54 protein-coding genes and 1 pseudogene are annotated in these 56,063 nt (G+C 61.5%); 25 read left to right on the top strand and 30 right to left on the bottom strand.

Annotation, left to right across the window (positions count from 1 at the left end; all coding sequences use genetic code 11):
• Positions 1-111: 111 nt before the first annotated feature.
• The 6 genes from RRH01S_RS30830 to RRH01S_RS35155 all read left to right on the top strand — a co-directional run bounded on the left by RRH01S_RS30830 (position 112) and on the right by RRH01S_RS35155 (position 6,016).
• Positions 112-1,245: an aminomethyl transferase family protein gene (locus tag RRH01S_RS30830; RefSeq protein WP_007697319.1), complete on the top strand. Its 1,134-nt coding sequence runs from the start codon at positions 112-114 to the stop codon at positions 1,243-1,245.
• A 12-nt stretch (positions 1,246-1,257) separates the two neighbouring features.
• Positions 1,258-1,863, top strand: coding sequence for a dimethylamine monooxygenase subunit DmmA family protein (locus RRH01S_RS30825; RefSeq protein ID WP_007697320.1), 606 nt, complete (start codon positions 1,258-1,260; stop codon positions 1,861-1,863).
• Positions 1,860-2,825 carry a PDR/VanB family oxidoreductase gene (locus tag RRH01S_RS30820; RefSeq protein ID WP_042476976.1) on the top strand — a complete coding sequence of 322 codons (966 nt, stop codon included), beginning with the start codon at positions 1,860-1,862 and terminating at the stop codon, positions 2,823-2,825. The genes RRH01S_RS30825 and RRH01S_RS30820 overlap by 4 nt, the downstream gene beginning before the upstream one ends.
• Positions 2,826-2,854: 29 nt before the next feature.
• Positions 2,855-3,895 carry a heme-dependent oxidative N-demethylase family protein gene (locus RRH01S_RS30815; protein ID WP_007697322.1) on the top strand — a complete coding sequence of 347 codons (1,041 nt, stop codon included), beginning with the start codon at positions 2,855-2,857 and terminating at the stop codon, positions 3,893-3,895.
• A 66-nt stretch (positions 3,896-3,961) separates the two neighbouring features.
• Positions 3,962-5,299 carry a trimethylamine monooxygenase gene (locus tag RRH01S_RS30810; protein ID WP_012649946.1) on the top strand — a complete coding sequence of 446 codons (1,338 nt, stop codon included), beginning with the start codon at positions 3,962-3,964 and terminating at the stop codon, positions 5,297-5,299.
• 117 nt (positions 5,300-5,416) lie between these two features.
• A complete protein-coding gene (locus RRH01S_RS35155) occupies positions 5,417-6,016 on the top strand; it encodes a methyl-accepting chemotaxis protein (RefSeq protein ID WP_042476997.1) in 600 nt (199 codons plus the stop codon).
• 8 nt (positions 6,017-6,024) lie between these two features.
• Here the strand turns inward: RRH01S_RS35155 and RRH01S_RS30800 are convergent, their stop codons facing one another.
• Positions 6,025-8,394, bottom strand: coding sequence for a trimethylamine N-oxide demethylase (locus RRH01S_RS30800; RefSeq protein WP_042476971.1), 2,370 nt, complete (start codon positions 8,392-8,394; stop codon positions 6,025-6,027).
• Positions 8,395-8,639: 245 nt separating this feature from the next.
• On the opposite strand from RRH01S_RS30800, the gene RRH01S_RS30795 reads away from it, so the two are divergent.
• The 3 genes from RRH01S_RS30795 (at position 8,640) to RRH01S_RS30785 (ending at position 11,110) form a co-directional block, all read left to right on the top strand.
• Positions 8,640-10,424 (top strand): trimethylamine N-oxide permease, encoded by a 1,785-nt coding sequence (locus tag RRH01S_RS30795; protein WP_042476966.1) that lies wholly within the window; start codon positions 8,640-8,642, stop codon positions 10,422-10,424.
• A 142-nt stretch (positions 10,425-10,566) separates the two neighbouring features.
• Positions 10,567-10,827 carry a type II toxin-antitoxin system ParD family antitoxin gene (locus tag RRH01S_RS30790; RefSeq protein WP_007697343.1) on the top strand — a complete coding sequence of 87 codons (261 nt, stop codon included), beginning with the start codon at positions 10,567-10,569 and terminating at the stop codon, positions 10,825-10,827.
• Positions 10,820-11,110 (top strand): type II toxin-antitoxin system RelE/ParE family toxin, encoded by a 291-nt coding sequence (locus RRH01S_RS30785; RefSeq protein ID WP_039974438.1) that lies wholly within the window; start codon positions 10,820-10,822, stop codon positions 11,108-11,110. Before RRH01S_RS30790 ends, RRH01S_RS30785 begins: the two co-directional genes overlap by 8 nt.
• Positions 11,111-11,173: 63 nt before the next feature.
• Here the strand turns inward: RRH01S_RS30785 and RRH01S_RS30780 are convergent, their stop codons facing one another.
• The 11 genes from RRH01S_RS30780 to RRH01S_RS30730 form a co-directional block, all read right to left on the bottom strand.
• A complete protein-coding gene (locus tag RRH01S_RS30780; protein WP_042476963.1) occupies positions 11,174-12,112 on the bottom strand; it encodes an ABC transporter ATP-binding protein in 939 nt (312 codons plus the stop codon).
• Positions 12,113-12,130: 18 nt separating this feature from the next.
• Entirely contained in the window at positions 12,131-12,766 is a 636-nt protein-coding gene (locus RRH01S_RS30775; protein ID WP_042476960.1) for an ABC transporter permease, read from the bottom strand.
• A gap of 5 nt (positions 12,767-12,771) precedes the next feature.
• Entirely contained in the window at positions 12,772-13,395 is a 624-nt protein-coding gene (locus RRH01S_RS30770) for an ABC transporter permease (RefSeq protein WP_034517040.1), read from the bottom strand.
• Positions 13,396-13,438: 43 nt separating this feature from the next.
• Positions 13,439-14,251 (bottom strand): phosphate/phosphite/phosphonate ABC transporter substrate-binding protein, encoded by an 813-nt coding sequence (locus tag RRH01S_RS30765; protein WP_042476953.1) that lies wholly within the window; start codon positions 14,249-14,251, stop codon positions 13,439-13,441.
• A 6-nt stretch (positions 14,252-14,257) separates the two neighbouring features.
• Positions 14,258-15,262: an ornithine cyclodeaminase family protein gene (locus RRH01S_RS30760; RefSeq protein WP_042476950.1), complete on the bottom strand. Its 1,005-nt coding sequence runs from the start codon at positions 15,260-15,262 to the stop codon at positions 14,258-14,260.
• A 111-nt stretch (positions 15,263-15,373) separates the two neighbouring features.
• Positions 15,374-16,261: a glycine betaine ABC transporter substrate-binding protein gene (locus RRH01S_RS30755; protein WP_042476947.1), complete on the bottom strand. Its 888-nt coding sequence runs from the start codon at positions 16,259-16,261 to the stop codon at positions 15,374-15,376.
• Positions 16,262-16,344: 83 nt separating this feature from the next.
• Positions 16,345-17,844, bottom strand: a complete 1,500-nt coding sequence (locus RRH01S_RS30750; RefSeq protein WP_042476945.1) for an HAL/PAL/TAL family ammonia-lyase — start codon at positions 17,842-17,844, stop codon at positions 16,345-16,347.
• The gene (gene hutC, locus RRH01S_RS30745; RefSeq protein WP_007697368.1) at positions 17,841-18,611 is read right to left on the bottom strand and encodes a histidine utilization transcriptional repressor HutC; all 771 of its coding nucleotides are present in this window, start codon (positions 18,609-18,611) and stop codon (positions 17,841-17,843) included. Before hutC ends, RRH01S_RS30750 begins: the two co-directional genes overlap by 4 nt.
• Positions 18,608-19,459 (bottom strand): MaoC family dehydratase, encoded by an 852-nt coding sequence (locus tag RRH01S_RS30740; RefSeq protein ID WP_042476942.1) that lies wholly within the window; start codon positions 19,457-19,459, stop codon positions 18,608-18,610. Before RRH01S_RS30740 ends, hutC begins: the two co-directional genes overlap by 4 nt.
• Before the next feature lie 2 nt (positions 19,460-19,461).
• A complete protein-coding gene (locus RRH01S_RS30735; protein ID WP_042476941.1) occupies positions 19,462-20,262 on the bottom strand; it encodes an SDR family NAD(P)-dependent oxidoreductase in 801 nt (266 codons plus the stop codon).
• A complete protein-coding gene (locus RRH01S_RS30730) occupies positions 20,252-21,808 on the bottom strand; it encodes an acyl CoA:acetate/3-ketoacid CoA transferase (RefSeq protein ID WP_042476938.1) in 1,557 nt (518 codons plus the stop codon). The genes RRH01S_RS30735 and RRH01S_RS30730 overlap by 11 nt, the downstream gene beginning before the upstream one ends.
• 394 nt (positions 21,809-22,202) lie before the next feature.
• Here RRH01S_RS30730 and RRH01S_RS30725 point away from each other — a divergent pair, with 394 nt between their 5' ends.
• The 8 genes from RRH01S_RS30725 to RRH01S_RS30690 all read left to right on the top strand — a co-directional run bounded on the left by RRH01S_RS30725 (position 22,203) and on the right by RRH01S_RS30690 (position 30,197).
• Positions 22,203-23,330 (top strand): ABC transporter ATP-binding protein, encoded by a 1,128-nt coding sequence (locus RRH01S_RS30725; protein ID WP_042476936.1) that lies wholly within the window; start codon positions 22,203-22,205, stop codon positions 23,328-23,330.
• Positions 23,320-23,964 (top strand): ABC transporter permease, encoded by a 645-nt coding sequence (locus RRH01S_RS30720; protein ID WP_007697385.1) that lies wholly within the window; start codon positions 23,320-23,322, stop codon positions 23,962-23,964. Before RRH01S_RS30725 ends, RRH01S_RS30720 begins: the two co-directional genes overlap by 11 nt.
• A 4-nt stretch (positions 23,965-23,968) precedes the next feature.
• The gene (locus RRH01S_RS30715) at positions 23,969-24,682 is read left to right on the top strand and encodes an ABC transporter permease (protein WP_042476933.1); all 714 of its coding nucleotides are present in this window, start codon (positions 23,969-23,971) and stop codon (positions 24,680-24,682) included.
• Between the two features lie 23 nt (positions 24,683-24,705).
• Positions 24,706-25,620 (top strand): ABC transporter substrate-binding protein, encoded by a 915-nt coding sequence (locus RRH01S_RS30710; RefSeq protein WP_007697403.1) that lies wholly within the window; start codon positions 24,706-24,708, stop codon positions 25,618-25,620.
• Positions 25,621-25,734: 114 nt separating this feature from the next.
• Positions 25,735-27,285, top strand: coding sequence for an HAL/PAL/TAL family ammonia-lyase (locus RRH01S_RS30705; protein ID WP_042476931.1), 1,551 nt, complete (start codon positions 25,735-25,737; stop codon positions 27,283-27,285).
• A gap of 16 nt (positions 27,286-27,301) precedes the next feature.
• Positions 27,302-28,507, top strand: coding sequence for a CaiB/BaiF CoA transferase family protein (locus RRH01S_RS30700; RefSeq protein WP_042476929.1), 1,206 nt, complete (start codon positions 27,302-27,304; stop codon positions 28,505-28,507).
• Between the two features lie 2 nt (positions 28,508-28,509).
• Complete coding sequence (locus RRH01S_RS30695; RefSeq protein ID WP_042476927.1) at positions 28,510-29,424, top strand: 3-hydroxyacyl-CoA dehydrogenase family protein; 915 nt, start codon at positions 28,510-28,512, stop codon at positions 29,422-29,424.
• Positions 29,421-30,197: an enoyl-CoA hydratase-related protein gene (locus tag RRH01S_RS30690; protein WP_042476925.1), complete on the top strand. Its 777-nt coding sequence runs from the start codon at positions 29,421-29,423 to the stop codon at positions 30,195-30,197. Before RRH01S_RS30695 ends, RRH01S_RS30690 begins: the two co-directional genes overlap by 4 nt.
• 22 nt (positions 30,198-30,219) lie before the next feature.
• On the opposite strand, the gene RRH01S_RS30685 is transcribed toward RRH01S_RS30690, so the two are convergent.
• A complete protein-coding gene (locus RRH01S_RS30685; protein ID WP_234711789.1) occupies positions 30,220-31,044 on the bottom strand; it encodes a HipA domain-containing protein in 825 nt (274 codons plus the stop codon).
• On the opposite strand from RRH01S_RS30685, the gene RRH01S_RS35005 reads away from it, so the two are divergent.
• A complete protein-coding gene (locus RRH01S_RS35005) occupies positions 30,997-31,320 on the top strand; it encodes a hypothetical protein (protein WP_234711790.1) in 324 nt (107 codons plus the stop codon). The genes RRH01S_RS30685 and RRH01S_RS35005 overlap by 48 nt on opposite strands.
• Here RRH01S_RS35005 and RRH01S_RS35000 read toward each other — a convergent pair.
• From RRH01S_RS35000 to RRH01S_RS30645, 9 genes and pseudogenes are all read right to left on the bottom strand, one after another.
• Positions 31,222-31,452: pseudogene (locus tag RRH01S_RS35000) on the bottom strand (HipA N-terminal domain-containing protein); the annotation flags it as partial. The gene RRH01S_RS35005 and the pseudogene RRH01S_RS35000 sit on opposite strands and share 99 nt — an antisense overlap.
• A complete protein-coding gene (locus RRH01S_RS30680; protein ID WP_007697411.1) occupies positions 31,449-31,724 on the bottom strand; it encodes a helix-turn-helix transcriptional regulator in 276 nt (91 codons plus the stop codon). The pseudogene RRH01S_RS35000 and the gene RRH01S_RS30680, both read right to left, overlap by 4 nt.
• A gap of 164 nt (positions 31,725-31,888) precedes the next feature.
• Complete coding sequence (locus RRH01S_RS30675; protein WP_042476921.1) at positions 31,889-33,412, bottom strand: UxaA family hydrolase; 1,524 nt, start codon at positions 33,410-33,412, stop codon at positions 31,889-31,891.
• A 4-nt stretch (positions 33,413-33,416) separates the two neighbouring features.
• Positions 33,417-34,427: a zinc-binding alcohol dehydrogenase family protein gene (locus RRH01S_RS30670; protein ID WP_042476920.1), complete on the bottom strand. Its 1,011-nt coding sequence runs from the start codon at positions 34,425-34,427 to the stop codon at positions 33,417-33,419.
• 90 nt (positions 34,428-34,517) lie between these two features.
• Positions 34,518-35,321 (bottom strand): transporter substrate-binding domain-containing protein, encoded by an 804-nt coding sequence (locus RRH01S_RS30665; RefSeq protein ID WP_234711788.1) that lies wholly within the window; start codon positions 35,319-35,321, stop codon positions 34,518-34,520.
• A gap of 48 nt (positions 35,322-35,369) precedes the next feature.
• Positions 35,370-36,098: an amino acid ABC transporter ATP-binding protein gene (locus tag RRH01S_RS30660; protein WP_042476919.1), complete on the bottom strand. Its 729-nt coding sequence runs from the start codon at positions 36,096-36,098 to the stop codon at positions 35,370-35,372.
• On the bottom strand, positions 36,082-36,735 hold the full coding sequence (locus RRH01S_RS30655; protein ID WP_007697420.1) for an amino acid ABC transporter permease: 654 nt from the start codon (positions 36,733-36,735) through the stop codon (positions 36,082-36,084). Before RRH01S_RS30655 ends, RRH01S_RS30660 begins: the two co-directional genes overlap by 17 nt.
• 11 nt (positions 36,736-36,746) lie before the next feature.
• Positions 36,747-37,430 carry an amino acid ABC transporter permease gene (locus tag RRH01S_RS30650; protein WP_007697423.1) on the bottom strand — a complete coding sequence of 228 codons (684 nt, stop codon included), beginning with the start codon at positions 37,428-37,430 and terminating at the stop codon, positions 36,747-36,749.
• Positions 37,427-38,563 carry a mannitol dehydrogenase family protein gene (locus tag RRH01S_RS30645; protein WP_042476918.1) on the bottom strand — a complete coding sequence of 379 codons (1,137 nt, stop codon included), beginning with the start codon at positions 38,561-38,563 and terminating at the stop codon, positions 37,427-37,429. Before RRH01S_RS30645 ends, RRH01S_RS30650 begins: the two co-directional genes overlap by 4 nt.
• A gap of 190 nt (positions 38,564-38,753) precedes the next feature.
• Here RRH01S_RS30645 and RRH01S_RS30640 point away from each other — a divergent pair, with 190 nt between their 5' ends.
• Complete coding sequence (locus RRH01S_RS30640) at positions 38,754-39,662, top strand: GntR family transcriptional regulator (protein ID WP_042476917.1); 909 nt, start codon at positions 38,754-38,756, stop codon at positions 39,660-39,662.
• Here RRH01S_RS30640 and RRH01S_RS30635 read toward each other — a convergent pair.
• The 5 genes from RRH01S_RS30635 to RRH01S_RS30615 form a co-directional block, all read right to left on the bottom strand.
• Complete coding sequence (locus tag RRH01S_RS30635) at positions 39,659-40,579, bottom strand: SMP-30/gluconolactonase/LRE family protein (RefSeq protein WP_042476916.1); 921 nt, start codon at positions 40,577-40,579, stop codon at positions 39,659-39,661. The genes RRH01S_RS30640 and RRH01S_RS30635 overlap by 4 nt on opposite strands.
• Before the next feature lie 43 nt (positions 40,580-40,622).
• Entirely contained in the window at positions 40,623-41,573 is a 951-nt protein-coding gene (locus tag RRH01S_RS30630) for an ABC transporter permease (protein ID WP_042476915.1), read from the bottom strand.
• The gene (locus tag RRH01S_RS30625; RefSeq protein WP_037222934.1) at positions 41,570-42,514 is read right to left on the bottom strand and encodes an ABC transporter permease; all 945 of its coding nucleotides are present in this window, start codon (positions 42,512-42,514) and stop codon (positions 41,570-41,572) included. The genes RRH01S_RS30630 and RRH01S_RS30625 overlap by 4 nt, the downstream gene beginning before the upstream one ends.
• A complete protein-coding gene (locus tag RRH01S_RS30620; RefSeq protein WP_042476994.1) occupies positions 42,511-43,974 on the bottom strand; it encodes a sugar ABC transporter ATP-binding protein in 1,464 nt (487 codons plus the stop codon). Before RRH01S_RS30620 ends, RRH01S_RS30625 begins: the two co-directional genes overlap by 4 nt.
• 106 nt (positions 43,975-44,080) lie before the next feature.
• Positions 44,081-45,097, bottom strand: coding sequence for an ABC transporter substrate-binding protein (locus tag RRH01S_RS30615; protein WP_042476914.1), 1,017 nt, complete (start codon positions 45,095-45,097; stop codon positions 44,081-44,083).
• Between the two features lie 294 nt (positions 45,098-45,391).
• On the opposite strand from RRH01S_RS30615, the gene RRH01S_RS30610 reads away from it, so the two are divergent.
• The gene (locus RRH01S_RS30610) at positions 45,392-46,627 is read left to right on the top strand and encodes a GAF domain-containing sensor histidine kinase (protein WP_042476991.1); all 1,236 of its coding nucleotides are present in this window, start codon (positions 45,392-45,394) and stop codon (positions 46,625-46,627) included.
• Positions 46,624-47,391 (top strand): response regulator transcription factor, encoded by a 768-nt coding sequence (locus tag RRH01S_RS30605; protein WP_007697453.1) that lies wholly within the window; start codon positions 46,624-46,626, stop codon positions 47,389-47,391. Before RRH01S_RS30610 ends, RRH01S_RS30605 begins: the two co-directional genes overlap by 4 nt.
• Before the next feature lie 72 nt (positions 47,392-47,463).
• Here the strand turns inward: RRH01S_RS30605 and RRH01S_RS30600 are convergent, their stop codons facing one another.
• A complete protein-coding gene (locus RRH01S_RS30600; RefSeq protein WP_007697455.1) occupies positions 47,464-47,712 on the bottom strand; it encodes an SMc00767 family acetate metabolism repressor in 249 nt (82 codons plus the stop codon).
• Between the two features lie 25 nt (positions 47,713-47,737).
• Positions 47,738-49,039: an isocitrate lyase gene (gene aceA / locus RRH01S_RS30595; RefSeq protein WP_161990909.1), complete on the bottom strand. Its 1,302-nt coding sequence runs from the start codon at positions 49,037-49,039 to the stop codon at positions 47,738-47,740.
• A 172-nt stretch (positions 49,040-49,211) separates the two neighbouring features.
• Here aceA and RRH01S_RS30590 point away from each other — a divergent pair, with 172 nt between their 5' ends.
• The 4 genes from RRH01S_RS30590 to RRH01S_RS30575 all read left to right on the top strand — a co-directional run bounded on the left by RRH01S_RS30590 (position 49,212) and on the right by RRH01S_RS30575 (position 54,419).
• Positions 49,212-50,627 (top strand): helix-turn-helix domain-containing protein, encoded by a 1,416-nt coding sequence (locus tag RRH01S_RS30590; RefSeq protein ID WP_042476913.1) that lies wholly within the window; start codon positions 49,212-49,214, stop codon positions 50,625-50,627.
• A 198-nt stretch (positions 50,628-50,825) separates the two neighbouring features.
• Entirely contained in the window at positions 50,826-51,503 is a 678-nt protein-coding gene (locus tag RRH01S_RS30585) for a methyltransferase family protein (protein ID WP_052365374.1), read from the top strand.
• Between the two features lie 325 nt (positions 51,504-51,828).
• Positions 51,829-53,313: an OmpA family protein gene (locus RRH01S_RS30580; protein ID WP_042476911.1), complete on the top strand. Its 1,485-nt coding sequence runs from the start codon at positions 51,829-51,831 to the stop codon at positions 53,311-53,313.
• An 11-nt stretch (positions 53,314-53,324) separates the two neighbouring features.
• Entirely contained in the window at positions 53,325-54,419 is a 1,095-nt protein-coding gene (locus RRH01S_RS30575) for a helix-hairpin-helix domain-containing protein (protein ID WP_042476910.1), read from the top strand.
• A 123-nt stretch (positions 54,420-54,542) separates the two neighbouring features.
• Here the strand turns inward: RRH01S_RS30575 and RRH01S_RS30570 are convergent, their stop codons facing one another.
• The gene (locus RRH01S_RS30570; RefSeq protein ID WP_042476907.1) at positions 54,543-56,057 is read right to left on the bottom strand and encodes an ABC transporter substrate-binding protein; all 1,515 of its coding nucleotides are present in this window, start codon (positions 56,055-56,057) and stop codon (positions 54,543-54,545) included.
• Positions 56,058-56,063: the final 6 nt, after the last annotated feature.

Genomic DNA, 56,063 nt, shown 5'->3' with positions numbered 1-56,063 from the left:
GCGAATGTTGCCGGATAGGCCGACAAAAAACTTGAGGAGCGGCTTGCCACGGCGCGAAAGACGAATATAGTCAGGAAATAAATATTCCATAGAAGAAAATGAGGGAACGAAATGGCACTATCATGGCGTTTCTCCGCCTTGGCGGACCGGCATCGCGCTTTGGGATCGAAACTCGAGGACTGGAGCGGCATGGGAACCGCCTGGACCTATGAGAAGGACATGTCGGAAGAGCATGTCGCGATCCGCACCAAGGCCGGCATCATGGATGTTTCCGGCCTGAAGAAGGTGCATCTGGTCGGCCCGCATGCGATCGCCGTCCTCGACTCTATCACCACCCGCGACATGTCGAAGATCTATCCTGGTCGCTCGGTCTATGCGGCCATGCTGAACGATCGCGGCTACTTCACCGACGACTGCATCGTCTACCGCACCGGCCCGAATTCCTGGATGTTGGTTCACGGCTCCGGCTCCGGTCACGAGGAGCTCGTCAAGCAGGCAGCGGGCCGCAACTGCGCCGTCCTCTTCGATGACGACCTGCACGATCTGTCGCTGCAGGGACCGGTCGCGGTCGACTATCTAGCCAAATATGTGCCCGGCATCCGCGACCTCAAATATTTCCACCACATGCAGACGACGCTGTTCGGCGCGCCGGTGATGATCTCGCGCACCGGCTATACCGGCGAGCGCGGCTATGAGATTTTCGTGCGCGGCCAGGACGCTCCGATGGTCTGGGACCGCATCGTCGCGGAAGGCAAGGAGATGGGGATCATCCCCTGCTGCTTCAGCGTCCTCGACATGCTGCGCGTCGAAAGCTACCTGCTCTTCTACCCCTACGACAATTCGCAGATGTATCCCTTCGCCGACCAGCCGCCCGGCGACAGCCTCTGGGAGCTTGGGCTCGATTTCACCGTCAGCCCCGGCAAGACCGGTTTTCGGGGTGCCGAGGAACATGCCCGTCTCAAGGGCAAGGAACGCTTCAAGATCTTCGGCATGCTGATCGATGCCGACGGCCCGGCCGATCTCGGCGATGAGGTCTTTGCCGATGGCAAGAAAGTCGGCGTCATCACCTGCCCGTGCTATTCGGCGCTGACGAAGAAATCCATGGCGATCGCCCGCCTCGATGTCGACAAGGCGGTTCAGGGCACGAAGCTCGAGGTGCGCGGCAAGAGCTTGAAGGCAAGCGCGATTGCCCACACGCTGCCCTTCGATGATCCGGAAAAGAAGAAGAGGACGGCCGTGGGTTAAGGAGGCGCGCCTATGCTCGTCGAAGGCATCAAGAGCCGACCGGTCTACAAGGGCCTCTCCATCCAGCCGCACGCCCGGCGACACATTTTTGCGCTTGAAGGCGAGGGGGCGAACGCCCTCCTCGACCAGAAGTCCTCACTTGACGATACCGCCCTGTCGCGCAGCGAGATCCTTTATGTCGCCCGTGGTTCGCAGGGCAAGGGTCACGACGAGACCTTGCGTCGGCTCGGCGCCGATATGTTCTTTACAGCGCCGACGATAGCGACGCTGCTCTTTCGCCTGAAGGGGTCGCTTGCGACAGCCCATATGGGCACGCGGCTTTATATCGCCGGCACGGAGGGCTTCATTGGCCAGGCGATGATGGTGGCGCTCGACTACGGCATGGACCATGCCTCGATCGTCACGGAACATCGCGGTTCGCTGGCGCGCCGCGTGCAATGCGTCCATTGCAAGGGCATCACCGAGGATGTCACCCATAGTCCCTTTGCTTGTGGCCATTGCGGACTTCCACTCTTGGTGCGTGATCACTATTCGCGCCGCCTCGGCGCTTTCCAAGGCGTCAATATCGATGCGGAAGAGCCCGGCAGTGCGCCTGATCCAGAGGAGTTGTTCCTGTGAGCGGTGGTACTGAAATTCCCGTCCGCGTGGCGAAGGTGACGCCGATCGCCCACCGCATCAAGCGCTTCCGTTTCGAGCGCCTTGACGGCAAGCCGATGCCTTATTTTTCTGGCGGCGCCCATGTCATCGTTTCGATGAATGATGATGGCCATATCAGGCGCAACGCCTATTCGCTGATGTCGCCGCCGCATGATTGCTCGGGCTATGAGGTCAGCGTGCTGCATGTCGAGGATTCGCGCGGCGGCTCCACCTTCATGCATGAGAAAGTCAGCGAAGGCGACGAGCTGAAGGTCAGTTATCCGGTCAATCTCTTCCAGCCGGACTGGCGCGGCCGCAAGCATTTGCTGATCGCCGGCGGCATCGGCATCACGCCCTTCATCGCCATGATGGAGCAATTTTCCCGTGAGGGCGCCAATTTCGAGCTGCATTATGCGGTGCGCTCGCTCGATCGTGGCGCCTATTGCAAGGATCTCGTTGCGCGCTACGGCCCACATCGGGTGAAGATCTATTGCGACGCGGAAAAGAACTACATTCCGCTCGCCCGCCTGCTCGACAGCCAGCCGCTCGGCACACATCTCTATGTCTGCGGCCCCTCGGGCATGATCGACGGCGTGCTGAAAACGGGTCTTGAGGCTGGCTGGCCGGAACAGAACCTGCACTCCGAACGCTTCCTCTCCTCGCAGCCCGGCAAGCCCTTTTCGATCGAGCTGATGCGCTCCGGCAAGACCGTGCATGTCGGCCATCACGAGAGCATATTGGAAGCGGTCGAGGCGGCGGGCGTCGACGCACCTTTCCTCTGTCGCGGCGGTGCCTGCGGCCAGTGCGAGACGGCGGTTGCCGCCTGCGAGGGCAAGCTTCTGCACCACGACGTCTATCTGACTGACGAAGAAAAGGCCTCCGGCCGCAAGGTGATGATCTGTGTCTCCCGCTTCGAGGGAAACACGCTGCATCTCGACCTCTAGGCACCGAACCGATACCCAGGAGAACGGACATGGCAATCGCCTTCAAGCAGGAAACGTTCCGGGACGATTTCAGCTATCGCAACAGTCCGGAAAACATCCGGCGCTTTCCGTTCCCCTTCGACCGCGACGAGTACATGTATTCCGTCAACATGGAACCGCATGTGAAGGGGCAAGTTGGCACGGTCTATGAAAGCCTGATCGACGTCGACGAGCACTATGTCGCCGAAATGCGCGACCGGGCACTGGTGCTGAAGGAGGATCCGCTACGCTACCAGGCGCTGCCGCATATGATGTCGGCGCAGTGGGATACGCTGGAACTGCTGATGGAGGAACAGGCAGCCGGCTACCCCGAGCATTTCACGCTGATCAAGAACGGCGATCAATGGCGCTGGATCAACCGGCCGCTCGGCATCGACGACACATTCACTTTCGGCGACGCATCGACGCTGCCCTATGAGCCCTTCGAATATATCACCCGCCAGGCCCAGGGCGATTTCTGCATCGTCGACCAGCGCGACAACAATCTCTGGATGGACGCCGGCATGGTCACGACCCAGGCCGACTGGTCGCTCGATTTCGACATCGGCATGAATTTCATGGAATGGCACGGTCCGGTGCCGCTCGCTCACCAGATCGGCGTCTTCGACCGCGCGCTGAAATTCCTGTTGAACCTGCAGCAGGGCAAGCCGACGCGCCGGTTCAACTGGACGATGACGATCAACCCCCGCCTCGATACCAGCCCGGAGAACTATCCGAAATGGGGTCCGGACCGCCTGACAGTGACGCCGCAAAATGTCGGCGAGAAGGTGCATCTGCGTGTCGAGCTGCAGAGCCTCTGGCGCCTGCCGCGCTCGAACGCCATTCTCTTCGTCATCCGCTGCTATCTGATGAACATGGACGAGCTGGTGACCGTGCCGAAATGGGCGCGCCGCTTCCCGCGCGTGCTGCGCACGCTGCCGCCGGAGCTCATCGACTACAAGGGCCTGACGCGGTTCCGCGAGATGACGATCGACTGGCTTTCGAAATATGACGATGGGGCGCCGACCAGCCCGGGCACTTTTCCGGATTGACGCCTACGACGCGCCAAGACGACCGCATGCGATAAAAATTCGATACAATCGAAAGGGGAATGCTTCATGACAAGAGTTGCCGTCATCGGCGCCGGTCCTTCCGGCCTGGCCCAGTTGCGGGCCTTCCAGTCGGCGGCCCAGAAGGGCGCTGCGATCCCGGAGGTCGTCTGCTACGAAAAGCAGTCCGACTGGGGCGGGCTTTGGAATTATACCTGGCGCACTGGCCTCGACGAATATGGTGAACCGGTCCATGGCAGCATGTATCGCTACCTCTGGTCGAACGGCCCGAAGGAATGCCTGGAATTTGCCGACTATACGTTCGAGGAGCATTTCGGCAAGCCGATCGCCTCCTATCCGCCGCGTGCCGTGCTCTGGGACTATATCAAGGGCCGCGTCGAGAAGGCCGATGTCCGCAAATGGGTCCGCTTCAGCACGCCGGTTCGCATGGTGCGCTTCGACGAAGAGACAAAGAAGTTCACGGTGACGGCGCATGATCGTGTCGAGGACCGGATGTACGATGAGGAATTTGACTACGTCGTCGTCGCCAACGGTCACTTCTCGACGCCGAACGTGCCCTATTTCGAGGGCGTGAAGACCTTCAACGGCCGTGTGCTGCATGCCCATGACTTCCGCGATGCGCTGGAATTCAAGGACAAGAACGTGCTGATCGTCGGCCGCAGTTATTCAGCCGAAGATATCGGCTCGCAATGCTGGAAATACGGCGCGAAATCGGTGACGACGAGCTACCGCTCGAAGCCGATGGGCTTCAAGTGGCCGGAGAATTTCGAGGAGAGGCCGCTGCTGACCAAGCTTGAGAACAAGACGGCGCACTTCCTCGACGGCTCGAAAAAGGAAGTGGATGCGCTGATCCTGTGCACCGGATACCAGCACCATTTCCCCTTCCTGCCGGACGAACTGCGTCTGAAGACCGCCAACCGTCTCTGGGCCGATCACCTCTACAAGGGCGTGATCTACGACAAGAACCCGCAGCTCTTCTACATCGGCATGCAGGACCAGTTCTACACCTTCAACATGTTCGACGTGCAGGCCTGGTGGGCGCGCGACGTCATGATGGGGCGTATCAAGCTGCCCACGGAAGAGGAGCTGAAGGCGAATTTCGACATGTGGCGCGCCCGCGAGGAGACGCTGGAGGATGCCGAGCAGATGATTTGGTATCAGGGCGACTATGTGAAGGAGCTGCTTGCCGAGACCGACTATCCGAGCTTCGACATTGAAGGCACCAACAAGACCTTCATGGAATGGGAGCACCATAAGGCAGAGAACGTCATGGGCTTCCGCGACCATGCCTACCGTTCGTTGATGACCGGCAACATGTCGCCGACGCATCATACGCCCTGGGTCGAGGCGCTTGACGATTCCATGGAGGAATATCTACGCAATTGATGCCCTCCCAAGCGTTGCGTAACCGGCAAGGGTCGTTCATCGCGACCCTTGCCGGCGTGTTTGAGAAGAGACGAAGCAATTTGATCCGCAACTCCTTTTTCTTCGGGCATGGTCGTCATGGATTTCCAAACAAGCATTCTCGGCCGCATGAACGGCTTTCTCTATCGCTGCCGCGCGGATGAAAATTATACAATGCTGGAGATGACCGACGGCATCGAGCGCGTCTTCGGCTATCCAGCAGATGAGATCATCGGTAACCGCACACGGACATTCACCTCCATCATGTGCGAAGACGACGTGCCGGTCATGGATGAGGTTGTCGGCAGGGCGCTGGAAAGCCATACCGACTGGACGATGGAATATCGCATTCGCCACAACGAAGGCCATTTCATCTGGGTGACGGAGACCGGCGGCGGCGTATGGGACGAGGCTGAGGAACTGCTCTATCTCGAAGGCAGCATTATCAATATCGAGTCGCTCTATCAGCGCATCGACGAACAGACCGCCGACATGCGGGTGACGGCCTCCAAGACCGGCGAGATATTGCAGTCGCTACGCTATCTGAAACTGCTCGCCGTCAATGCCGGCATCGAGGCCGCGAGAGCCGGAACGGCAGGGTCCGGTTTTGCGGTGCTGGCTGCGGAAATGCGGACGCTTGCCAACTCCTCGGAAGAAGCGGCACGCGCGATCTCGAATGCCCAGCGTAAGGCAGAGTAAGTAATAGATTACGAACGCGGCCGCGTCTTTTGCGGGTCGTAATGCGACAGCGGCACGATGACAGCCGGCAAACGCTTCTGGTGGCCGTCGAGCTTGCCGATCTCGACTTTATTGCCGACACCCGCATGCTGAACATCGATACGGGCGAGCGCGATGGTCTTGCCGAGGATCGGTGAGCGCGTGGCGCTGGTGATGACGCCGACCTGCGCGCGGCCGATATGGATGCAGTCGCCATGGCCGACTGCTTCATTGGCCTGGACGTCGAGGCCGACCATCAGATGACGCGGGTTTTCCTTGCGGCGGATCAGCGCCTCGCGGCCAATGAAATCATCCTGCTTGGATTTCAACGGCACGGTGAAGCCGATGCCGGCCTCGAAGGGATCGGTTTGGTCGGTGAACTCGTGATGGGCGAAGATCAGGCCCGCCTCGATGCGGACCATATCCAGCGCTTCGAGCCCCATCGGTTTCAACCCATGGGGTTCTCCGGCCTCCCAGACGGCGTCGAAGACAGCAGCCGCATCCTTCGGATGACAGAAGATCTCATAGCCGAGTTCGCCGGTATAGCCCGTGCGCGAGACGACCACGGGTGCGCCTTCGAAGCCACCAATGCGTCCGACGGCGAAGCGGAACCATTCGAGCTCGCCGATCGTCGGCTGGCGCGGTGCCGTCCAGATGATCTCCTTCAGGATATCGCGGCTTTTCGGACCCTGGAGAGCGATATTGTGCATCTGGTCGGTCGATGAGCGGACCCAGGCCTTGAAGCCCTTCTTCTCCGCCTGTTCGCGCAGCCAGATGCCGCTATAGTCGTCGCCGCCGATCCAGCGGAAATTCTTGTCGCCGAGGCGGAAAAGCGTGCCGTCGTCGATCATCCCACCGTTTTCATAGCACATGGCGGAATAGACGACCTGGCCGGTCGACAGCTTGCGGACGTCGCGGGTCAGGCAATATTGCAGCAATTCCTCGGCATCCGGTCCCGTCACCTCGAACTTGCGAAGCGGCGAAAGGTCGATGACGACCGCTCTTTCGCGGCAGGCCCAATATTCCTCGACCGGCCCTTCGGAGGAAAAGCGGTTCGGCAGCCAAAAGCCGCGATATTCGGTGTAGTCCCGCGTGAGAGCAGAGAGGCGGGGGTGGAACGCGGTTTCGCGCGTCAGTTCGGCGTCGGCTTCAGGGGTCATGCGATAGGCTACCGCTCGTGTGAATTTCTCTTTTCCGGAAAAGGTGCGGACGTGGATATCCGTCGGGTCCCAGCCGTTCGCCGCGTCGATGTCGTCGGGGCAGGAGGAGGAGACACAGACGAGATCGGTCAACGCCCGCATCAGCACATAGTCGCCCGGCCGCGACCAGGGCTCATCGAGATAGAGCTGATTATTGTGGTCGATATTGGTGTTGTAGAAATAGTTTAGCGCTTCCCATCCCTTGCGGCCGGCAATGCCGTAGGGCGCCAGCGCCGCGTTGAAATTGTCGGTGCAATTCACATGGCCGGGATAGCCCATGTCGTCGTAGTAGCGCGAATTGCAGGCGGTCGCGAAGGCATCGTGGCGACCGACCGTATCCTGGACGACCTCCACCAGCGGCTCGAAATCGCGGTCGAAGGCTTTCGACGGCAGGCCGGGCGCGGGATAGCTGCGGCCGAGCAGGGTGCGTGTGACGGTGGAATCGAGCGCGAGATCGAGCCCCTTGTCCACCTTGCGGGCGGCAAATGCCTGGAAGTCGGTGCATTGCCGGCCGTAGACGTCGATGATCTGGATAAACTCGCCGGCGCGGACGAAATAGGCAGACGCCGTCGCAGCCCTGATGCGGATATCCTCGATCGGGTCGGCCAGGGGCTCCGGCAGGGCGGAGGCATAGTCGCGAATGAGTTGGCTGCGCCGGATCCTGACTTCGATCGGCGTGACGGTTTCTTGTGCCTCCGGCGACATGGCGTCGCCCGGAGCGGCGACAATCAGCAGGCCTTTGAGCGCGATGGTGAATTCAGCCGTGCTGCCGGGCGTCGATGCTGCTCCGAAGAGGCTGACAGCGCCGGCCTTGGCGAGATCGGCACCACGCCGCTGCAAGACGGCGCGCGTGCGCTGGGCGCCTTCCTCCTCGGAGGACAGAATGGATTTGAGGCCATCCGCATGACCACTGAAAGCCGTACCGAGGCCTGCCGATTGAAACCGTCCTTTCTCGTCAAGGAAGGACAGCTCGCAGGCCTGCCCGCCTTCGCTGTCGGTTACGGTGATATGGTCGCCTGGCTCGACGCGCACGACCAGCGATCCGCCGCCCTTGCAGCGGTAGCGCTCGGTATTCGGCGGCAGCGCCGGAATGCCGGGATAGCGGATGATGCTGGCCGAAACGGGCCGCACTCCGGCAGTCGTCGGATGGAGATCTCGCATGCAGCCCTCTCGGGAAACGTTGTGCCTCCCGGCACTCGAATCATGCTGACAAAATGCCTTCCGAAAGTAAAGGGATATTGACTAAAAAGAAAATATCTTCACTATCTATAAAGGGCCTAGACTCGGAAATCCGTGCAGGAAACACGGATCTTCAAAACCACCGGCGGGCCTGAAATGCCATGGGAGGCACGTTCAGGGAGACGTACGACAGATACGTCCGGAACAATAAATGGGGAACTGCACCGATGACGGATATTGTGGACGCCAGCGCTCCTGCTGGCACCGAAGGTAAGCTTATACGCGCGCTCGACTGGAAGGGCGCGTTCTGGGTGGCTGCGGGCGTGCCGCCGCTTGTTCTTTTCTCCATCGGCGGTATTGCCGGCACGACGGGCAAGCTTGCCTTCGCCGTCTGGATCATTTCGATGGTCATGGGTTTCCTGCAATCCTTCACCTACGCGGAAATCGCCGGCATGTTCGGCAACAAGTCCGGGGGTGCCTCGGTTTACGGCGCGACCGCATGGCTGCGTTATTCGAAATTCATCGCGCCGCTTTCCGTCTGGTGCAACTGGTTTGCCTGGTCGCCGGTGCTTTCCCTCGGCTGCGCCATCGCGGCCGGTTATATTCTCAACGCCTTCTACCCGATCCCGGCGGCGGATTCGCAGGCTGTTGTCGCCTGGATCAGCGCTCATGCCACATCCATCGCGGCCGATAGCCCGCGCGTTGCCGAATACATCGCCGCCCATGCCGGCACCGCGCCGGCGGATGCCGTTACCGCGCTGCTCAGCGCCGACGGTGTTGCTGCACTAACGCCGGCGATCCGCAGCTGGTCGCTCGTCAGCTTCAATATTCCGTTCCTTGCGACCGCCAACGTCAATGCCACCTTCTTCATTGGCGGCATCCTGATGCTGATCATCTTCGCGATCCAGCATCGCGGCATCTCGGAAACGGCGAGCGTCCAGAAATGGCTGGCGATCATCGTTCTCGTGCCGCTGTTGATTATCGGTCTCTATCCGATCGTCAGCGGCCAGATCCTTACCTCCAACGTCACCGGCCTCGTTCCGCCGACAGCAGCCTATGCCGCCACCGACGGCACATGGAGCAATGGCGGCTGGACGCTCTTCCTCGGCGGCCTCTATATCGCGGCGTGGTCGACCTACGGCTTCGAAACAGCCGTCTGCTATACCCGCGAGCTCAAGAATCCGAAGACCGACACGTTTAAGGCGATCTTCTATTCCGGCCTCGTCTGCTGCCTGTTCTTCTTCCTCGTGCCCTTCGCCTTCCAGGGCGTGCTCGGTCATGCCGGCATGCTGGCGCCCGGCATCGTCGATGGTACTGGAGTCGCCGAAGCGCTCGGCGGCCTGATCGGCGCCGGCCGCATCGTCACCCAGCTTCTCGTCATCCTGATGATCTTGGCACTCTTCCTCGCCATCATGACGGCAATGGCCGGTTCGTCCCGCACGCTCTATCAGGGTTCGAAGGACGGCTGGCTGCCGAAATATCTCGACCACGTCAACGAGAACGGCGCCCCGACCCGGGCGATGTGGACGGACTTCGCCTTCAATCTCTGCCTTCTTGCGATCGCCTCGGATGCAAGCGGCTACTTCTTCGTGCTGGCCGTCTCCAATGTCGGCTACATCATCTTCAACTTCTTGAACCTGAACTCCGGCTGGATCCACCGCATGGACTCCGGCCATATCGAGCGTCCGTGGAAGGCGCCGACTTGGCTGATCGGCCTCAACACCATCCTCGCCTTCGTCAACGCCCTCTTCCTCGGCGCCGGCGCCAAGGTCTGGGGCTACGCTAACGCGCTTTGGGTCGGCTTCGCCTTTGCGGCCCTGATCCTGCCGGTCTTCGCCTATCGGCACTATGTGCGCGACGGCGGCAAGTTCCCGGCCGGCGCCATGGACGATCTCGGCCTGGTCGGCCAGGATCTCGGCGTCAAGAAGGCGGGCATCCTGCCCTACCTGGCAATCGCCGGCGGCCTTGCCATCGTGCTGTTCGCCAACTGGTTCTTCCAGCTGCCGGCGTAGGCCGAACCAAGCGGTGCCGACATTTCCCCTGCCGCGGCTGACGCGGCAGGGATTTATTTTGTTGGCAGTGCGCGCAGGCGCACTATGCGATATTGTTAGTTCTTGTTAGGGCTGTTATAAATAGACGATGAAAACCGAGCCAATGAGAACCCTCACTATCTCTCTCTCTCCTCAGCAGGTGGCGCGTTTGCACGATGCTGTTGAATCCGGAGCTTATGCCTCCAATAGCGAGGTGGTTCGGGATGCCCTGCGTTTATGGGAGCAACGCGAAGAAATTCGTCTCTTGGAAATCAACCGTCTCAAGAGAGCATATGACGAGGGCATGGCAAGTGGCGAAGGCCGTGAGGTCGATGCCAAAACCCTTCTGGCGGAGTTGAAGGCGGAAATCCGTCGCGGTGGCTAAATACATTCTAAGCCCCAAGGCAGAGGAAGATCTGCGCCAGATATGGTGTACAATCGCGCCGGACAATGAACGGGCAGCGGATGCCCTTCTCACGCGGATTTTGGACAAGGCCGAGCTTGCGGCAGGACAGCCTCTCATGGGGTCTCGTCGGCCGGAATTGAGCCCCACAGCGCGAATCCTCATTGAGGGGCGTTATGTCGTCATCTACGAGCCGATGACTTACGGGATCTTTGTCGTTGCGGTCGTCTATGGGCCGCGCGACGTTGAAAACTGGTTGAGCTGAGACACGCTTCGGTGCCTGATGTCGGGACTGAGAGCAAGTCTGCGCAGCTCGGAAAATTGCATCCTACCGATGTGCGGAAAGCACCGCCTCGCGCGACAGATACCCAACTCTCTCACCGCTCTCCGCCTTGACATCGAGACCCTGCAGGTCATCGGCAAGGATCAGCGCCAGCGCATCATGGAGACTGGCACTGGGGCCGATGGAGACAGCGGAAACCTCAGTTGCGGGCGGCGCCATGACGCTTGCCACCTCGATCAGGCTCAGGCGCTTGATTGCCCGGTCCGGTCCGAGGAAGCTTTCCACGAAGTTGTTGGCGGGACGGGCGAGGATCGCTTCCGGCGTATCATATTGCAGCAGGCGGCCGTCGCGCATGATAGCGACGCGGTCGCCCATCTTGATCGCCTCGTCGATGTCGTGGGTGACGATGACCACAGTCTTGCTGACTTTTTTCAGAATCTGCCGGAATTCGTCCTGCAGCCGCACGCGGGTGATGGGGTCGATCGCGCCGAAGGGCTCGTCCATCAGCATGATGGCGGGATCGGCGGCGAGCGCTCGGGCAAAGCCGACCCGCTGCCGCTGTCCGCCGGAAAGCTCGTGCGGCAGGCGGCGGCGCATGATCGCCGGATCGAGGCCGACCAGATCAAGAAGCTCGTCGATGCGGCGGTCCGTCCTTGCCTTGTCCCAGCCGAGCAGGCGCGGCACCGTCGCGACATTGCGCTCGATCGTCATATGCGGGAAAAGCCCGACCTGCTGGATGACGTAGCCGATGCTGCGGCGAAGCTGCTTCTGATCGGTCTCCGCCACATCCCGTCCATTGACCAGCACGCGGCCGCGCGTCGGCGTTTCCAGCCGGTTGATCATTCGCATGGTCGTCGTCTTGCCGCAGCCCGAGGGGCCGATCAGCGCGACGGTCGTGCCCGTTTCGATCTCAAGCTCGAGGGTGTCGACGGCGTGGCGCTCGCTTCCCTCATAGTTCTTGGTGACATGGTCGAGTCGTATCATGGCAATGGTCTTCCGCGGTCATCGTCTTTGAGTGAAAAATCGCTCCAGCCAGCCGAAGGTGAGTTCGGCGAGGATGGCGAGAAGGGCGATGGGAAGTGCGCCGACCAGCAGGCGCGGCATGTTCATGATGGCGATGCCGGCATTGATGAAATCACCGAGCCCGCCGCCGCCGATGAAGGAGGCAAGGGCCGCGCCGCCGATCACCTGGATGGCGCTGGTGCGAACGCCGGCGAGGATCGAGGGTACCGAAAGCGGCGCTTCGATCTGCCAGAGGATGTCACGGCGTCCCATGCCCATGCCGCTGGCGGCATCAAGAAGGGCGGGGTCGATTTCGCGGATGCCGACGATCGTGTTGAGCAGGAGCGGCGGCACCGCCAGCACGACAAGCGCGATGACCGAGGGCAGGAGGCCTATGCCGAGGAAGGGCATGGCCGCCGAGAGGATCGCCAGGCTTGGAATGGAGCGCAGCGAACCGGCTATGTTGACGGCGACGAAGGCGGCGCGGGGCATTCTGGCGACGAGGAAGCCAAGGGGAATGGCAATGACCAGCGCGATGCCGAGCGAGATCGCACACATCAGCATGTGGCGGTTGAAGGCGCTGAAGAAGGTGCCGGGATTGCTGGCGATCCAGTGGAAGGCGTCGATCAGGATCATTCTGTCTACCTCCCGCTGCGACGGCGCAGCATCTTTTCGATCGCTGCGAAGAGATAGTCGGTGAAAAGCGCCAGCGCCGAGGTGAGCAGGCCGCCGGCGAGGATCTTTTCCGGAAAACGCTGGTCGATGCCCTCGAAGATGATCACGCCGAGGCCGCCGGCATTGATATAGGCCGCAACGGTGGCAATGCCGATCACCGTAACCATGGCGATGCGGATGCCGCCGACGATGAAGGGCATGGCGAGCGGCAGCTCGATCTCCCAGATGCGCCTGATGGTCCCGTATCCCATGCCGTGCGCGGCATCCAAGACGTCACGGGGGATGGCCTGGAAGCCGAGCCCGATATTGCGGATGAGGATCATCAGCGAATAGGCCGCAAGGCCGGTGATGGCGGGTGCCGCGCCGATGCCGAGGGTCGGAATGAGCAGGGCGAAAAGCGCAAGGCTCGGCACGGCGAAGAGGACGCCGGCCACGATGACGATGGCGCTGAAGGTGCGGGGCTTGCGCGCCGCCCATATGCCGACGATCAGCGAGATGATCAGCGCGATCCCGACTGACGAGAAGACGAGGTAGAGATGTTCCAGCAGGGCTTCGGCCAGCCGATCGATATTCTTCGGAACCCACTTCATCGGCAGGGTCCTTTGTTGGAGCGATGGCGGGCTTGTCTTGGTTTCACCATGACGCTCCCAGGGCTTCGTCGGTATCCCGCGCTCTTGCCGGCATCCGATCGTACGCCGCCATATCCGGCTCCGCGAAAGCGGCGAGGCCTAGCGAGGTAAGGATGGCTTGCCCTTCGTCGGTCCGATGCGCGTGAAGAAGCGCATGCTTGAGCGCCAGAACCGTGTCCGGCGGCAACTGCCGGGAGGCTACAAGCAGCGGGAAGGGTGCGGGCTTGGTCGTCGCGACGATGCGAAGCGGCGCGATCATCTCCGGCTCGTGCATGTCCAGCAGTTGATAGGCATAGGCATCGATCGCCCCAACATCGATCGTGCCGCTGCGGATCGCTTCCACGACGCCGCGCGGGTTGAGAAGCGGGCCGACCGTGTCGCGCACTTCTGTTGCATAGGGCTGCGTTGCGACAAACTCTCTCGGTGCATTGTAGCCGGACTGCGAATCCCGCACCGTCCAGCCCCAGCGTGCCGTTGCAAGGTCGGCACTTTCGAAGGCCGTGTCCCTGCCGGCGACGATATGGCTTGCATAAACCGGCTGGCTGGCTGCCCAATTCGCGAGCGAGATAGGTGCCACGAGCGGTATCGGCCGCTGTTCGGCGGCAAGCTTTGAGAACGGGAAGCCGCACATGAAGACGACGCCCATATCCGGCCGCTCCCAGAGCGCGGAAAGAGGCGCTGGAGCAGCGTGCGGGATCACCTCAAGCTTGACGCCGGATTGCGCACCGAGCCACGTAAAAAAGTCGTCCCAGAGCCCGGTTATCTTCGGGCTGAGATTATACATTCGCGAGCAGGCGATCGGCGGGGAGGTGGTCATGGCCGGTCACGCAAACCGCAGGCGCTGGCCGATATTCATCCGCTTGGCCTTGTCGACCATGGCCGCTCCGAGCGCGACATCGGTCGTGCTGAGGCCGCGATGCCAGAAGAGGATGGTTTCGTCGTCGCTCTCGCGGCCGGGCTTTGCACCGCAAACGATCTGGCCGATTTCGGCATGCAGCGTTTCCGCCGTCACCTTGCCCTCGTCCACATGCCGGCGCAATGCGCCATAGGGCCGGCCGGGGCCGCACTGACCCCAATCGTCAACGACGACCTTGTCCATGATGTCGGTCAGATCGAATTCCAGCGCGCTCATCGTGCCGTAGGGAACGACGAAAGCGCCCTTCTTGACCCAGGAGGTTTTGAAGAGCGGCGTCGGTTCCGGCAGGCGGCTCGCCTCCACCATGATATCGGCGTCCTTCAGGCAGTCTTCCCAATTATCGGTAACGATGATCTTCTTGCCGAGATCCTGTTCCAGCCGGGTGGCGAAGGCGTCGCGGCTTTCGGGGCGGCGGGAATGGATGCGGATTTCCTCGAAATCGAAGAGATGGTCGAGCAGGCGCACATTCCAGTAGGCGGTGCCGCGCGCGCCGATATGGCCAAGCACCTTGCTGTCCTTGCGGGCCAGATGGCGTGCGCCGATGGCGGTGACCGCGCCGGTACGCATATCGGTGATCGCGGTGGCGTCGACGATCGCCTTCGGCACGCCGGTATGCGGATCGAAAAGGTTGAGCACCGCCAGTTCCGACGGCAGGCCCTGCTTGTAGTTGTCGACGAAATCGCCGACCACTTTGACGCCGGCATAGCCGAGCGATTTCACATAGCCGCGCAGCACGTTGAAATGCCCCTTGTCGGAGCTTTCGGGCACGAGATGCACGCGCGGCTCGATCACCGTCTCGCCGCGTCCCTGTGCATCCAGCGCCTTGCTGACGGCACCGAGGATTTCGTCATTGGTCAGCGCCAGTGCCTTGGCATCGATGGCGTTCAGATAGTCGATCCAGATTTCCTGCATTCCCGTTCTCCAGGATACCGCCGCTGGCGGTCACATCGATTGCTGCAAATTGCCGGCGATGGTGCCGGAAGGGAGCGCGGCGGGCTTAAATTCCGTCGCGCTCCGAGACGATCAGGGAAGCAGACCCTTTTCCTTCAGGAAGGCTTCGGCCACGTCCTTGGGTTCTTCGTGGTCGTTCTCGACCTTGGCGTTGAGGACGCGCATCGTCGCGTTGTCGAGGTGGGAGCCGAGCGCTTCCAGCACGTCCTTCATTTTCGGATTGGCATCCAGTGCCTGTTGGCGGACGACGGGGGCGAGATAATAGGGCGGGAAGAGCCCCTTGTCGTCGTCAAGCGCGACCAGTCCCTTTGCGCCGATCTGCCAGTCGGTGGCGGCGCCATTGACGACGTCGATGTCTTTTTGGCCAAGCGCGTCATAACGCAGACCGAGCTTGGCGAACTGTTTGAATTCCTTGAATTCCGCGCTGTAGACGCGCTTCAGACCGGGCAAACCGTCTGCGCGGTCGGGAAATTCAGCGCCGCCGCCGAAGATCAACGTGCCCGATACCTTGGCGAGGTCGGACAGCGTCTTCAGCTTGTCGGCATCGGCTGTTTCCTGGCGCACGACGATGACATAGCCATTGTTGATGCCGGTCGGCTTCAGCCAGGTGAGATTGAACTGCTTGGCGTAGAAATCCTTGACCTCATTATAGACCTTGTCCGGATCGGTGGACATCGTTCCCTTGACGACGGCGGAAAGCGCCGTGCCGGTATATTCGGGATAGAGGTCGATTGCGCCTGTGGTCAGCGCCTGTTGGGCAATCATCGTGCCGCCGAGATTGATCTTGCGCTCGACCTGGAAGCCGGCCTTTTCGAGAAGAGCCGCGTACATTTCGGCGAGGATATATTGCTCGGTGAAATTCTTGCTGCCGACCTTGATGGGCTCCGCTGCGGCGGCGGGCTGGAAGGCGGAGGTGACCATCACAGCGGCTGCGATGGCGGACAGGATCGATAATTTCATCTTCATTCCCCTCTGGTTAAATGCGGTGGATCAATATTGATGCTGCAGCAAAATCAGTTTTGGTTTTTTCAATTCCCGCCCTGTCAGGCGGAGTTCCGGATCAGTTCGGATATGCGTTGGAAGTCCGGACCCTGGGCGCGATCCTCGCTGAGCGGTGGCACCTGTTCGCGAATTTGCCGATAGACATCCCGCGTACCTGTCCCAAGTTCGTTTTCCACGCCGCGCAGCTCCACGGCCTGGGCGGAGGCGATCAGCTCGATGGCAACGAGATAGCGTAGCCGCTCGATGATCGCTTCGGTCTTTGCAAGGACGCTCGGCGCCATCGATGCCTGATCCTCGACGCCATCGGCGACTGGTATGGGCGTGAGCGAGATCGGCGCGGCGAAATGGCGAATTTCCGCCTCGAGCGCCGAGACGGTTTTCTGGACCGTGGCAAACCCGGTGCGGCTCTGGCCAAGCGGCGTCAGGAAGCGCGGCAGGTCCGACATGCCGGCCGACATGATCTTCATCGTGCGATAGGCGGTCCCCGCGGCGCAATGCGCCAGTGCCTGACCGAGCCGTTCCCATGCCAGCACGAAGGCGGTCATGTCGAAATTGCCGTGCGACAGCATCAGGCCTTCGTCGATCAGCACGACGGGATTGTCGCCGGAGCTGGCAATCTCGATCTCCGTTATCTGACGCGACTCGTCGATCGCATGGAGGAGGGCGCCCGAGACCTGCGGCGCGCAGCGGTAGCTCAAGGGATCCTGCAGCCGCCGCGCCGCGCCATCGGCCAGCAGGGAGCTTCCGGTCAGCAGATCACGAAGCCGAGCGGCCGCCTCGCGCTGGCCGAAGGCCGGCCGTGCCGCCAGCGCCCGGTCATCGAAGGCGGTCACATTGGCGCGGAAAGCCTCGAAATTCAGAGCGACGGCGGCAAGCGACCAGGTGAACAGCTGTTCGATATCTTCAAGGCAGAGGCAGGCCTTGCCGACGGACAGGCTGTTGGCGACGACAATCGCATGTCCGTCCTTCGGCGCAAGACGAAGCGGTTCGAGCCCGGCTGTCATCAGCGCCTCGCCGGCTGCCATGACAGCGCCACCGATTTCCGCTTCGCCGTCGCCCAGAAGCGCTCTGCCCATATGCGCCAGCGGCGCAAGGTCGGCGGCACCGATCGAGCCGAGAGAAGGCACGACCGGATGGAAACCGGCATTCAATGCCGCGACGAGACCCGAAAATACCGGCAGCGACACGCCGGAGCCGCCAGCCGCCATTCCGGCGATACGGACGGCCATCATTGCGCGCACGACGTCTCGCGGAAGGGGAGCCCCGACGCCGACGGCCCGCGCTTGCGGCACGCGCAGTTGGAAGGCCACAAGATCGTCGGTCGCCAGGCGCGTATCGACGCCCGCGCCGAGCCCGGTTGTCAGGCCGTAGACGGGCATGTCGGATGCCGTGTAGCGATCGACGATGGCGCGCGCGGCAAGGATCTTATCTTCGACATCGGAGGAAATCGTCACCCGGGCATTCCGCCTCGCAATGGCGGCGATGTCGCTCACCGTCGGAGCTGCTCCCGTGAAGGAGACGATGTTGCCGGCGGTGGTCATCCCTGCCTGCCCTCCAGAAGAGCGAGCGGCTTTGCCCGTCCCTTGCCCGAGCGCGCTTCCAGCCGGTACTTGTCGCCGGGATAGGAGAGCAGCGCGCAGGTGACGACGGCATCGCCGGACCATGTGCGGCGGAAGACCCTGAGGCAAGGCTGATCTGGCTTCATGCCGAGCAGTTTCCTCACCGTTGCATCCGGCTTCATCGCCTCGACGAAATGCTCGAATTCGGTGATCGGTGCCACCCGGGTCAGATATTCGTTCGGAGTGATCTCGTTGAAATCATTGGTGAGATAATCGGGTGCCACGACCGGATTGACATAGCGTTCCTCGACCTGGATCGGCTGATTGTCTTCCAGATGCACGATCAGCGTATGCATGACTTCGATACCGGGCTCGAGATCGAGCGACTGGGCGACGCTGGCGTCCGCCTTGATGCGGTCGGCAATCAGCACCTTGGCGGTATGGCGATGGCCGCGGCTGGAAATCTCCTCGGCGATGTTCTTGATCTGCAGCAGATCGATATCGTGACGCTGCGAGGAAACAAAGGTGCCGAGGCCAGCGGAGCGCGTCAGCACGCCTTCGAACATCAGTTCGCGCAGTGCTCGGTTGGCGGTCATGCGGCTGACGCCGAAGGACGAGACCAGCTCGCTTTCGGAAAAGACACGATCGCCCGGCTTGAGCGTGCCTTCGGCGATCAAACCCATGATCTTTTCCTTGATGCGCAGATAATGCGGCGCATCGCCCGCCGGTTTGGGTTTCGGTCCAGTCATGCCAACCTCGCAGTTCCATAATCGAGCGCCGTGACAGCACGCGCGGGCACTCGAGCCCGGAAGCGTATGTCTTGGCTTTCTCGCCAAATATCGAATTCCAGCCGGTCGCCGGGAAAGACAACGGCGGTGAAGCGGGCGGCGATGAAGCCGACATCCGCGATGTCATTCGTGCCCAAAGTTTTCCCGATCGCATAGCCCGCATGGCCGAAAGTGCACAGACCATGCAGGATCGGGCGCTTGAAGCCCGCCAGGGCCGCATAGTCCGGATCGGAATGAAGCGGGTTGAGATCGCCGTTCAAGCGGTAGAGAAGAGCGGCATCCTCGGGCACGACGATTACCAGGTTCGCATCCGGCTTGCGGTCGGGCAGGGGCGCCAGCGGTTCCGGCGGCGTTCCCGCCGATCCGCATCCGCCGTCGTCGCGACAGGCATTCGTCTGCACGATGGTTGCGACCGGCGTCTCCTCCGCTTGGGTGAGGATCGTTCGCTCGAACGTCGCGAACATGCCTTTTTCCGGCCCGCGATCCACGACCGACAGCATGCGTGAGCGCGATTTGAGCGGGATGTCGAGGGGAAGCGGACGATGGATCGTCAGCCGATGCTCGGAGTGAACGAGGCGCTGCCAGTTGACGCCCGCGTCCTTCATCCAGGAGCCGGCATGGGCAACGACGTTGGCGAGCGTCGGCGTGGGGCGCAGATCATGCTCCTGCAGCCGCTGCAGATGCGCCGGATCGAGAGGGGCGGCGCCATAGCCGACGGTCAGCGCGTAGAGAATGGCGTCGCGCGCCGTTACCGTCTGCCGGGCTTCCGGAATGGGAAAATCCATGAGCGCTTGCAGCGAGACGGTCATGGTCACGCTCCCGACTTGGCGGTAGGTTTGCGCACGCCGCCCGCTAGGCGAATGCCGCCATCGACGGAGAGCAATTCGCCGGTGACGAACTCCGCACCTTCGACTAGCCAGACAACCGCGCCGGCGACATCTTCGGGTATTGCGACACGTCCGAGCGGTGCTGTGCCGGAAAAGCGCGCGGCGAGCGCATCATAGGCGTCGGTTCCCAGCGTCTGGCGCATCCAGCGGGTATCGATGACGCCGGGGCAGACGGCGTTAACGCGGATCTCCGGGCCGCAGGTGCGGGCGAGCGCCATGGTCAGCGCGTTGAGCGCGCCCTTGGATGCGGTGTAGGCAAGCGAGGTGCCGCCACCGGTAAAGGCGACATTCGAGGAGACGTTGACGATCGCGCCGGCGCCGGTTGCGCGCATGGCCGGAATGGCGGCGCGGCACATCTGGTAGGCGCCGACAACATTGACGCCGAACACCTTCTGGAAATCCTCCGCCGAAAGCGTTTCTAGATCGAAGGGATCGGATTTGACGGTAATAGCGGCATTGTTGACCAGCGCATCGAGCCGGCCCCAGCGCTCCACGGCCCTGGCCACCATCGCGCGGCAGGCGGCATCGTCCGATACGTCGGCCTGAACGAGCTCGACCTCGGTGCCGAGCGCCTTGCAGGCGGCGGCCGTTTCTTCTGCCTCGTCGCGGCTGCGGCTGTAGTTGACGACGACTCTTGCGCCCTTTTCAGCAAACATGCGGACGCAGGCAGCGCCGACGCCGGTCGCTGATCCCGTGACGATGACGACGGAGCCATCAATCTTCATGGCCGGAATCCTTCATGGCGGATTGACGGAAGAGGCGGGTGTCCATCTGTCCGAGCTTGTCGGCGATGGCAACGCCCGACGGCAGACGGTCGATGACATGCGCTTTCGTATCGATGCCGGGCGCGATCTCCGTCAGTGTCAGCCGGCTGTCGATGACGTGAAAAACGGCGCGTTCGGTGATGACGATCTGCTTCTGGCCTTGCGGAGCGGCACCGGGATCGGAGCTTACTTGCGCCACCTTCTCGACGATCTTGCAGGAACGGCCGTCCGCCATGATCGAGAGCTTCCCATCCTCGACCCGGATATCGGCGCCGCCATGTGAGAACGAGCCCATATAGACGACGGTGCCGGCGGTCTGGGAAATATTGGTGAAGCCGCCGACGCCGACGATGGACTTGCCGAAGCGGCTGACATTCACCGCGCCGCGAACATCAACCTCCGCCATCCCTAGGAAAGCGACATCGAGGCCACCGCCGTCGTAAAAATCGAACTGGGAAGCCTGCGCAATGATGGCGCTCGGATTGACCGCCGCGCCGAAGGAAAGCTCCTCGGCCGGAATGCCGCCGATAACGCCGGATTCGATGGTGACGGTATAGTCGTCATAGGCTTCTTCGCTGGCGATGCGGCCGATCCCCGCCGCGATGCCGATGCCGAGATTGATCGTCGCTTGGGCGCGGCCGAGAAGTTCCCGGAAGGCGCGGCGTTGGATCACCTTGTCGACGGAAAGCGGCAGTGGTGGCAATTGGCCGGCTGCGGCCCGGAAGCGGCCGGTATAGGCGATATTATCGGTCTCGCCGAAGCTGACGCCATGCTGGGCGGGATCGTTGCAGACCACCACGTAATCCACCAGCATGCCCGGAATGCGTACATCGGCGGCGCGTAGCGAGCCGCGTTCGGCGATGCGCTTGACCTGAACAATAACGATGCCGCCAGAATTCCGGCCGGCCTGCGCCATGGCGAGAACATCGACCGGAAAGGCTTCGTCCTCCATCGTGATATTACCGTCCTCGTCGGCGGTCGTGCCGCGCAGAAGAACGCAATCGAGCGGCATCGAGGGATAGAGCAGCCAGTCGCGGCCGCGCAAGGTAACCCGCTCCACAAGCTCCGTCGTCGTGCTTTCATTCAGCCGGCCACCGCCATGCAGCGGATCCATGAAGGAGCCGAGGCCGATATGGGTGACAACACCGGGTTGGCCGCTGGCGATGGCGCGATAGAGCTGGGCGATCACGCCCTGCGGCCAGCAATAGGCATCGATCTTTTCTGCCAGTGCGAGTTCGCCGAGCCGCGGAGTGCCGCGCCAGCCGCCGGCGATGACGCGCTTGACGAGGCCTTCATATCCGAAATGGCCCATGCCGCGCGTCTTGCGGTCGCCGGCGCTGGCGGCAAACAGGAGCGTAAGATCACGGGGAGTGCCTTCCGCCAGGTAGCGCTCCTCGACGGCGGCTGAAATGGCCTCGGGATGGCAGCATCCTCCAAAAGCGGAAGCGGCGACGGTCATGCCGTCTTTCAAAAGAGCCGCCGCTTCATTCGAAGTGATGATCTGCATAAACGCATCCATTTAAGGGTTGGCTGTATATACAGGCATAGCGAATGAGCGTTTGCAAGGCAATAATCGATGCTGATTAAAAAATTAGCAGTTGATCGCGAAAACCGGCGTGGCGCGCCGTTTTCTGGAGCTCGCGGGCTGGGGCTTTACCCTTGCATATGTCGTTACTAATCAAATCGATGGTTTTTATCAAGTTGTAAGGCTGAGGATTTCAGGTCCGGCAATGCGGCGCGGTGTTCAGCGCGCGTTCGCAACGCGAGACATTTAAATGCAGGTTTTTGCATATTAAATGGGCAGGCCACTAGTCCGGCTAAAATTTTTGCCATCCCAGTTGCGCGGCCATTGGTTTCGTGTAACCTGTATATACAGGTGGAACAAGAATGGGTGAGCCAGGTTGATCACTTTCGAAAATGTGACGAAGCGCTATCACGGCGATGTTGTGGCGGTGAACGAACTGTCGTTCACGGCGCCGACCGGTAAATTGACGGTGCTTGTCGGCCCGTCCGGGTGTGGCAAGACGACATCGCTGCGCATGATCAATCGTCTCGTGGCTCCGAGCTCGGGAACGATCCGACTGGGCGACGAGCCGACGTCGCGGATGGACGAAGCGGTGCTTCGGCGTCGGATCGGCTATGTCATTCAGCATGCCGGCCTCTTCCCGCACCGGACGATCATCGACAATGTCGCGACGACCGCCAGGCTGAACGGCACGCCGAAAAAGCAGGCCCGCGCGATCGCGCTGGAATTGCTCGAGCGTGTCGGTCTTTCGGAAAGCTTTGCGGATCGCTATCCTTGGCAGCTTTCGGGCGGCCAGCAGCAGCGCGTCGGCGTGGCGCGCGCGCTCGCCTCCAACCCCAAATTCATGCTGATGGACGAGCCCTTCAGTGCGGTCGATCCCATTGTCCGCACGCAGCTGCAGGACGAGTTCCTGCGTCTTCAACGAGAGATGGGCAAGACCATCATCATGGTCACCCATGATATCGATGAGGCGCTTAAGCTTGGCGATCAGGTCGCGGTCCTGCGCGTCGGCGGCGAGCTTGCGCAGATCGCGACGCCACAGGAGTTGCTGACGAAACCGGCCGATGCCTTCGTCGCCAATTTCGTCGGCCGCGACCGGGGTTATCGTTTCCTGGGCTTCGTCGGCGCCAATGGCCGGCTATCTGTCAAGACCGAGCCGACCGTGCGGCTCGGCGATGCGCCGGAAGCAGCGCGAGGCGCCGCCAAGGATCGCTGGCTGCTGGTCACCAACGAGCGCGGAGAGCCGCTTGGCTGGACGGAACCGGCAAGCCTCAAGGGGCCAATCCGGATGGGCGACCTCAATCTTAGCGGCACGCTCGCCTCGGCCGACGGCTCACTGCGACAGCTTCTCGATGCGGCTTTGAGCTCGCCAAGCCGGCGCGGCGTCGTCGTCGACGACAAGGGTCAGCTGATGGGCTGCATCGGGGTCGCGGATCTGGTTGCGCTGCTGGACGGATCGGAAGATCCGGTGGCTCCGGTGAAGGGAGCGGACCATGCGGTTTGACTGGCTGCTGCGCGAGTCCGGGAATATTGCCAACCTGTTCTGGTGGCATGTCGGCCTTTCCGTCATTCCCGTTATCGCCGCTCTCATCCTTTCGCTGCCGCTTGGATGGCTGGCGCATAAGAGCGGGCTGTTCAAGTCGGCGATCCTCGGGGTCGCGGGCCTGCTCTACACCATCCCGTCGCTCGCGCTCTTCGTCCTTCTGCCTCTGGTGCTCCACACGAAAATCCTCGATCCGCTCAATGTGGTCGTGGCATTGACGGTCTATTCGCTGGCCCTGCTTGTACGCACCGTCAGTGATGGCCTCGGCGCCGTGCCCCCGGATACGCTGCAGGCCGCCACCGCCATGGGATATCGGTCCCTACAGCGATTTTTCCTGGTCGAGCTACCCATCGCCGTGCCGGTCATCGCGGCGGGTCTGCGTGTGGCGCTCGTCTCCAATGTCAGCATCGTTTCCGTCGCTGCCTTGATCGGGACACCGCAGCTTGGGCTGTTGTTCACGCAAGGTCTTCAACTCCGGTTCGTCACGCCGCTGATCGCCGGCATCGTGCTCTGCCTGCTGCTGGCTGTCGTCCTCGATGGTCTCGTCATCCTGCTCAATCGCTGGCTGACGCCCTGGCGTCCGAGAAAGGTGTGAGCTCATGATCGAATGGTTTCTCAATCCAGCGCAGTGGCAAGGCTCGGAAGGCATCCCGAACCTTCTCGCCCAGCACCTGCAATATAGCTTCATCTCTCTTTTCATCGCGGCGCTCATCGGCCTGCCTGCCGGCCTCTATGTCGGGCATACCGGCAAGGGGACCTTCCTGATCGCCGGCCTTGCCAATGCCACGCGCGCCTTGCCGAGCCTCGGCCTGATCGTCCTGCTTGTCATCCTCGTCGGGCCTTATTTCAAAACGGATCTGGCCTATCTGGTGCCGAGCATCGCCGTCCTGGTGCTGATTGCGGTGCCGCCGATCATGATGGGCGCCTATTCCGGAATCACCTCGGTGGATGCGGCTGCCGTCGATGCGGCCAGGGGCATGGGTTACCGGCCGCTCGCCTTGCTGCTCACCGTCGAGCTTCCCTGTGCATTGCCGCTGATCTTTTCGGGCTTCCGCAGCGCGGCCCTGCAGGTGATTTCGACAGCGACAATCGCCGCCTACGTCTCGCTTGGCGGCCTCGGCCGGCTCATCATCGATGGCCGTGCCCAAAACGACTACATGCAGATGGCCGCCGGCGCCGTTCTCGTGGGTGTTCTCGCCCTGATCGTCGACCTGTTCTTTGGCCTCGCATCCAGGATCGCAGTCTCGCCCGGCTTGACGCGCCGGACTGTGAAGGGCGCCGCCACCCGGCGCCAGCTTGCAAACGGAAAATAACGGAACAGCTAGGAAGAACGATAATGATAAAGCGAAACATGCTTGCAATCGGCGCCATTGCCATTTCTGCCCTTCTTGCGGTCGCTCCGCTCGCGCGGGCCGAAGACCCCTTGTCCTCGAGCACGCCACGCTCGGATGCGGATACGATTATCGTCGGATCCGCGGACTTCCCGGAAAGCCAGCTCCTTGCCAAGATCTATGCCCTGGCGCTGGCCGCCAAGGGCATGAAGGTGGACACGAAGCTCAATATCGGCAGCCGCGAAGTCTACATGCCGGCGCTGCTCGACGGTTCGATCGACCTTCTTCCCGAATATGCCGGCGCGACGCTGAGCTACCTCGACAAGAACGCGACTGCGCATGCCCCGAAGGATGTCGTCGAGGCGCTCGGCAAGGTGCTGCCGAAGGGCGTGTCGATGCTGACGGCATCCGATGCCCAGGATTCGGACGTGCTTGCCGTCACCGAGGAAACCGCAAAGAAATACTCCCTGACGTCGATCGAGGATCTGAAGCCGGTCGCCGGTGAACTCATCCTCGGTGGTCCGCCGGAATGGAAGACGCGCAAGGAAGGCGTTGTCGGCCTGAAGGACGTCTACGGCCTGGTATTCAAGGATTTCAAAACCCTTGATGTCGCTGGTCCGCTCACCCTTTCGGCTCTGACCAATGGTCAGGTCCATGCGGCTGACATGACCTCGACCGATCCGGCGATGAAGGCGAGCAAGCTCGTCGCGCTGAAGGACACGAAGAACCTGTTCCCGGCGCAGAACATCCTGCCGATCATCGCCACCAGCAAGGTCAGCGACAAGGTCACCGCGACGCTCAACGCCGTCTCCGCCGCACTGACGACCGAGGATCTGATCGAGATGAACGGTCGCCTCGCCAATCAGGAAAGCTTCGACACCGTTGCCGGCGATTGGCTGACGAAAAACAAGCTGAACTAATCGATATCACGGCGGCCGAGCCCATGTTCGGCCGCCGGCACCTGGATAGAGGGAAGTAGAGAGGCCGCTTGTCTCCAGACGGAGAAGGTTGGCATCCGTCCAGGGAGGGCGGAAATGGAACATAGCGATCAATCGTCACACGCCTCCACCACCGTCACGCTCGGCACCGCACCGACCGCGATCGAGGAGATCGCAGCGATCGCGATGGGAGCAAAGGTCGCACTTTGCCCCGACGCCATCGCCGGCATGAGCAGGGTCCAGCAACATCTCCTCAAGGCGATCAAGAATAACGTGCCGATCTATGGTCTGACGACCGGGGTTGGTGACCTCTATACCGTCAAGCTCAAGCCCGAGGACATGTCCCAGATGCAGCTCAACACGCTGCTCAGTCATGCGAGCGGCATGGGCACGCCGCTTGATCCGCCGGCCGTGCGCGCCATCATGGCGACCATGATCAAGGCGCTCTTGCAGGGTTGCAGCGGCGTCAGCGCCGGACTTGTGGAGACCATGAGCGAGATGCTCAACCGCGGCGTCATTCCCTGGTCGCCTGCGAAAGGTTCGGTCGGCTATCTGATCGCCACCTCGCATATCGGTCTCGTCATTTTCGGCGAGGGCCGCGCCTGGTACGAAGGCGAGCTGCTTTCCGGACGCGAGGCGATGACCCGCGCCGGTATTGCCGTCAAGGCTCCCGGCCCACGCGAAGGGCATGCGCTGATCAGCGGCACCTATGAGATTACCGGCATCGGTGCACTCGCCATCCATCAGGCCGAGCAACTGGTGGCGATCGCCGATATCGCCGGCGCCATGAGCCTGGAGGCATTGAAGGGCAACAGCCGGGGCTATGACGAGCGTCTTCAGCGGATGCGGCCGCATCCCGGCCAGGCCGAGACGGCGAGCCGGCTGCGAAGCCTTCTCTCGGGTAGCGAGGTACTGGAGAAGCATCGCGATCATCGCCTTCAGGACGCACTCAGCCTGCGCTGCATTCCGCAGGTCCATGGCGGTGTGCGCGACGCGCTCGCCTATTGCCGGGATGTCCTGGCCATCGAGATCAATTCGGTGACAGACAATCCCGTTTTTGTCATCGAAGACGATGAACTTGTGCCTCTGCCCGGCGGCAATGGCCATGGTGCGCCGACGGCGCTCGTGCTGGATGTGCTGGCGATCGCCATTGCCCATGTGAGCACCATGTCGCAGGCAAGGTCGGATCGCCTGACCAATGGCCATATCAGCGAGCTGCCGCCTTTCCTCATGGGCGCGAGCGGCGCCAATTCCGGCTTCATGATCCCGCCCTATGCGGCGGCGGCCATTGCCGGCGACAATCGCAGCCTTGCGGCACCGGCTTCGGTCCATACGGTGACCACCTGTGCCAGTCAGGAAGACCATGTGAGCATGGGCGTCTCCGCCGCAATGCAGGCGCGCACTGCGGCCGACAATCTCGCCGATATCCTGACGATCGAGCTGATCTGTGCTGCGCAGGGGTTGGAATTCCACCGGCCGTTACGGCCGGGGAAGGGTACGGGTGCGGCTTATGACGCGATCCGGCATGTCGTTCCGCCGCGCGACAGCGACCGCGCCATGTATCCGGAACTGCAGGCCGTCCGTGACATCATCGACAACGGCACCATCGGGAGGGCCGTCGACCGTGCCCTCGCAGTCAACATTTAAGAGCTTGGAGACTTCCGTGACCGAAGCAACGCAGGCCGTACGGCCGCTGGATGGAATAAAGGTGCTGGATCTGGCGCGCGTGCTTGCGGGGCCTCTGTGCTCGGCCATGCTGGGCGATCTCGGCGCGACGGTGACCAAGATCGAAATTCCCGATCATGGCGACGATTCCCGCGCCTTTTCCCCGCATGTCGGCGGCGAGAGCAGCTATTTCATGCTGGTCAATCGCGGCAAGAAGAGCGTCACGCTCGATCTGAAATCGGATGAGGGCCGCGAACTGCTGCTCGGACTGATCAAGCAGGCCGATATTCTTGTCGAGAATTTCCGGCCGGGTGTCACGGCGCGTTTGGGCATCGATTTCGAAAGCGTGAAAGCGCTCAATCCGCGCCTGATCTATGTCAGCATTTCCGGTTTCGGTCAGGACGGGCCGCTTGCCCATCGCGCCGCCTACGATCACGTCGTCCAGGCGATGGGCGGTATCATGACCGTCACCGGCTGGCCGGATGGGCCGCCGACGCGCGTGGGCGATGCGATCGGCGATGTTGTCGCCGGCATCTACGGCTCCTGGGGCGCGCTTGCGGCGCTGCTTCAGCGCGATCGCACCGGCAAGGGCCAGCATGTCGATGTCGCCATGCTCGATTCCATCATGTCCCTGCAGATGGTCTCACTGTCACAGATTACAGGCGGCAGAGGCGCACCCGGCCGCGTCGGCAACGCGCATCCGATCAGTGCGCCGATGGATTCCTATCAGGCGACCGATGGCTATGTTGTCATCGCCGTTGCCAATGATGCGCTCTTTGCCCGACTGGCGCGCGCGCTCGGCAATCCGGGCCTGACCGCGGATCCCCGCTTCAAGACGGACCCCGATCGGCAGAGCCATCAGGAGGAGCTGAGAGCCATCATCGAGGGCTGGACGCGCACCCGCTCGACGGAGGAGGTGACGCAGCTGCTCGACGAGGCGGGTGTCCCGGCCGCGCCGATCTACGATCTCGCCCAGGCGCTTGCCACGCCGCATGCGCAGCACCGCCAGCTGTTGCATACCGTGCAGCATCGCAATGCCGGTGAATTCCAGGTCATGCCGCAGCCGGTCCGTTTCAGCGGCATTGCTTCGGGTGGCGATTATGTCGCGCCGACCCTGGGGCAACATACGGATGCGGTTTTGAGCGATGAGCTGGGGCTGGACGGCCCCGATATCGAAAATCTCCGGCTGCGGGGAGTCATCTGACCATGGCGCAGGATATTAACGACAAGACCCGCATTCGGCCGAAGGTCGCCGTGCTCGGTGCAGGCACGATGGGTGCCGGCATCGCCGGCGTATTTGCAGCACAAGGCTATACCGTCGCCGTCTATTCCCGCAGCGCGGAGACACTCGACAAGGCGAGGAGCCGGATCGTCGCCATCGGCGGCGAAGCGGCGGTGGAGTACACGACCTCGATCGAGGACTGCGTCGCTGGCGCCGGTATCGTCAGTGAGAATCTGGCGGAAGACGTCACGCTGAAGCAGCGCATCTTCGGCGAGATCGAAGCCACGGCGCCGGTCGATTGCCTTTTGACGACGAATACCTCCAGCGTTCCGATCACCCTGATCGCGGCGGGGCTCGCCCGGCCGGAGCGGGTCGTCGGCATTCACTGGTTCAATCCACCGGCCGTCATGCCGCTTGTCGAGATCGTGCGCGGCGAGAAAACCTCGGATGAGGTCGTTCAACGCGCCCGCGTGCTCTGCGCCGATATCGGCAAGGAAGTGATTGAGGTGAAGACCGATATAGCGGGCTTCGTCGTCAACCGGCTGCAATATGCGATCCTGCGAGAAGCACTCCACCTCGTCGAAGTGGGCGCCGCCTCCATCGAGGATGTCGACCGGGCGGTCGAGACCACGCTCGCGCCGCGCTGGTCAGCGGCAGGGCCGCTGCGGCTGATGGATCTGGCCGGTCTCGATACGGTCGAGAAAGTGTCGCGTATATTGATGCCAGCGCTCGATCGCAGCGAAGGCATACCCTCCCTGGTGAGCCGGCTGTGTGAGGAGGGGGCCTTCGGAACGAAGAGCGGTCGCGGTTTTTACGACTGGACAGCCGAGGAGATTGCCGCCGCGATCGCGCGTCGCGACGATACCGTCCGCCTGCTAACGGAAAGGCGCAAGCCATGACATCATCTCTCGTCAAAACCGAGAAGCAAGACGGCTTCGCGCGCGTCATCCTCGACCGTCCGGCCAAGCGAAACGCGCTCAATATCGAGATGCTGACCGGGCTTGTCGACGCGCTGCGCGATTGCCAGGCGGATCCAGCCTTGCGGGCGATCGTCATCAGCGGCAGCGAGCACGGCTTTGCCGCCGGCGCCGATATCGGATCGCTCGCCGCCGCCAGTCCCATCGAGCTTTATACCAGCGGCTTCAGCGAGAAATGGGACGAGGTGGCGGCCATCGCCAAGCCGCTCATCGCCGCGATTTCGAGCTATGCCCTCGGCGGCGGTCTTGAGCTGGCACTGATCTGCGACATCGTCGTCGCCGATCGCACAGCGCTGTTCGGCCTTCCGGAAACCGCGATCGGCACCATACCCGGCGCCGGCGGGACACAGCGCCTGGTGCGCGCCGTCGGCAAATCCATGGCGATGGAGATGGTTCTGGCCGGGCGCAAACTCGATGCGGAAGAGGCAAGAGCCTGCGGCCTGATCAGCAGCATCGCCGGCGATGGCGAGACCGTGGACGATCTAGCCTGCGCGATCGCCGAACGCATCGCCAAGGCTGCACCGCTTGCCGTGGCGATGGCCAAGGCCGCGGTGCTCGAAAGCTTCGAAGCGCCGCTCTCCGTCGGCATCCGATACGAACGCTCGCTTTCGGCCCTGATCGCAGCAAGCGATGACCGGGCGGAGGGGATGCGTGCCTTTGCCGCGAAGGAGCCGCCGCAGTTCAAGGGACGGTGAGGTGCGCGGTTTCCACCAACTCCTAAAGCTGGCGCCGAATGCGATGGCATCTCTTCCGGATCGAGTGGGTCAGGCGGTCAAGGATCTTTGTCGGATCGCCGCCTCGTTCCAAGATGTCTGTTCTGGCGCTATCGCAGGCACTGTCAACAAGCTCCGCAAGTTCCTCGATACGCTTGATCGTCGACGCCGGGCTGAGGCCCACCTCTTCGGCAAATGTTCTCCAATCCTTGCCGTGCAGATCCGAAGCGTTGAATTTTCCTCCGATGCCTTGCGGCAGGCTCTGATCGACTTGTTCGTAAGCTGCCGCGCACATCACGTCGTATAGCGGCGCCAATTTAGCCGATCCACCCGCGCCTATCAGGATGGAGTAGTTTTTCGCATGCGAATCTGAGTTGCAGATCAGCAGGTTGAAGATGACGGCATCCAGCAGTTTTAGTCGCTCACCCGGCGAGATCAGATCATTGATCGCACCGAACATCTGTCTCATCGTGAGGCCCGCGCCGGATGATGAGCGCTCATATTTTTGCAACGGAAAGTGGCCGGTAAGCTGGCAAAGATCTTCCTGATGGACCCGGCGCATGTCGCCTTGCCCATCGGTGAAACGATCATAGCGCTTCACCAGCAGATAGCGACGCTTGCCCGCCTGACCGATCGTCGCCTCGGCGGCGTCCAGGCCGCATACCCCGGCCAGCGCCAGGCAGAAAGCTTCGTTGTCGACGCTTCCTGTCAGGCGATCCGTGTCCGGCTTGACGATATGGGTCGAGGGGGTGCCGTCGACCGGGATTGAGATCCGGCCATCTTGATCGACAAAGACCGGCAGTTTTTCCTGGACGCCAGCCAGCGACATCGAGACGCCACGCTCACCGACGAGAAATGGCCTGGCTGGAAGTTCATTCAGAATGCGCTCCAGCGCCGTCTCGTCCGGAACCGGTCTGAGATGGACGCCGGGTTTCTTTGGCTCATCGATGGACAGGGCACCGGCGGTGTCGCGGCCGATATGCCCAAGGAGACCGACGATATCCTGGGGGGATACCTTGAGGCGTTGCCCGATTTCAGCAAGATGAAGTTCGGGCAGCAGGTTGGCGAGCCAGGGAAGGAGTTTGTCCGCAGCCACCGGTCCTGATTGCAACGGCATCGTAAGCGAAACTGGAAAAGCGGAGCGGCGTGCTTCCCATGTGGGATCGTAGTCGAGACGCCACTGATCCGTGAACGTCAGGTACGCAACCGGAAATCTCTCGTAATAGATGGCTATCATGTCCCGTCACCAAAGGTCGGCAGGAAGCCGAGTTCGTCGTCTTCCTGTTTCGACGGCTGTGGCGATGCGGATTTGAGATCTGCGAGCTCGCAGCCTACGGCACGAGCAACGATGAGTGCCTTTTCAAGCTGACAACTCGGCTTGCCCGCCTCCAGCTCGACAATGAAGCGCTCGCCTGTCCCAGACCGGGTCGCGAGTTCGGCCTGCGTCCAGCCGAGTGCTTTCCGCTTGTTTTTGATCAGGGTTCCAAAGTCGCGCGCCGAGCGGATCATTCTCATCTCCTGTTTGTCTTACCGTACAGGAAGATTTTCATGCCAACAAGGGTGATCTTACCGATCGGTAAGTATATCGCGTGGAGATCAAAATACTTCCCGATCGGTAAGTTATTTCATGGAGAGACACCTGTTGACAGCGATGATTTCAACGGCTCTTGAGATCACATCGTCGCGCCGAGCTGCCAGGGTACGAATTCGTTGCGGCCGTAGCCGAGCAGTTCGGATTTCGAGCGCTTGCCGGAGGCGGTCTCCAGAATGGACTGGAAGATCTCGCGGCCCTTTTCCTCGATCGACACGCCGTCGATGATATCGCCGCAATTGATGTCCATGTCCTCTTCCATCCGTGTGAACAGATCGGAATTGGTGGCGAGCTTGAGGGAAGGCGTCGGCTTGCAGCCATAGGCCGATCCACGGCCGGTGGTGAAGCAGAGTACGTTGGCGCCGCCCGCAACCTGGCCGGTCGCCGCGACCGGATCGTAGCCGGGCGTATCCATGTAGACGAAGCCCTTGCGGTCGATGCGTTCGGCATAGCGATAGACGCCGCGCAGGGTGGAACTGCCGCCCTTGGCGACGGCGCCGAGGGATTTCTCCAGGATGGTCGTCAAGCCGCCGGCCTTGTTGCCGGGCGAGGGGTTGTTGTTCAATTCACCGCCCGTTTTGGCGGCGTAATCGCGCCACCAGTCGATCAGGTCAACGATCTTCTGGCCGACTTCGGGGCTTTCCGCCCGCCGAGTGAGGAGGTGTTCCGCGCCATAGATCTCCGGCGTTTCAGAGAGGATCGCGGTGCCACCATGACGCACGAGAATATCGACGGCTGCTCCCAGCGCAGGATTGGCGGTCAGCCCGGAATAGCCGTCCGAACCGCCGCATTGCAGCGCCAGCATCAGCTCCGAGGCCGGAACCGTCTCGCGCACCGACTTGTTGGCAAACGGTAGCATCTCGCGGATTTTCTCGACACCCATCATCACAGATTTACGCGTACCGCCGACCTCCTGGATCGTCAGGCTCTGAAAATGCTCGCCCTCGGCAATCCCGTAGGTCTTTTTCAGGCGCGGGATCTGAAACACCTCGCAGCCAAGCCCGATCAGAAGGATGGCGGAGAAATTGGGGTGGCTGGCATAGCCCCATTGGGTCCTTGCCAGCAGATCATATTCCTCGCCCTTGCTGCCCATGCCGCATCCGGTTCCGTGCGTGAAGGGAACGACGCCGTCGACATTGGGATAATCGGCAAGGATGCCGGAGCGCATGATCTCGTCGGCGATGAAGTCGACGACGGTGGCGGAACAGTTCACCGAGCTGAGGATGCCGATATAATTTCGCGTGCCGACGCGGCCGTCGGCGCGCCGGAACCCCTCGAATGTTGCTGGGCTTTCGCCGGGCAGAAGCCCGCCATCGGGCTTCGCCTCGGAGGAAAAGGCATAATCGCGCTCGAAATCATGAATCGCGACATTGTGTTCGTGCACCCAGTCGCCCGGCTGGATATCGCTGCTCGCAAAACCGATGATCTGTCCGAATTTGCGGATCGGCTCGCCGGTCCGGATCGTCTGGACGGCGACCTTGTGGCCACGCGGAACGGGTGCCGCGACCGTGACGCCGCCATCGATTACCTTGCCGCGTGACAGGCTTTCGATGGTGATGACGACATTGTCGGCCTCATGGAGACGAAGCGTGCGCGGCGCGGCCATGCGATCACACCTCCAGAATGGCTTTGATGACGCCGGCTTCGGGGCGTAGCCATTCGGTGAAGAGCCCGGGAGCGTCGGACAGCGCGCCGCGATGGGTGTTGAGGGCGGCCGTCGGCACGCGTCCCGCTTCCATCTGCTTCACTACTTCGGCAAAATCGTCCGGCTGAGCATTGCGGCTGGCAAAGAGTGTGGTCTCGCGCTTGTGGAATTCCGGATCGGAGAAAGTGATGTCCTGGCGCACGACGCTGACGAGGACGTATCGGCCCGCGTGGGCGACGAAGCCGAAGCCGCGTTGCATCGCGCCGGCATTGCCGGTGGCGTCGATGACGACATCGAAGAAATCCCCATCCGTTAGGCGCTTGGCTTCCGCCTCTGCGTTTTCGTTGGCGAGAAGGGTCCTGTCGGCGCCGAGCGCGCTGGTCGTAAAGGCAAGGCGATCCTCGCGCATATCCATGACGGTCACATCAGCACCGCGCGCCTTGGCGAAGATGATCGCCGACATGCCGATCGGTCCCGAGCCGACGACGAGAACGCGATCGGAAGCCTGGATGTTGCCGCGCTTGACGCCATGGGCGCCGATCGCCAGGAACTCGATCATTGCAGCCTCGTCGAGCGAGGCCTTTCCGGCCGAGATGACGTTCTGTTCGGGAACGCACAGATATTCGGACATGCCGCCGTCTTTGTGCACGCCGAGCACGGCGATATTCTGGCAGGCATTGGTCACGCCGCGACGGCAGGCAACGCATTTTCCGCAGGAGAGATAAGGGACGATGTAGACATTGTCGCCCTTCTTCAGCCGCGGTGATTCTTGTGCGTCCTCGACGATGCCTGAGAGCTCATGGCCCATGACGCGCGGATATTCGAGGAAGGGGTGCTTGCCCTGGAAGATATGAAAATCGGTGCCGCATATGCCGACGCGTTTGATGCGGACCAGCACCTCGCCATCCGCAGGAACGGGAATATCCCGCTCGATCAGAGACAGCCGGCCCGGCTCGTTGCAGATCAGTGCTTTCATCGTTTACTCCTTGTCCGCAGGGGCCAGCCCGCTCGAACCGCTTTACGGGGTTGCAGGGAGCGCCGACAATGCGGCGCTCCGGTGTTTGTTTTACGTCTTCGGCATCTCGGCCGGAAGCGCTACGCCATTATACTTCTGATAGATCTCGTTGAGCTTGCCGTTGGCAAGGTTCTTGGCGATCCATTCGTTCAGCGTCGCCTTCAGCGCGTCGTCGCCCTTGCGCAGGCCGATGGCGTAAGGGTTGGTCTTCAGCACCAGCTTGACCTCGAGCGGGTCGCTCGTGCGGCGCTGGTTGACGGCGGCCATGATCTGTGGCGAGGACGCCATGATGTTGACCTGGCCGGAAACCAGCGCGGTGATTAGTGTCGCGTCGTCGTCATAGCGCACCATTTCGGCGCCTTGTGCCTCCGTCGTCGCGACCTTGTCGTTGGTCGAGCCGCGGGTCGTGCCAAGGCGCTGGCCGACAACATCCTGCAGGGTCTTGATGTTTGCGCTTTTCGGCGCTGCGACAACGATCTGGATGACGCCATAGGCATCGGTGAAATCGATGACCTTCTTGCGCTCCTCGTTGACACTGAAGGACGCCATGACGATGTCGGCCTTGCTGGTCAGCAGGAAGGGCACGCGGTTCGGGCTGGTGACGGGCACGATTTCCAGCGGATAGCCGAGATCGGCGGCCAGAAGCTTGGCGGTCTCGACGTCGGAGCCGGTCGGCTGCATCGCCGCATCGCTCATGCCGAATGGCGGTGAGCCGAGATCGACAGCGATCAGCAGCTTCTTCCGCGTCTTGATGGTCTCCAGCGTATCGGCCAGAGCCTGGCGCGCATTGACACCCAATATTGTTGCACCGGCCAATGCGCCGGTTATGCCTGCCAGAAAACTTCTACGTTTCATGTTCTCCATCCCATTGTCCTTCCAACAAAATCTCTTCCCGTTTCGGCCTCAGAGGCCGCTACCCACGAATTCGCGCAATTCCTTCGTTTGCGGATTGTCCAGCATCGCGCCCGGCCCGGTTTCCCAGACCTGACCCTGATGCATGTAGACGACCTTTGATGCCACCTTGCGGGCAAAGGCCATCTCATGCGTGACGAGGATCATCGTCATCCCGCCACGGGCGAGATCCTCCATGACCTTCAGCACCTCACCGGTCAGCTGTGGATCGAGCGCCGACGTCACTTCGTCGAAGAGCATCAGCTTCGGCTTCATCGCCAGGGAGCGGGCAATTGCCACGCGCTGCTGCTGGCCGCCGGAAAGCTGTTCCGGAAAATGTTCTGCCTTGGCTTCTAGGCCGACGCGGCTCAGCACTTCGCGTGCCAGATCGCGGGCGGCGGCCTTGCCAAGCTTCTTCACGCAGGTCGGAGCGAGCATGATGTTCTGCTCGGCCGTCAGGTGAGGAAAGAGGTTGTAACTCTGGAAGACGATGCCGACGTCGCGGCGCAGCGCGCTCTTGTCGAGCTTGGGGTCATGGACGGCATGGTCGCAGACCTCGATCATGCCGCTTTCGATGGTCTCGAGCGCGTTGATACAGCGCAACGCCGTCGACTTGCCCGAACCGGACTGGCCGATCACGGCGGCAACCTCGCCGCGTCCAACCTCGAACGATACGCCGTTCAAAACTTTGACGGCGCCGAAGGCCTTGTGGACGTTGGTGACTTTAACGATTGGCGACATTGAGCTTCCTCTCGAGGTTGCGGCTCCACAGAGAGAGCGGAAAGCACATGGCGAAGTAAAATACTGCCACCACGATGAAGACGGTGAAGGGTTCGAAGATCGAATTGTTGATGAGCTTGCCGGCCTGCGACAGCTCGACAAAGCCGACGACCGAGGCGAGCGAGGTGTTCTTGACGATCTGCACCAGAAAGCCGACGGTCGGCGGCGTGGCGATGCGCAGCGCTTGCGGCAGGATGACCTTGATCATGCGCTGCCAGCGCGACAGGGCCAGACACTCCGCCGCTTCCCACTGGGTCTTCGGCACGGATTCGATACAGCCCCGCCAGATCTCGCCGAGGAAGCCGGAGGAATAGATGATGAGGCCGGCTGCTGCGGCGATGATCGCCGGAACCTGATCGAAGCCGAGAATGGCGATGCCGAAATAGATGAGGAACAGCAGCACCAGCAGCGGTGTGCCCTGAACGATCTGAATGTAGGCCGCCGCCGCCGTTCGTAATGCGCCCGAGCTGCTGACGCGTGCCAGCGCGACGAGAAAGCCGAGAAAGCCACCGCCGAGGAAGGCGATCACCGAAAGGCCCGCTGTCCACATCGCCGCCCAACCCAGAAACTCCAGATGAACCAAGCCGAATGTTGTCATGGCCGCGTCCTTTACAGAGCCGTGCCGAGCTTGCGCCGGCGAACAAAGAGACCAAGGCCCAGCAGCCAGAGGGCGATGCGGACGACGAAGGACAGGAGGAGATAGAGGACACCGACGACGATGTAGGTTTCGAAGCTGCGGAACGTATCCGACTGGATGCGGTTGGCGACGGCGGTCAGTTCTTCCGCCGAAATCTGCGAGGTGATCGAGGAGGCCAGCATCAGCAGCACATACTGGCTGGTCAGCGCCGGATAGACGCGCTCGATGGCAGGGCGGATGATCACATGCCAGTAGGTCTGCTTGCGCGACAGCCCAAGACATTCCGCCGCTTCGAGCTGCGCCTTGTGGATGGATTGCAGGCCGGCGCGGACGATCTCGCAGGTATAGGCGCCGACATTGACGACCAGGGCTACGACGGCAGCCATGTTCGCCGAGACGTGGACGCCGAGGGTAGCGATACCGAAATAGACCAGAAACACCTGCACCAGCAGCGGCGTGTTGCGGATGACTTCGACATAGGTGGCAATGATGCCGCGAAGCCAGGGGCCGCCGTCGGCCCGGCCGATGGCGCAGAGCGTGCCGAGGACGAAGCCGATGACTGTGGAGATGACGGAGAGCTGAAGTGTCAGCCAGACGCCGAGCGCGAACTCCTTCCAGTAGGGCAGGAGGGAGGCAAAATCGAACTGGTAGCTCATGCTGCCCCTCCCGATGTCGGATAGCGTGACGCTATGCCGCGCAGGGTTGGGGCTGCGTGCTGTTCAGGCGTCTCTCCGACCCAGTCGAGAAAGGCGGCGATGCGGCGCTCGACCTTCTGGGCGTGATGCTGCGCGATATCGGCAATGCGGTGATTGAGGAACGGGTTAAGGAAGCGATCGAGCGTGGTCGCGACATAGGTCCGGGCTTCTTCACCCATGCCTTTCGAGGCGAAGCCGGGGACGACCTCGTTCTCATAGAGGGCTTCCAGCCGCATCCGTATGCTCGGATCAGCGAGAATTCCGCCGACCGTCTGATCACTCGCATGGCCATCGGTCTGCCAGATCTCGGCCAGATAGGTATGCCCGAGGTTGAGGATATGCAGCTTCAGGCGCTCATAGGGTTCGAGATCGTCGGTCAGCACGATCTGCTCGTGCGTGCAGGGCAGGCGGACACCCGGTGCCCGTTTGATTGCCCAGAGGGCATAGGGTTCCGCGACGGCGCCAATCGGTTCGATGGGTTCGGACACGATCCTGTCGACCAGCGTATCGGCAAAGGCGACATCGCGGCCGAGCCATTCGAAGAAATCTGCCGGCAAACCGTTTCGCCGTGCGCTTTCGACGACGACCTGTTTCAGGGCCTGACCGTTGCTCGTCACCAGTTCGCAGGGCAGCACTACCAGGGGACGCGCCGATGCCTGCCAGCGACGACAGAGAAGCTCTGCCAGTTTTGCCGGGAATGAGTGTGGAGGGCGGTCGCCTGCGGAGAAGTCATCGCCATCCGGATCGGTCCGATAGCCGGTATCGCCTGTGTTGGAGACGACGAAATCCGCTTCTTCGACAAAGAGCCGGGTGATCTCGGCCCAGTCGCTTGCCGCCGACAGGCCGCGGTCGACACTTTTAACCCGAACCGTGCGATCGATCACCTTGCCGTCCGACATGCCGCGAATGACGACGGGATAGCCTTCCGGCCGGCCGAATGCCGCGACGCGGCCGCTTCGGCTGCCTGATCCGGAGACCTGAACGACGGAGATGGGGCCGACCTTCTGGCCAGCTTCGGCCGCTTCGTGGAGGAAGAATGCCACATGCGCCTGGAGGAAGCGGCTCGTTCCGAATTGGATGATGCGGCCGCTCACGCGTCTATCTTCCCGAAGGAGGCGCGGTCCAGAGATGTGTTTGCAAGATGAATTCCAGACAAGCTTCGATCCTCCCCTCGACTGTCTTTTGCATATATAAAACAGCCTGGAATTTTCGAGTCAACTGTTTTTTATATAAATAATCCGGCTTATATGATACGGGATCGGTCGCAGCAGGGGATGGTTTGGAATGAAGGGGAATGCAGTCTACAAGGGCGCGTACAACCGTTGCCTGTCCTATCTCGGCGATGTCGAGGTGGATCAGAAGCTGCCGTCGAATTCGGAACTGGCGTCGAAACTGGCGGTCAGCCGCACGACGGTGCGCTCGGTCCTGTCATCCCTGACGGATGCTGGAATTCTTCGCCTCGACGATGCCATCCACTCTTTGCAGCGACGGCCGGAGCCCGGCGACTATTTCCCCGAAACGCAGACCATGTCCGCCGCCGCCGCTGTCGAGCGGCGGTTCATGGAATGGATTCTACAGGGGGATTTTCGCGCCGGACAGCTGCTCAACAGCGCCGAGCTTGCGCGGCAATTCGGCACCTCGACCACCACCATCCGCGAATATCTTACGCATTTTCAGCACTTTGGGCTGATCGAGCGGCGCCCCAACAGCGCCTGGGTGTTTCTCGGCGTCACCCCGAATTTTGCTGCGGAAATATATGAAGTCCGCGAGATGTTCGAGCTGCGCTCGGCCAGGCACCTGCTCAATTTGCCGGATAGCGACCCCTGCTGGAGGGAGTTGCAGGCGATCGAGGCGGAGCATCTCGAGCTGCTGGCGGACATTGATCGGCGCTATCGCGAGTTTCCGGCGCTGGACGAACGCCTGCATCGTTGCGTGCACGATGCCTCGAAAAACAGGTACATCATCGAGTTCTACAACGTCGTTTCGGCCTTCTTCCACTACACCTATCAGTGGAATATCGATGACGAGAAACAGCGCAACATCAGGGCGCTCATGCAGCATCTCGATTACATCGCGGCCCTTCGCAGCCGGGATCCGGCGGCGGTGGAAGCAAACTTGCTGGCTCATCTGGGCAGCGCCCGCGCAACGCTGCTGCGCTCCATCCAGATGGGGCCGTTCAAGGTTCAATCCTAGGGCACCTGCACGCCTGTCGCGGCGGTGTGAACGCAATAGAGGGATTTGGTGGCGGTGATGAACAGCTGGTTGCGGCGGGGGCCGCCGAAGGTGAGGTTGGAGACCGTCTGCGGTACCTTGATCTTTCCGAGCAATGTTCCGTCGGAAGCGAAGCAATGCACGCCATCGCCGGCGCTGGTCCAGACATTGCCGGCGACATCGACGCGGAAGCCGTCGGGAAGCCCTGTGTCGATGTCGCAGAATACCCGGCTGTTGGCGAGTGTCCGGCCGCCGATCACGTCGAAGACGCGGATGTGGCGCGGTGCGTTGATGTCATGGCTCGATGCTGAATCGGCGATATAGAGCTTGGTTTCGTCCGGCGAGAAGGCCAGGCCATTCGGTTGGCCGAAATCGTCGACCACGATCTCCATCTCGCCGGTTTCCGGATCGAGCCGGTAGACGTTGCGCGTCGCCTGCTCGGGCTCTGCCTTGTAGCCTTCATAATCGGACAGGATGCCATAGGTCGGATCGGTGAACCACACGGACCCGTCGGAGCGGACGATCACGTCATTGGGCGAATTCAGCCGTTTGCCCTGAAAGCTGTCGGCGAGAACGGTGATCGAGCCATCGATCTCGGTGCGGGTGACGCGACGTGCACCATGCTCGCAGGAAACAAGCCGCCCCTGGCGGTCGCGCGTATTGCCGTTGGTGAAGTTCGAGGGCGCACGAAAGGTTGAGACGCCGCCGTCCGGCACCCAGCGCAGCATGCGCTGGTTCGGAATGTCGCTCCAGATCAGGCATCCGGAATCGGCAAACCACACTGGGCCTTCCGCCCAGCGGCAACCGGAATAGAGCTCGTCCAGAGCGGCGCTCCCGACGACGAGATAGCGAAACCGGGGGTCGTGTATTTCGTAGAGAGGGGGCTCGTTCTTGGCCATTACGGTGTTTCCTGTGATGCCTACATGGATGTCGAAAAGCGTATCAGCGCCCGCCAAGCGGTCGGCCGCCGGCCACGAGGATGACGGCGATGATGATGAAGCCGGTGAGGATAAGCCGTGAACCTGCGCCGAAGCCGTAGGTGTTCAGCATCGACACGACGAGAAACATGAAGAGCGATGCCCCCCAGATACCCGGCACGTTCGAATCCCCACCCGCGACCGCCGTCCCGCCGATGATGACGACGGCAATCGACATCAGCAGATATTCCGAGCCCATGTTGAGGGCGGCGCCGCCGGAGAAGCTGGCGAGGAGATAGCCACAGATCGAGGCGAGGATGGCGCAGAGGATATAGGTCGCGAGCCGCGTGCCATCGACGGGAATGCCGGCCATGCGGGCCGCGAACATGCTCTGGCCGATGGCCGAGATCCAGCGGCCATAGATGGTCTTTTCCAACAGTATCCAGGCAAGCACGGAGAGCAGAAAGGCGACGATTGCAATGTTCGGGATGCCGGCAAGACTCGATACGGTGAAGTCGGCCAGCTGTTCCGGCGGCTTGATGCGCAGGCCGCGGTTGCTCCAGATGGCGGTGGATTGCACGATGAAGCTCATAGACAGCGTCGCGATGATCGGCGGGATGCGCAGAAGCTTGATCAGGGCATAGTTGCCGATGCCGATAGCGAGGCCGATCAAGATGGAAATTAGAAGGCCGGGCACGATCATGCCGTCCTCGACATTCATCAGCTTCAGAGCCACGGTTCCGGCGAGCGTCATCGTTGCGGGAACGGAGAGATCGATGTTGCCCGGCCCAAGCGTGATGACGAACATCTGGCCGATGCCGACGATGACGGAAAACGCCGCGAAGGTGAGCGCTGCCTGCGATAGGCCGAGAGAGCTGGCACCGCCGGTGAACAGGACGGTCAGGCTCCATACAGCGAGCGTCGCGGCAAAGGACCAGATCCAGGGTTTCCGCTGGAGTGCGCGAAGGGCGTTCATGCGCGGTTCCCCCGTTTTTCAAGACGGTTGAGGAAGAGACGCAGGGCAAGAACGACGATGAGAATGGCGCCCTGTGCGCCGATCTGCCAATCCGGCGAAATTCGGAGGAAAGACAGGAATGAGCCGGCCAGCGTCAGCGTCAGCGCGCCGATGACGGCGCCGATCGGCGAGATGCGGCCGCCGGTGAATTCGCCGCCGCCGAGGATGACGCCGGCAATCGACAGCAATGTGTAGCGCAGCGCGATGTTGGCGTCCGCCGAAGTGGTGAGGCCGACAAGAGCAATGCCCGAGAGCACGGCAAAGAGACCGGCCAGCCCATAGGCTGCAGCACGAAGAACGAGGATCGACCATCCGGCGCGCTGCACCGAGCGCTGGTTACCGCCGACGCCGCGGATCAGGACGCCGAAAGCGGAGCGCATGACGACGAAATGCGAGACAAGGGCGATGACGACACTGGCAACGATCGCCATGGGAACAAGCGGCGGTTTCGAGGTCATCAGCCAGCGCGCCCATGCGGGTGCCTCGCCGCCGGGGGCCGGCAAGAGCAGGACGGCGAGACCGCCCCAGACGAAGCTCATGCCGAGCGTTACCACGATCGACGGCAGATCCCTGACATAGATGACCACGCCGATGACGGCATAGGCGGCGATGGCTGCCGCAAGGATCAGGATGCCCAGAAACGGGGAGGATTGCAGATAGGTCGCCGCCACGCAGGCGGCGAAACTGACGAAGGTCCCCATCGACAGATCGAGGTCGTTGACGGACATGATCATCATCTGTGCAATGGTTGCGAGCGCAATCGGCACCGCCAGATTGAACAGGAGATTGAGCCCGATATAGCTCATGGCGCGCGGCTGCAGATAGAAGACCGCGACCAGCAGAACGACGAGCGAGAGCGCCGGGACGAGCAGCCGCACCGTGCTGGGCGAAATGCGGATCATGCGTCTTCTCCAGAGAATGAGGCTGCCAGCACATTTTCCTCCGTAATGGCATCGCCGACCAGTTCCGAAACGATGGCGCCGCTGCGAAACACATAGACGCGGTCGCAAAGCCGGATCTCGTCCATCTCGGTCGAGTACCAGATGAAAGTTCGCCCGCCGGCCGCTTCATGATGCAGGATGTTGTAGACTTCCTGCTTGGTGCCGATATCGACGCCGCGCATCGGATCGTCCATCAGCACCATCGACGACGTCGTCGCCAGCGCGCGGGCAAAGAGAACCTTCTGCTGGTTGCCGCCCGAGAGCGACAGGACGCCGTTTGCCATGTCGGGTGTGCGGATTTCGATCCGTTTCTTCCAGTCGTCGCCGAGCCCATCTTCGCGGGCTCTGTTGACCAGGAACTTCTCCGACAGGTCGGAAAGGGAAGCGATGCTGAGGTTCTTCAGGATGCTCCAGAGCGGAAAGGTCCCGTTCAGGCTGCGGTCGCCGGCGACGAAGGCGATGCGGCCTTGCCGTCCCGGCAGCCAATCGCTGCTGAGTGCGCGGTAGAGTTCGAGCAGCATGTCGGTCTGGCCATGCCCGCCGAGACCGGCGAGGCCGATCACTTCGCCCTTGTAAGCCTTGAAGGAAAGGCCCTTGCCGCCTCTGGCAGGCAGCGAGAGGATGGGCGATGTGTCGGCGGCTCTATTCTTGTTGCGGTCGAAATCATGGTCCTTGACGACGCTGCCCATTGCCTGGACGAGGCTGTGGGTCGAAAATTCCTTTGCCGGACGGTCGGCGACGACCTTGCCGTCCTTCATGACGACGATGCGGTCGGAGGTCGTCAGGATCTCGCCGAGGATATGCGAAATCAGCAGTACGGCACCACCCGCATCGACATATTTGCGTACATAGGCCATCAGCTGCGCAGCAAGCCCCGCATCGAGCGACGATGTTGGCTCATCGAGGATGACCAGCCTGGGCTCGTGTCCGACCGCGCAGAAGACGATGGCGATCTCGACCATCTGCCGCTCGGCGATCGAGAGTTCGCCGACGGTGTGCATGACATCGATCCCGTGGCCGCTAAAGATCTCGTCAAGCTTGGCGCTGACGATGCCGGCCGCTTGCCTGCGCCAGTTCCATCCGCTGAGGTCGCGATGCACGACCCGCATGTTTTCGACAATGGTCAGGTTTGGCGAAAGAGACAGTTCCTGAAAGACGCAACGGATGCCGTGGCCGCGCGCCGCGTTGATGCCGCGTGCGGTCTCGTCGCCATTGTAGGCAATGGTGCCCTCGTGAGGGCTGAGGCTTCCGTTGAGGACATTGACAATCGTCGATTTACCGGCGCCGTTATGGCCGACCAGTCCGATGCATTCGCCGGCATCGATGACCAGATCGGCGCCATCCAGCGCTTTGACGGCACCGAATTGCACCTTGACGCCGCGCGCTGAGACGACCGGCTTTGTCTGTGCATCCTCATTCATGGGCCTGTTGTCTTTGACTGCAGTCATGGATCGATCCGGCAAGAATTCCTCAGCGACCGGCGCCACTCGAGAATGGCACCGGTCTTGAATGGCGGCACGCCTTGGCTCACTTGGCCGTGGCGATGACCTTCTGGGCGTCTTCCAACGAATATTCGACGTTGGCCACGCCACCCTGCTGGGTATTGGCGAGATTGGTTTCGAGATTGTCCTGATCGATGCGTAGGAACGGGACGACCAGATCCTTCTTCACCTGCTTGCCGTCGAGAATCTGCTGGGCGACCCAGAAGGCGAGCGTCGAGACGCCGGGAGCAATGGAAACCGACATGGTCTCATAGCCGCTTGCGTCCTTTTCCTTCTTCCACCAGGCGAGTTCGTCTTGGCGGTTGCCCATGACGATCGTCGGCATCGGTCGCTTTGCCGCGGCAAAAGCCTGTGCCGCGCCATAGCCGTCGCCGCCCTGTGTCGCGACCGCCGCGATTTCGGGCAGGCTGGGGAGCACGCCCGCAACGGCGCGCTGGGCGACGTCCTGCGCCCAGTCGCCATGCACGGAGCCGACGATCTTGAACTGCGGGTATTTGGCAACCGCATCGTGAATACCGGCCGAAATCTCGTCATCGACGGAGACGCCGGCAAGGCCGCGGATTTCCAGGATATTGCCGCCCTTGGGCAGCTTCTTGGCCAGAAACTCGATCTCGCTTGCGCCCATGCCCTTGAAGTCGACTGCGATGCGCCAGGCGCAGGGTTCGGTGACGATGCCGTCGAAGGACACGACGGTGATGCCGGCGTCGCAGGCTTCCTTGACGGCGCCGTTGAGAGCGGTCGGAGACGCCGCGTCGATGACGATGGCGTCATAGCCCTGCAGGATCATGTTCTGGATTTGCGCCGCCTGTTCGGTCGCCTGGTTTTCCGCCGTCGTGAATGGATCGGCTGCAGCAACTACGCCGGCTTTCACGGCTTCGCCCGTCACCTTCTGCCAGCTTGTCAGCATGGCCTGACGCCAGGAATTGCCGGCGTAATTGTTGGACAGGGCAATTTTCTTGGATGATGTGTCTGCAAGTGCGGCAAACGGCGTCGCAACGGCTGCGATCACGACGGATGCCAGAAGTGTCTTGGCGATGTTCATGTTTTTCCTCCCAAAAAGACCTAAATCTCACTCCCAGGCCATGATTTTCGAACGCGCTCCTCAACGATGTTCGAAAATAGTATTTGCGCTGAAGGTTCCCCTGTCAGTAAGAATAGGATGTCCGAGATTCTTTCGGTTGTACAGGCGCTTAACGGGACGGATGTTGCGGGATTCCGCATAAAAATTGCGCCTTTCCGCAAGACGAACGATCCTGATCAGCGCTTAATGACCTTCGGATTTCGCGTTCCGCAACTGGCCTGGGGAGAGGTCGGCGCGTTGCCTGGGAGGGCCGCCTTGCACACGTTAGAGCCTCGGTCGGTGTTCGACCATTATCTCAGCATTTCCAGGCTCTTGGCCGGGCAGCTCGATTTTCATTCGGTCATCCGCTCCGTCGCCGCCGAGATCAGCCATGTCATCCCCTACGACCATTTCGATGTCTGCATCATCATGGTGGATGAGAAGTATCACATCGCCTATGAGAGCGGCCTTGAGACAGATTGGGGCAAGCGACACCCCGCTCCTGTCAGCGATAGTCCCATCCGCACGCTGCTCTGGGGCGAGGTCGACCATCTGTTGACCGACGACGCCTGCAACGATCCGAGGTTTCACTTCGAAGGCGCCTTCTCGCATCCGATCATCAGCCAAGAGCTGAGAAGCCGACTGCATGTGCCGTTGAAGGTTCAGGGGAACGTGATCGGAGCCCTAAGCTGCTCCAGTCATCAGACCGGCCTCTATGGACTACAGGATGTGGAGAATGCGCGCGCGATCGCCGATTTGCTGGCGCCGCATTTCTTTGCCATCCGCACAGCCGAGCAGGCAAAGCGATCGGCAATCGTCGAGGCAGAGGCGCGGGCCAGGGAAGAGGGGTTGCGTCTGGGTGCGCTGAAGCTGACCGAAGCCTTGGAGGCCGAACGCCAGCGCATCGGCATGGATCTGCACGATCAGACATTGGCCGACCTCACGCGTCTGTCGCGGCGGATGGAGCGGCTGGCGCATACGCCCGATGTCACCGGCGAAGCGCTTGAGCCTTTGTTTCGCGGATTGCAGCAATGCATGCACGACCTGCGCCAGATCATCGAGGAGGCCAAGCCCTCGGTTCTCCAGCTTTTCGGTTTTGCCCAGGCGGTCGAAAATCATCTGGAACGGTCGATCCAGGAGAGCGGCGCAGGTGTGGAGTGGAAATTGACCGATGAGACCAATGGCGCCATCGATTGTCTGGAGCAATCCGTCAGCATCGCCCTGTTCCGCATTGCGCAGGAGGCGATCAATAATGCCGTACGCCATGCGCAGGCGAGCCGCATTCTGGTTCGCCTGGGAGCCGCCGGCGGTGCCCTGACCATAGAGATCGACGATGACGGCGTCGGGCTGACCCATTCCCGCAAACCATCGGGAGGCGGCATCGAGAATATGAAAACCCGGGCGCGGCTGATTTCGGCGCGGTTCGCCGCGAGACCTGCGGGTCCCAGGGGCGGAACCTGCGTGAGTGTCACGTTGGCCGGCCGGCCGCTGGCGGCGGGAGGTGCGGCATGAAGGTGCTGATCATCGAGGACGATCCGCTTCACCGGTCCTATCTCAACGAAGCCGTTCGCGCCGCCCTTCCGGAATGCGAAACCGTACTGGAAGCGGAAAACGGCAATGCCGGCGAACGGCTGGCGCGCGATTTCAGATCGGCGCATGTCGTCATGGATTTGCAGATGAGCCCGCGCAACGGCATCGAGGCCGCGCGGACCATTTGGAAAGAGCGGCCCGAGACACGCATCCTGTTCTGGTCGAACTATTCCGACGAAGCCTATGTTCGCGGCGTATCGCGGATCGTGCCGCAGGGGGCGGTCTATGGCTATGTGCTGAAGTCGGCCTCGGATGATCGTCTGCGGCTGGCGTTGCGCAGCATCTTCATCGAGAGCCAATGCGTCATCGACCGCGAAGTGCGCGGCATGCAGCAGAAGAGCCTTGGAAACGCTAATGGCTTCACCGACGCCGAATATGAGATCCTGATTGATATCGCGCTTGGCATGACCGATCGGGCCATTGCGCAGCGGCGCAATCTGTCTGTGCGCAGTGTGCAGAACCGGCTGCAACAGCTCTATGAGAAGCTCGATGTCTACCAGTCCATCGGTGGCGAAGCTGATGGCGGGCGGTTCAATCTGCGTGCACGGGCCGTGGCCGTGGCTTTCCTGCGCAAATTGCTGAACCATAGCGCTCTTGAGCGCGCCGAGGCCGATCTAGCCCATTGGCTTGGCCGGCAAAGAGCCTCGATGCACCCGGACGGTGGCCGCTTTCCCCGGAATGGATGAGGATGCGCGGTTACGGAAACGCCATGGCAGGTCAGACGAGACATGCCATGGCGATTGCTGATCCGGCGAAGGTCAGAGTTCTCCCTGACGGCTGCGGGCCATGACGACCGGAAGCAACAGATCGCCCCAGTTGCCGTCGCCGCCGTGATGGCGGGCCGAGCGGACCAGTTCGACCGAGACGCCGGCCTCGACGGCCTTCATGACCGAATGGTTCAGACGGTGCAGATCGTTTGCAAGCATGCGGATCGTGTTTTGCTGATCCGGCGACAGGCTTGACGATTGTTCTTCTGCGCGTTCGCGGACGCGTGCGATGGAAGCCATGTTTTCTCCTCCTTAAGCTTCGGGGTTATTCGGCGGCTGGCCGGAACTGTTCGTGCTCGGTCGATGCCTTCATGGCGGTGGTCGACGAAAGACCGCCGCTGATGGCGAGCGACACGGCATCGAAATAGCCGGTGCCGACTTCGCGCTGATGTTTGGTGGCGGTATAGCCGTTCCTTTCAGCGGCGAACTCCGCTTCTTGCAGCTCGGAATAGGCCGCCATCTGCCGCTCCTTGTAGCCACGCGCCAGTTCGAACATGCCGAAATTGAGCTGGTGGAAGCCGGCAAGCGTGATGAATTGGAACTTGTAGCCCATGGCGCCAAGCTCGCGTTGGAACTTGGCGATCGTCGTCTCGTCCAGGTTTTTCCGCCAGTTGAAGGACGGCGAGCAATTATAGGCAAGAAGCTTATCTGGATGATGCCTGTGCACGCCTTCGGCAAAGCGCCGGGCCTGCTCCAGATCGGGCTTCGATGTCTCGCACCAGATGAGATCGCAATGGGGTGCGTAGGCGACCGCGCGGGCGATGCAGGGCTCGATGCCGTTGCGTACCTGATAGAAGCCTTCGATCGTGCGTCCCGCATCATAATCGACGAAGGGCTGGTCGCGTTCGTCGATATCAGAGGTCAGCAACTTCGCCGCTTCGGCGTCGGTGCGGGCAATGACCAGCGTCGGCACGCCCATGACGTCGGCCGCCAGCCGGGCAGCATCGAGATTGCGGATATGCGCCGCGGTCGGGATCAGCACCTTGCCGCCGAGATGGCCGCATTTCTTTTCCGAGGCGAGCTGATCCTCGAAATGAACACCTGCGACGCCAGCTTCAATATAGGCCTTCATGATCTCGAAGGCGTTGAGCGGACCGCCGAAACCAGCCTCGGCATCAGCAACGATCGGGGCAAACCAGCTGTCGACGGAAAGCCCCTTGTCTTCCGAGGTCTCGATCTGGTCGGCGCGCTGCAGCGTGCGGTTGATGCGCTTGGCAAGCTCCGGCCCGGCGTTGGCCGGATAGAGCGATTGATCCGGATACATGGCGGCAGCCGTGTTGGCGTCGGCCGCGACCTGCCAGCCGGAGAGATAGATCGCCTTCAGGCCGGCGCGGACCATCTGCATGGCCTGGTTACCGGAGAGCGCGCCGAGCGCATTGACGAAATCCTCGCTATGCAGAAGCTGCCAGAGCCGGTTCGCGCCCATCTCGGCCAGCGAATAGCGAAGCTCCACCGAGCCGCGCAGCCGCTTCACATCCTCGGCGGAATAGGGGCGCTCGATACCGTCGAAACGACCGGTCGGGATATTGCGGATCAACTTGTCAAATTCTGTCACGATTTCCTCCATACAGAATGCTCGTCGCTGAGGTGACGCATTGACAAGATCAACAAAGTGACGGCGAAATGCCAGTCAAACCTTTCAAATGACGCCTAGAAAAGGGTCATGTTGCAAATCCTTGACGAAGACGTGCAGTCACTTTGTCAATTTTTGTAAATATGACCGAGGTGGAGGGGGCCGGATGGTGGAGAGAAAGATTTTCGCAGGCCCGAAGGTTCGGCGCGTGCGCAACGGGCTCGGCATGACGCAGATCGCCATGGCGGATGCGCTGGAGATTTCTCCGTCCTATCTCAACCTGATCGAGCGCAATCAGCGCCCGCTGACCGTGCAGCTGCTGCTGAAGCTCAGCTCTGCCTTCAAGATCGATCTCGACGATCTCAGGAGCGAGGCTGGCAATGGTCTCAGCCAGTTGAAGGAGGTCTTTGCCGATCCTCTCCTCGCCGGCGAGCTGCCGGGCGATCAGGAGCTGGTCGAGCTGGCCGACATTGCGCCCAATGCGGCAAGCGGCATGGTCAAGCTCTATCGTGCCTATCGTGAGCAGGCGGCGCGCCTGTCCGACCTTATGACCTTGACGACGGAGAGTGGAGCAATGCCGCCGATCGGCGGGGCTCGCTTGCCGGCGGACGAAGTCCGAGATGTTTTCGAGAGCCATTCGGCTTATTTTCCGCGTCTGGAAGCGGCGGCGGAGAGTTTTGCCGCCAGCCTCTCGCCTGAGCATGATTTGGTCTTCGCCTTGAAGGAGTGGCTACGCGTCGAGCGCGGGATCAGCGTCCGCGTTCTGCCTGTCCACGTCATGCCCGATCTTCGTCGGCGCTTCGACAGGCACTCGATGCGCCTCTTCATATCGGAACGGCTGTCGCCCGCCGACCAGGCGCATGAAATCGCCATCGAGGTTGCAACGCTCGCCCTGCAGGATGCGATCAGTGAAGAGTTGCAGGCTCTCTCCCTGTCGACGCCGGAGGCAAAGCGCATCGCCCGCTTCGAGCTTGGCCGTCTGGCTGCGTTGGCGCTTGCCATACCCTATGCGCCTTTTCTCAAAGTGGCTCAAACTGCGAAATACGACATCGACATTCTGTGCGCACGCTTTTCGGTTTCCTTTGTGCAGGCGGCGACCCGCCTGACGATGTTGCAGCGGCCGGGCGCCTCCGGCGTGCCCTTCTTTCTGATGGAGATCGATTCAGCAGGTCATCGCCTGCGAAAGATCGGCGCGCATGGTTTTCCAAGATCGGGATTCGGCGGCGGCTGTCCGAAGCTGAACATCCATGCCGCATTCCTGCAGCCGGGCCAGGTCTTGTCCGAGACCGTCGAGATGCCGGATGGCTCGACATACCTGACCGTCGCCCGCACGCAGGAGGGGCCAAGGGCATCGTTCGGCGAGCGGGTGAGACGAACCGCGTTGCTGCTCGGTTGCGACGTCATGGCTGGTGGAAGCCTCGTCTACGGCCAGACGGGGGTGCCGGGTCAGCAACCGATCCCGGTCGGGCCGGCCTGCCGGTTGTGCGAGCGCAAGGGCTGTCTTTCCCGCGCCGAACCGCCGGTCACGCGGCCGCTCGGATTGGACGAGATGACGACGGGTCTGAGCATCTTCGATTTCTAGCCGGATAGCATCCATCGCGTGGGAACAATCGGCGGCGGAATCCGTTTCCGCTGATCGACGCGGTCAGCGGGACCTGGGGCATGATCGCGTTCACGGACAAGACCGGCGAGGGGAATAGACCATGAACGAGATTTTACTTCCGCCAGCCGTTCGTGCCTTCAAGCCTGTCATCGGCTTTTCCTGCAGATGGACAATCAAATGCGCTCCATGACCGCCTATTTGCTGCAGCTCCTTGTGTGGCTGGTCTTCATGGCAATCGTGATCCTGTGGCCCGCCGGTACTTTGGCCTTTCCCGGCGGCTGGGCTTTCATCGTTCTGTTTGCGTTTGGCAGTCTGGCGATGATCTTTTGGCTGGCAAGACACAGTCCAAGCCTGCTGCGTGAGCGAATGGGCTCGCCGCTGCAGCCCGATCAGAAGCCATGGGACCGCGTCTGGCTGATGCTCTTTATCCCGGCCTTCTGCATCTGGATGGGGTTCATGGGCTGGGATGCTGCCCGCACCGGCTTCATGGCTATCCCGCCCTGGCTTCAGACACTCGGCGGTGTGAGCATGGTGATCTACATGCTGGGTGCCTGGTGGACGTTTCGCGAAAATGCCTTTGCCGCACCGTCGGTGAAAATCCAGCCGGGCCAGAAGGTGATCGATACGGGTCCCTATGAGACAGTGCGCCATCCGATGTATGCAAGCGCGCTGCTTCTCTTCCTTGGCACCCCCTTGTTGCTGGGCTCGTGGTGGGGCCTTCTGCTTTCCCCGCTGTTCATTCTCGCAATTGCCTGGCGTGCCGTTCATGAGGAGCGTACTCTTGGTCGGGAACTGAGCGGCTATGAGGAGTATGTCGGGCGCGTGCGCTATCGGCTGGTTCCATTCATCTGGTAGACGATGGATTCCTGAAGATCTCGTCGAAGATTAATTTGCATCCGACATGGGCACGAAATCCGTCGCCAAGGCCGCATGCGGTTCGGACGTGGCCTTGAGATCATCTCCCGGAAAGCGCAACCCAAAGGGCTTTGGAGAGAGGTTTGCATCCCTCGCGCGAAAAATAGTGACGCCACCCGTTTTGCTATTCTCAATGGACAGCACGCCATCGATCGCAGGGTGTATATGTATGATCAATGCAATTTATGTTGCAGGCATAATGATTTAAAGTATATTCTCAAAAACTAATGCAATGATATCCTGGGTTTAATCATTGGGGGTAGTTATGAGTCAGCCTTCGAAATGGTGGTGGGGACTAATCCCCCTGGCGATTCTTTGGATCCTTGCCACGATCTTTACCGGGCAATCCATAAACAGTGATCTTGGCAGTCGGTCGACCTCGGCTTTGGGTACCTCTGTCCAGAATCCTGCCTTCAGCGTGTCGGGACGCGATGTCTCGGTTTCCGGTACCGTGTTCTCCCCGGCCGAAGCCTCGCAAATCGCCGGCACGGTGGATCAGGTCTGGGGCGTTCGCAAGGTTCTGATCGATGCCAAGGAGCCTGATGTCGCCAAGCCTTTCAACTGGGGCATAACCCATGAAGGCTCAGGCGTCGTCCTGACTGGCAACGTGCCGAACCCGACGACGCGCGACAAGATCGTTTCTGCCGCGAAGACCGCCTTCTCAGGTGCCGAGGTCAAGGACGAGATGCAATATGCCAGCGGAGCACCCGACGCTTACGATGGCGGTGTGCAGTTCGGGCTCGCTCAACTGGCCCGCCTTGCGAAAGGCAGCGTCTCCCTGTCCGATACGGGGCTGGCAATTTCAGGCACGGCCGCTACGAGCGACGCATACGACGCAATCACCGCGGCACTGAAGACATTGCCGCAGGGCCTGACGCTCGCAAAATCCGACATCACGGCACCGGCTCCCGTCGCAGCAGCGCCAACGCCGGCGGCAACCTCGACCACAACGGCGGCGGCAACAGCCGTAACGACGGCAGCAAGCGCCGTCGCACCTGCACTCGCGCCATCCTCATTCAGTTTCGATGCCTTGAGGGAGGCGGGAAAACTGACGCTTTCGGGCAATTATCCCGACGATGACGCACACGGCAAGATCATCGATGCGGCCAAAAACCTGTTCTCCAGCGATGAGATCAGCGATGAGCTGAAAGCCGCACCCGGCGCGCCGAATGGGTTTGCGACCGCGGCACTCGGCGGGCTCAACGCCCTGTCGCGTCTTGCCAAGGGCTCATTCTCGCTCTCTGGCACCGACGCGAAGCTCTCCGGCGAGGCGCTCTATAACGGCGCGGTGAAGAGCATTCAGGACAGCTTCGCGGCGGCGATACCCGAGGGCTTCAAGGCGACGCCCGCCGAGATTGCCGTCAGCGCGCCTGCTGCGGCTGTCGACGCTCCGAATTGCCAATCGCTGCTCAATACGATCCTCACCAAATCGAAGATCAACTTCGACACCGGCAAGGCGCGAATCTCGCCGGCATCGTCCGGTGTGCTCGACACGATCGTCGCGACGATCGGCCGGTGCCCCGGTAATGCCGTGGAGGTTTCGGGTCACACGGATTCGAGCGGAGACGAGGCGGCAAACGTCGCCCTGTCCGAACAGCGCGCCAAAGCGGTCGTCACCTATCTGACGGACGCAGGCGTGCCGGCAAGCCGGTTGACCGCAGTCGGCCTCGGCTCGTCGCGTCCGGTTGCATCGAACGATACCGATGAGGGCAAGGCGCTCAATCGCCGTATCGAATTCTCTGTCAAATAGGGGAGGCAGCAATGACCTATCTGTTTTCGACTTATTGGCCTTGGATGCTGCTAGCGCTGGTGCTCGGGGGCATTGTCGGTTTTGCGACTTTCCTGCGGTCCGGCAAAGGCTGGTGGCCGGACGCCTGGCCGGGCTGGTTCAAGCTGCTGAGCCTGCTGTTCCTCGTGGGACTAGTCGTGGCCATCTTCAAATGGCTTCCCGGGCTGCTGGGGCATTACCTGGAAACCGCATTGCTTTTCGTCGGCAGCTATATTGTCGGCTGCTTCCTCGGTAGTTGGCTGGCAAGCTTCCGCTCGCGGGAGGAGATTGAGACGAACGAGCCTGTTGCGGTTGCCGAGCCTGCGCCGGTGCGGGTCACGCCTCCAGTTCCCACACCGCCTGCGGTCGTTACTCCCATTCCGACGCCCGCCCCGGTGAGGGCAACCACCGCCGCACCGGTATCCGCCGCTCCCGCAGGCGACCATATCCATCCTGGCCAACGCCCGCCAGCCGTCGTGAAAGGGGTTGCCGCTCTGGACGATCTGAAGCTCATCGACGGTGTCGGCCCGGTCAACGAGGGGAAGCTCAACGAGCTGGGCATCTGGACCTTCAAGCAGATCGCGGCCTGGACGCCGGCCAATGCCGAATGGGTGGGCAGCTATATGGCTTTCCCAGGGCGCATCGAGCGTGAGGACTGGATCGGGCAGGCGGCACAATTGGCGAAAGGGCTCGGAACCGACGTCTCGCGCCAGGCCGATCTGGGCGATGCGTCCGCGGCGTCGGGCTTTGTTTCATCGGCGCCCGCCGCTGCTCCCGCCGCCGATGGCGACCATCCCGGTCAACGCCCGCCGGCGGCCGCAAAAGGGGCTGCCACTCCGGACAATCTGAAGCGCATCTCCGGCATCGGTCATGTCAACGAGGAAAAGCTGAACGAACTGGGCATCTGGACCTTTGCGCAGATCGCGGCCTGGACAGAGGCCAATGCCGAATGGGTCGGCAGCTATATGGCCTTTCCAGGACGCATCGAGCGCGAGGACTGGATCGGGCAGGCCGCCAAGCTGGCAAAGGGGATCGAAACCGAATTCTCGCGCCGGGTCGACCACGGCGACGTGCCCACCTCGTCGTAATGGACTTTCGACGAGCATGCAGATGGCCGCTCAGACCATGAAGAGCGGCATGATCCTCCCCACCGAATGGGTAATGCTCCGCCGCTGATCGGGCGGCGGAGCGAAGACGTATAGTGTCAGACCTCAGTTCTTGACGGTATCTTCCAGGAAGAAGCGGCCGAGCGGGTTCTGGTAGAAGTTTTCAATGTTCTTGCGCGAGACGTTGATATAGGGGCTGTAATAGAGGTCGATCCAGTTGACGTCGTCCTTCGCCATCTTTTGCAGATCGATATACATCTGCTCGCGCTTCTTCGGATCGAGCTCCAGGCGGGCCTTGGCGACCAACTCCTTCACCGCTTCGTTCTTGTAATTTGTCGAGTAGTTGTTGTTGGAATCGTGGCCGAGCACGAAGGTCGTCTTCTGGTCCGGGTCAAGAATGTCGTTGGTCCAGTAGTTGACCGAGATGTCGTAATCGCCGGCGACCGTCATATCCCATTCCTGGCTTGGATCGACCTTCTGCAGGTTGGCGGTGATGCCGGCTTTCTGCAATTGCTGCTGCACCAGCACGGCCGTCTGCTCGTCGACTTCGTCGCCGGCGCGCAGAAGATAGGTCAGCGTCAGGTTGGAAACGCCGGCGTCCGCCAGCATCTTCTTGGCCTTTTCCGGATCGTAGGGGCGCTGCAGGTTGTCGGCATAGTGATAAAGCGCGCCCTTCGGAATGTAGGAATTGGCGACCGTGCCTTGGCCGAAGGTAACGGCATCGACGATCGCCTTCTTGTCGATGGCCAGATCAAGGGCCTGGCGGACTTCCTTCTTGCCGAGTTCGCCATGCGCGTGGTTGATCAGGAGATGGTCTTCGCGCGTCGAGGCATCGATGTCGACATTGAGGTTCGGGTCCTTCTTCAGCTCCGCCACGCGGGAAAAGGGAACGAAGATCGCCGTATCGAGCTGGCCTGCCTGGACGTTCAGCATGCGGGTGTTGTCATCCGGCACGGAGATCCATTCGACGCCGTCGAGCTTCACCCGGTCAGCCTGCCAGAAGTAAGGGTTCTTCTTGAGGATGATGCGGTCGCCGCGCCGCCATTCCTCGACGGAAAAAGCACCGGATCCGATCGGCTTTTCGGCGTAAGCGTCGGGGCCGAGCGTCTCCATGCCCTTCTTGGAAATGACGGAGGCGTTCGGCAGAGCCAGCGTCGACAGGAAGGGTGCGGAGGGATGCTTGAGCTTGATCGTCAGCGTGTGCGGGTCGGTCGCGACCGCCGTGTCGATCACCTTGTAGGAATCGCTCCAGAGCGAGGCCGCGTCGTCGCGGATGCGCAGCAGGCTGAAGGCGGCATCCTCGGCGGTCAGCGGCGACCCGTCGGAGAATTTCGCGTCGCGGATCTTGAAGGCATAGGTGAGGCCGTCCTCGGATGTGGTCCAGCTTTCGGCAAGGCCGGGTTCCAGCTTGGTGCCGGTCTTGTCGACGCGGATCAGCACGTCATAGACGTTCGAGAATACCCAGTTGTCGATGTTCTGCGCCGTCTTGATCGGATCGAACGTGGTCGAATCCTCGCGGCGGCCGATGGTCAGCACGCCGGCTGCCTCGGCATAGGTTGCGGTGAGCGTAAGGCCGGCGACGATAGCCGCAAGCCCGATTGATTTCCATCTGCTGGTCATAAGATC

The organism is Rhizobium rhizogenes NBRC 13257 (genome assembly GCF_000696095.1).
Classification (GTDB): Bacteria; Pseudomonadota; Alphaproteobacteria; order Rhizobiales; family Rhizobiaceae; genus Rhizobium; species Rhizobium rhizogenes.
The sequence above is the reverse complement of the archived record's forward strand: the minus strand, read 5'-3'. Positions and strand labels throughout refer to the sequence as shown.

Excerpts from the sequence above, each read along its gene's own strand:
- RRH01S_RS30715 (WP_042476933.1), top strand. The coding sequence starts at position 23,969 with ATGATCGAATGGTTTCTCAATCCAGCGCAGTGGCAAGGCTCGGAAGGC.
- RRH01S_RS30580 (WP_042476911.1), top strand. The coding sequence starts at position 51,829 with ATGAGTCAGCCTTCGAAATGGTGGTGGGGACTAATCCCCCTGGCGATT.
- RRH01S_RS30675 (WP_042476921.1), bottom strand. The coding sequence starts at position 33,412 with ATGGCCGCGCCGCGCACGCTTCGTCTCCATGAGGCCGACAATGTCGTC.
- RRH01S_RS30770 (WP_034517040.1), bottom strand. The coding sequence starts at position 13,395 with ATGAAGTGGGTTCCGAAGAATATCGATCGGCTGGCCGAAGCCCTGCTG.
- RRH01S_RS30730 (WP_042476938.1), bottom strand. The coding sequence starts at position 21,808 with ATGCAGATCATCACTTCGAATGAAGCGGCGGCTCTTTTGAAAGACGGC.
- RRH01S_RS30670 (WP_042476920.1), bottom strand. The coding sequence starts at position 34,427 with ATGAAAGCACTGATCTGCAACGAGCCGGGCCGGCTGTCTCTGATCGAG.
- RRH01S_RS30775 (WP_042476960.1), bottom strand. The coding sequence starts at position 12,766 with ATGATCCTGATCGACGCCTTCCACTGGATCGCCAGCAATCCCGGCACC.
- RRH01S_RS30685 (WP_234711789.1), bottom strand. The coding sequence starts at position 31,044 with ATGTCGCTGGCTGGCGTCCAGGAAAAACTGCCGGTCTTTGTCGATCAA.
- RRH01S_RS30585 (WP_052365374.1), top strand. The coding sequence starts at position 50,826 with ATGCGCTCCATGACCGCCTATTTGCTGCAGCTCCTTGTGTGGCTGGTC.
- RRH01S_RS30810 (WP_012649946.1), top strand. The coding sequence starts at position 3,962 with ATGACAAGAGTTGCCGTCATCGGCGCCGGTCCTTCCGGCCTGGCCCAG.
- RRH01S_RS30680 (WP_007697411.1), bottom strand. The coding sequence starts at position 31,724 with ATGATCCGCTCGGCGCGCGACTTTGGAACCCTGATCAAAAACAAGCGG.
- RRH01S_RS35155 (WP_042476997.1), top strand. The coding sequence starts at position 5,417 with ATGGATTTCCAAACAAGCATTCTCGGCCGCATGAACGGCTTTCTCTAT.
- RRH01S_RS30635 (WP_042476916.1), bottom strand. The coding sequence starts at position 40,579 with ATGGCCAAGAACGAGCCCCCTCTCTACGAAATACACGACCCCCGGTTT.
- RRH01S_RS30750 (WP_042476945.1), bottom strand. The coding sequence starts at position 17,844 with ATGACCACCGCCGGCAACATCGTCTCCTTCACGGGAGCAGCTCCGACG.
- RRH01S_RS30620 (WP_042476994.1), bottom strand. The coding sequence starts at position 43,974 with ATGAATGAGGATGCACAGACAAAGCCGGTCGTCTCAGCGCGCGGCGTC.
- RRH01S_RS30655 (WP_007697420.1), bottom strand. The coding sequence starts at position 36,735 with ATGACAACATTCGGCTTGGTTCATCTGGAGTTTCTGGGTTGGGCGGCG.
- RRH01S_RS30695 (WP_042476927.1), top strand. The coding sequence starts at position 28,510 with ATGGCGCAGGATATTAACGACAAGACCCGCATTCGGCCGAAGGTCGCC.
- RRH01S_RS30650 (WP_007697423.1), bottom strand. The coding sequence starts at position 37,430 with ATGAGCTACCAGTTCGATTTTGCCTCCCTCCTGCCCTACTGGAAGGAG.
- RRH01S_RS30640 (WP_042476917.1), top strand. The coding sequence starts at position 38,754 with ATGAAGGGGAATGCAGTCTACAAGGGCGCGTACAACCGTTGCCTGTCC.
- RRH01S_RS30575 (WP_042476910.1), top strand. The coding sequence starts at position 53,325 with ATGACCTATCTGTTTTCGACTTATTGGCCTTGGATGCTGCTAGCGCTG.
- RRH01S_RS30625 (WP_037222934.1), bottom strand. The coding sequence starts at position 42,514 with ATGATCCGCATTTCGCCCAGCACGGTGCGGCTGCTCGTCCCGGCGCTC.
- RRH01S_RS30795 (WP_042476966.1), top strand. The coding sequence starts at position 8,640 with ATGACGGATATTGTGGACGCCAGCGCTCCTGCTGGCACCGAAGGTAAG.
- RRH01S_RS30800 (WP_042476971.1), bottom strand. The coding sequence starts at position 8,394 with ATGCGAGATCTCCATCCGACGACTGCCGGAGTGCGGCCCGTTTCGGCC.
- RRH01S_RS30600 (WP_007697455.1), bottom strand. The coding sequence starts at position 47,712 with ATGGCTTCCATCGCACGCGTCCGCGAACGCGCAGAAGAACAATCGTCA.
- RRH01S_RS30735 (WP_042476941.1), bottom strand. The coding sequence starts at position 20,262 with ATGAAGATTGATGGCTCCGTCGTCATCGTCACGGGATCAGCGACCGGC.
- RRH01S_RS30740 (WP_042476942.1), bottom strand. The coding sequence starts at position 19,459 with ATGACCGTCTCGCTGCAAGCGCTCATGGATTTTCCCATTCCGGAAGCC.
- hutC (WP_007697368.1), bottom strand. The coding sequence starts at position 18,611 with ATGACTGGACCGAAACCCAAACCGGCGGGCGATGCGCCGCATTATCTG.
- aceA (WP_161990909.1), bottom strand. The coding sequence starts at position 49,039 with ATGGAGGAAATCGTGACAGAATTTGACAAGTTGATCCGCAATATCCCG.
- RRH01S_RS30570 (WP_042476907.1), bottom strand. The coding sequence starts at position 56,057 with ATGACCAGCAGATGGAAATCAATCGGGCTTGCGGCTATCGTCGCCGGC.
- RRH01S_RS30720 (WP_007697385.1), top strand. The coding sequence starts at position 23,320 with ATGCGGTTTGACTGGCTGCTGCGCGAGTCCGGGAATATTGCCAACCTG.
- RRH01S_RS30825 (WP_007697320.1), top strand. The coding sequence starts at position 1,258 with ATGCTCGTCGAAGGCATCAAGAGCCGACCGGTCTACAAGGGCCTCTCC.
- RRH01S_RS30690 (WP_042476925.1), top strand. The coding sequence starts at position 29,421 with ATGACATCATCTCTCGTCAAAACCGAGAAGCAAGACGGCTTCGCGCGC.
- RRH01S_RS30755 (WP_042476947.1), bottom strand. The coding sequence starts at position 16,261 with ATGAAATTATCGATCCTGTCCGCCATCGCAGCCGCTGTGATGGTCACC.
- RRH01S_RS30780 (WP_042476963.1), bottom strand. The coding sequence starts at position 12,112 with ATGATACGACTCGACCATGTCACCAAGAACTATGAGGGAAGCGAGCGC.
- RRH01S_RS30830 (WP_007697319.1), top strand. The coding sequence starts at position 112 with ATGGCACTATCATGGCGTTTCTCCGCCTTGGCGGACCGGCATCGCGCT.
- RRH01S_RS30615 (WP_042476914.1), bottom strand. The coding sequence starts at position 45,097 with ATGAACATCGCCAAGACACTTCTGGCATCCGTCGTGATCGCAGCCGTT.
- RRH01S_RS30760 (WP_042476950.1), bottom strand. The coding sequence starts at position 15,262 with ATGCAGGAAATCTGGATCGACTATCTGAACGCCATCGATGCCAAGGCA.
- RRH01S_RS30765 (WP_042476953.1), bottom strand. The coding sequence starts at position 14,251 with ATGACCACCTCCCCGCCGATCGCCTGCTCGCGAATGTATAATCTCAGC.
- RRH01S_RS30790 (WP_007697343.1), top strand. The coding sequence starts at position 10,567 with ATGAGAACCCTCACTATCTCTCTCTCTCCTCAGCAGGTGGCGCGTTTG.
- RRH01S_RS30705 (WP_042476931.1), top strand. The coding sequence starts at position 25,735 with ATGGAACATAGCGATCAATCGTCACACGCCTCCACCACCGTCACGCTC.
- RRH01S_RS30710 (WP_007697403.1), top strand. The coding sequence starts at position 24,706 with ATGATAAAGCGAAACATGCTTGCAATCGGCGCCATTGCCATTTCTGCC.
- RRH01S_RS30590 (WP_042476913.1), top strand. The coding sequence starts at position 49,212 with ATGGTGGAGAGAAAGATTTTCGCAGGCCCGAAGGTTCGGCGCGTGCGC.
- RRH01S_RS30605 (WP_007697453.1), top strand. The coding sequence starts at position 46,624 with ATGAAGGTGCTGATCATCGAGGACGATCCGCTTCACCGGTCCTATCTC.
- RRH01S_RS30665 (WP_234711788.1), bottom strand. The coding sequence starts at position 35,321 with ATGAAACGTAGAAGTTTTCTGGCAGGCATAACCGGCGCATTGGCCGGT.
- RRH01S_RS30660 (WP_042476919.1), bottom strand. The coding sequence starts at position 36,098 with ATGTCGCCAATCGTTAAAGTCACCAACGTCCACAAGGCCTTCGGCGCC.
- RRH01S_RS30815 (WP_007697322.1), top strand. The coding sequence starts at position 2,855 with ATGGCAATCGCCTTCAAGCAGGAAACGTTCCGGGACGATTTCAGCTAT.
- RRH01S_RS30630 (WP_042476915.1), bottom strand. The coding sequence starts at position 41,573 with ATGAACGCCCTTCGCGCACTCCAGCGGAAACCCTGGATCTGGTCCTTT.